Here is a 57201-nt window from a genome sequence, read left to right as displayed (position 1 = left end):
GCCGGAGGAGCTCGCGGAGGCGCTGGTGGATCCCCTGCGCCTGCGCGGACGGTCCGTGCTTCGGGTGTCGGCCAACGACTTTCTCCGGCCGGCTTCGCTGCGGTTCGAGCACGGACGCACGGATCCCGACTCGTACTTCGAGGACTGGCTCGACCTCAGCGGCCTGGCCCGTGAGGTGCTGGACCCGGCCGATCCGGCCGGCAGCGGCTCGGTGCTTCCCTCACTGTGGAACGCGGACACCGATCGGGCCAGCCGAGTGTCCTATGTGGAGATACCCGCGAACGGAATAGTACTGCTGGACGGGGCTTTGCTGCTCGGCCGATGGCTGCCGTTCGACTTCACGGTCCACCTGGACCTGTCCCCCGCCGCCCTGCGCCGCCGCACCCCGGCCGACGACCACTGGACGCTGCCGGCCTTCGACCGCTACCGCGCCGAGGTCGAGCCGGCCACCGTCGCCGACGTCGTGGTGAAGTTCGACGATCCCCGGCATCCGGCGATCATCGAGCCCTAGACTCTCGGCGCGACGTCACAAGTCGGGGCGCTGCCCGGTCTTGTTGGGCATGAGCCATTCCCTGGAGTCGAAGACCGGCGTCGACCGGCCGGTCACCGTGATCAAGACCTACACCGTGCCGGCGGCCGAAGCCGATCGCTTCGTCGAGGCGTACCAGGAGAACGCCCGGATCATGGCCACCCAGCCCGGCTTCCTGCGCTCCCGCCTGCACCGGCCGCTGGCCGACGCCCCCGAGGCCCGGTTCGTGCACATCGCCGACTGGAGCTCCGGCACCGCCCTCGACCTGGCCACCGCCAATCCCGAGTGGCACGCCGCCCTGCGGCGCCTGTTCGACGACTCCGGCCTGCACATCACCTCGGAGCCCGCCGCCTACCGCGTCGCGGTCGAGCTCAACCCGTCCTGACCCGCGGCCTCCTCGGCGACCCAGCGCAGGATGTCGCCGGGCTGGCATTCGAGCACGTCGCAGAGGGCGGCCAGGGTCGCGAAGCGCACCGCCTTGGCCCGGCCGTTCTTGAGCACGGCGAGGTTGGCCGGCGTGATGCCGATCCGGTCGGCCAGCTCGCCCACGGACATCTTCCGCTTGGCCAGCATGACGTCGATGTCGACGGCGATCGGCATCAGATCACCTCGTCGAGCTCGGCCCGCAGCTGCGTGGCCTCGCCGTCGCGATCGACCGCCTGGACGAGCAGCATCCGCAGCACCAGCACGATCAGCGCGACGCCGAGGACGCCGAGGCCGATCCCACCCATGATCAGCGTGACACCCGGGTCGTCCCGCTGCCCCGGCGCGTTGATCGCCGTCACCGCGAACCACACCAGCGCCATCGCCACGATCGAGCCGATCACGCCGTCCACGTAGCGGAAGGCGGTGTGCGAGAACACCGTTCCCCGACGCACCATCGTCACCAGCCGCCACACGCAGACCAGGGCGACCTCGACCGCCACCAGGCCGATGATCGTCAGCACCCGGAACGCGGTCAGCGGCAGCCGGCCGTCCTCCGGGTCGCTGCCGCTCACCACCGTCCAGACCATGAACACCTGCACCAGCACAGCACCGACGAACACCACCGCGAGCACAGCGCGTAGCGCGTGCACGGTCAGCTTGCCCATACCCCGTCCTCCCATCGACTTACGATGGGAATCTATCGAATCTCGATAGGTAGCGCAATGGGATGGACGGCAGTCATGGTTGCGGCCGCGTTTTCGACGCCGCCGTAACACGTTCACGAGGTGGCGGCCGGCGGCTCAGGCGGCCGTCGCGCTCAGCGGCATTCGGGTGCGCCTGCCCACGCGCCGGATGAGCCGCGCGTACGAGGCGATCATGCGGCGGCGGTCGAACTGGGCACGGCTGGCCAGCAGCGCGGGACCGAATTCGTCGCGGCGGGCCAGCGCCTCCGCCCAAGCCGCGGCGATGGCCTCGGGGTCGGGCGGGGTGAGCAGGCCGCGGCCGACGACGATCGACGCGCAGTCGCCGACGTCGGTGGCGACTGGGATCGCGCCGCACATCATGCCCTCGATCAGACACAGCGGGGCCGCCTCGCCGAACGACGACGTCAACGACACCACGTCGGCCGCGGCGAACAGCGACTGGGGGTCATCACGCACCCCGAGCCGATGCAGCCGCGACGACGCTGCCAGGCCGACCACCGCCAGATCCTCGGTGAGCAGCGGGTTCGTCGTGGTCATCCCGGCCCCGCACAGCACGACATGCGCGTCCGGCCGTGCCGCCAGAAAAACCGCCGCGGCCGCCAGGAAGAGCGGCACGTTCTTCATCAGGTCGTAGCGCGCGGCGAACACGATCACCGGTACGTCGGGAAGGATGCCCAGCGCATGGCGCAGCCGGGCCCGGGCCGGCCGGTCTGGGCAGAACCGGCGCGCGTCGACCCCGTTGGGGATCACCTTGAGCAGGTCGGCGGGAATTCCGGCGGCCCGATAGGCCGCCCTGGTCGATTCGGCGCAGCACACCAGCGCCGTGACGGCTCCGGCGCTCACCGCGGTGCTCAGCTCGGCCAGCGCCGGCCCCTGGTTCTCGGGATCGGACCGGTGCAGGCAGGTGATCACGGGTTTGCCCCGCGCGCCGGCTTGGTTGACCAGACGCAGCGGCTGTTCCTTGAGCGTGAGGACGACGTCCACACCGGACACTTCCCGCTCGAACACCGCCAGCTCCGCCTCGTCGAAGTCGGCCGGCCCGGTGCTGCCGGCACGTAGCGCGGACACCGGCAGGCCCGTGGCGACCAGCTTGCGATAGCTGGCGTCGTCCTGCATCCGTTGCAGCGTCGCCTCACGGTGTGCCTGCCCGTGAATGCTCAGGACGCGATGCCGCTGGCCATGGCCATGCAGGCCGGCCAACACGTCGCTGTGCAGAATGCGCGCTCCACCGCTGAAGAACCCCTCGTAGAGGGACAGCACACTGATGTCACCGGCCACCCGCACATGGTGTGGCACCCCGTGTTACGCGCTTCCAGCACGGCGAAAACGCCGCGTAAATTCGTCTCTCCCACGCAGTTGAAGGTTGCACGGACTTGAGTGCTCACCAGGGCGACGGGGAGTAGTCCTTGAGGAAGCAGCCGTGCAGGTCCTCGCCGGCTTCGCCGCGGACGATCGGGTCGTAGACCCGGGCGGCTCCGTCGACCAGGTCGAGCGGGGCGTGGAAGCCCTCGTCGGCCAGCCGGAGCTTGGTCGGGTGCGGACGCTCGTCGGTGATCCACCCGGTGTCGACGGCGGTCATCAGGATGCCGTCGGACAGCATCTCGGCCGAACTGGTGTGGGTGAGCATGTTGAGCGCCGCCTTGGACATGTTCGTGTGCGGATGCCCGGCCCCCTTGTAGGCCCGGCCGAACTGGCCCTCCATGGCGGAGACGTTGACGACGTACTTCCGCCGGGCCGCGGCGGCGGCCATCGCCGGGCGCAGCCGGCTGATGAGGATGAACGGCGCCGTCTGGTTGCAGAGCTGCACCTCCAGCAGCTCGATGGGGTCGACCTGGTCGACGGTCTGCGTCCAGCTGTTGATGGAGGCCAGGTCGGGGGTGAGACCGGCGGCGTCGATGGCGGTGCCGGCGGCGTAGCGCTCAAGGGAGGCGGAGCCGGCCACCAGTGCCAGCGAGGTCACGTCGACGCCGAGCGAGGTGCCGGTGAGCGCCAGCGGATGGGGGTCGTGGGCGCTGCCGAGGGTGATCATCTCGGGCAGCGGGCCGGCGGGCAGCGCGTCGGACTCGGCCTCCACCAACAGGGAGTAGGAGCCGGGCGAGCGGCGCACGGTCTGGGCGGCGTTGTTGATCAGGATGTCCAGCGGCCCGGCCGCCGCGACGGTGTCGGCCAGGGCGACGACCTGGCCCGGGTCACGCAGGTCGACGCCGACGACCCGAAGGCGGTGCAGCCAGTCGGCGCTGTCGGGCATGGCGGCGAACCGGCGCACGGCGTCACTGGGGAATCGGGTGGTGATGGTGGTGTGAGCGCCGTCCCGCAGCAGCCGCAGCGCGATGTACATGCCGATCTTGGCCCGGCCGCCGGTGAGCAGCGCGGTCCGGCCGGTCAGGTCGGTGCGGGCGTCCCGCTTGGCCCGGTTGAACGCGGCGCAGGACGGGCAGAGCTGGTGGTAGAAGGCGTCCACCTCGACGTACCGCTGCTTGCAGACGTAGCAGGAGCGGGCCCGCAGCAGGGTGCCGGCGGTGGCGCCGACGACGGAGGACACCAGCGGGATGCCCTGGGTCTCGTCGTCGATGCGGACGGCGGAGCCGGTCGCGGTCTGCGCGGTGACCTGGCGGTCGGCTTCCGTCATGGCCTTGCGGGCCTGGCTGCGCCGGTCCTGCCGGGCCAGTTTGGCGATCTTGGAGGAGGCCCGCCGCAGCTGGACCGCCGTCGGGTGCTCCGGTGGCAGCGCGGACACCGCCGCCAACACCTTCAGGCACGTCTCCAGCTCAGCAGGGTCGATCTCGGACATGACCGGCACTCTAACGTTGTCGCGGTGACGATGTTGCAGGGCAAGACCGCCTTGGTGACCGGGGCCACTGGCGGGATCGGGGCCGGCATCGCCGCCCGGCTGACCGCCCACGGCGCCCGGGTGCTGGCCCACTACCGGACCCGGCCGCCGGCTGACCCCGAAGTCCTTGCGGCGCAGGCTGATCTGCGTGAACCGGCCGAAGTAGAGCGGTTGGTCGAGACCGCCGTCAGCGAACTCGGCGGCCTGGACATCGTCGTCAACAGCACCGGCGTGCAACCGGTGCAGCCGCTTTCGGAGCTGACCCTGGCCGACTGGCGGGCGGTGTTCGCAGGCAACGTCGACAGCGCGTTTCTCGTCACGAAAGCGGCTGCGGAGCGCATGGGCCCCGGCGGTTCGATCATCCACATCGGCTCCATCGAGGGCTCCGTGCCGGCCGTCGGCCACGCCCACTACGCCTCGGCCAAGGCCGCCTTGCTCATGCACACCAAGGCCGCCGCGCTGGAATACGGCCCGCGGGGCATCCGCGTCAACGCCGTCTCCCCCGGTCTCATCTCGCGGCCCGGTATCGAGGAGGGGTGGCCCTCCGGTGTAGCCAGCTGGGTCGAGCACGCGCCGCTGGGCCGTCTCGGCACTCCCGAGGACGTCGGCGACGCCTGTGCGTTCCTCGCATCCGACCTGGCGCGGTGGATAACCGGTCAGAACCTCGTGGTCGACGGCGGCATGTCGGTGCGGCCGGCATGGTAGATCCGGACACGATCGTGAGCACGCTCGGCCTCCAGCCCCTGCCGGTCGAGGGCGGGCACTGGGCCCAGACCTGGCGCGACGCCAACGGCACCGCCATCTACTATCTGCTGCGGGCTCCCGCGTTCTCCGCCCTGCACCGGCTGGCCCACCCCGAGATCTTCAGCTTCCACGCCGGCGCCCCGGCCCGGATGCTGCTCCTGCACCCCGACGGCTCCGTGACCCGACCAGTGCTCGGCATCGACCTCGCCGCCGGGGAACGGCCGCAGGTGGTGGTGCCGGCGGGGGTCTGGCAGGCGACGGAGACCGTGGGCGAGTGGAGCCTGCTGGGAACGTTCATGGCGCCGCCGTACACGGACGACTGCGTCACCTTTGCCGACGTCGCCCTGCCGGCCGCATACCCCGCGGCGGCGGCCGACATCCGCCGTCTCACGCGGTGAGCCCCCACGTGAGTGGCTCATTTTCGCTCCAGCGCCACCTGAGCCACTCATGTGCACAACGCCCAGCCGCACGTGAGTGGCTCAGGTGCGTCTATATGCGAAATGAGCCACTCACGTAGGGGAAAATCAGGCGGTGACGCGGGCGGGGGCGGTGGAGCCGCGGACGACGAGCTCCGGTTCGAAGAGGAGCTCCTCGGTGGAGACGGCGGCGCCCTCGATCTGGTTGACGAGGAGTTCCACGGCGGCGCGGCCCATGGCCTCTATGGGCTGGCGGACGGTGGTCAGGGGCGGGTCGATGCAGTTCATGAAGGCCGAGTCGTCGTAGCCGACCACGGAGACGTCGCCGGGGACGGTCAGACCCTTGCGGCGCACGGCGCGGATGGCGCCGAGGGCCTGGGGGTCGCTGGCGCAGACGATGCCGGTGATGTCCTGGTTGAGCAGCTTGGACGTGGCGGCGTGGCCGCCTTCCAGCGAGAACATGGTGTGCTGGATGGCGTCGTCGGGGATTTCCACGCCGGCGCGCGTGGCATGCGCGCGGAAAGCGGCTTCCTTGCGGCGCGAAGGCATGTGATCGGGCGGCCCGAGCACCATGCCGACGCGGGTGTGGCCGAGGGACAGCAGGTGCCCGAGGGCCTGCTCGGCGGCGACCGAGTCGTCGCACGCGACAACCGGGAACATCAGGTCCTCAACGGCCGCGTTGACCAGCACGGCCGGCAGCTTGCGGTTGGTCAGCCGGTAGTAGTGCTCATGTGAGGCGTCGGCCTGGGCGAACAGGCCGCCGGCGAACACGACGCCGGAGACATGCTGCTGGAGCAGCAGTTCCACGTACTCGGCCTCGGAGACGCCGCCCGCCGTGCGGGTGCACAGCACGGGCGTGAAGCCCTGCTGGGCCAGCGCGTTGCCGACCACGTCGGCGAATGCCGGGAAGATGGGGTTCTGCAGCTCGGGCAGCACGAGGCCGACCAGCCGGGCCCGCTCCCCGCGCAGCTGGGTGGGCCGCTCGTAGCCGAGCACGTCCAGCGCGGTCAGCACGGCCGCCCGGGTGGCCTCGGACACCCCGGGCTTGCCGTTGAGCACGCGGCTGACGGTCGCCTCGCTGACTCCGACCTTCTGCGCGACCTCGGCAAGGCGTCTTGTCATGCCGCAACTATACGACAGGTGGCGCAAGCAACTTGCAGTCACTTGCGGCCCGTCGACGGCCGGAACCACCATCAGGGTCAATCAAGTCACGATCTTGCGTATCGGTGTCAACATCTTGCGGCGACGTGTTCAGAAGATCTATGGTGTGCGCCACACTCCACCGCGTCACGGGAGAGCCCGATGACTTCTGACAGACTCCGGTCCGCCGCCGCGTTAGCGCTGGCCACGGGCCTCACCCTCGGTATGACCGCCGCGTGCAGCGGGGGCGCCGACCAGCAGGCCGGCGGCCCGGTGACGATCACCATCGACGGCCAGCCACCGCAGACCCAGCCGTTCGACCGCAAGATCTTCGACGCCGACGTCGCCGCCTTCGAGAAGGCGCACCCGGACATCAAGGTCACCGCGCACGAGGGCTTCATGGACCCCAAGACGTTCTCCGCCAAGCTGGCCGGCGGCCAGCTGGAGGACGTCTTCTACGTCTACTTCACCGACCCGGCGAACCTGATCGCGCGCCACCAGGCCGCGGACATCACCGACTACGTGAAGGACGTCCCGCACGTCAACGACATCCAGCCCGCGCTGCTGGACGTCTTCAAGGACGCGGGCGGCAAGGTCTACGGCCTGCCCACCGCCAACTACTCGATGGGCCTGCTCTACAACCGGGCCCTGTTCACCAAGGCCGGCCTCGACCCGGACAAGCCGCCCACCACCTGGGACGAGGTGCGCGCGGACGCCAAGAAGATCACCGCGCTGGGCAACAACACCGTGGGCTTCGCCGACTACTCGGCCAGCGGCCAGGGCGGCTGGCACTTCACCACGGAGATGTACGCCAACGGCGGCGACATCGCCAAGAAGGACGGCAGCGCCTGGAAGGCCGACTTCGACAACGCCACCGGCAAGAAGGTCCTGCAGACGCTGCACGACATGCGCTGGACCGACAACTCGATGGGCAGCAAGCAGCTGCTCCAGATCGCCGACGTGCAGGGCATGATGGGCGCCGGCCAGCTGGGCATGTACCTGGCCGCCCCCGACAACATCCCCACGCTGGTCAACCAGTTCAAGGGCGACTACGCCGACTACGGCCTGGGCGCCATGCCCGGCGGCAAGGGCACGCTGATCGGCGGCGAGGGGTACATGATCAACCCCAAGGCCACGCCCGCGCAGATCAAGGCCGGCCTGACCTGGGTCCAGTGGAAGTACCTCAACCCGGAGCGGGTCCAGTCCGAGGTGCTCAACACCTACAAGCAGCAGGGCCAGCCGGTGGGCCTGCCGGTGCCGCCGGTGCCGGACCTGTGGACCGGCTCGGTGCGTGACCAGCTGGAGCAGGCCAAGGAGAAGAACGCCACCGTGCCGGTCTCCAACTACAAGCCGTACCTGGACGGCGGGCAGTCGCTCAAGGGCAGCCTGGAGCCGCCGAGCGCCCAGCAGCTCTACACGATCCTCGACACGCTGATGTCGACCGTGCTCACGCAACAGGACGCCAACATCGACCAGTTGCTCTCCGACGCGAGCCAGAAGGCGAACTCCGTGCTCGCGCAGGTGAAGTGAGCACCGCCGTCCGGTTGCCGTCGGCCGCGCTAGGGGTGCGGCCGGCGGCGCGCCTGCGGCGCCGGCTCCGGGAGAACGTCACCGCCTACGGCCTGCTCTGCGCGGCGCTGGTGGTGTTCGCGCTGTTCTCCTGGTACCCGATCGTGCGCGGTGTGCTGCTGAGCTTCCAGCAGGTCAACTTCGTCACCGCGCCGACCTGGGTCGGACTGGAGAACTTCCAGAAGCTGTTCGCGGACCCGCAGTTCTGGGAAGCCTGGGTGAACACGCTGCTGTTCACCGGGCTGGCCCTGGTCTTCGGCTTCGCGGTGCCGTTCGCGATCGCCGTGCTGCTCAACGAACTCCGGCACGGCAAGGCCTACTTCCGGCTCGTGGTCTACCTTCCCGTGATGCTGCCGCCGGTGGTGGTGGCGCTGCTGTGGAAGTGGTTCTACGACCCGGGTCCCGGCCTGTTCAACTCGGCGCTGCACGCCGTCGGCCTGCCCGGCCTGAGCTGGCTGGACTCCCCGGCCACGGCGATGCTGTCGCTGGTGCTGGTGTCCACCTGGGCCAACATGGGCTCGGCGACGCTGATCTACCTGGCGGCGTTGCAGACCATCTCCGGCGACCTGTACGAGGCGGCGGAGCTGGACGGCGCCGGCCTGTGGCGACGGCTGTGGCACGTCACGATCCCGCAGACCCGGTTCGCGCTGCTGGTCATGCTGCTGCTGCAACTGGTGGCCACCATGCAGGTGTTCACCGAGCCGTACATCATGACCGGCGGCGGCCCCGGCGACTCCACCGTGACGGTGTTGCTGCTGCTGTACAAGTACGCCTTCTTCTACAACGACTTCGGCACGGCGAGCGCGCTGAGCCTGCTGCTGTTCGTGGTGCTGGGCGTTTTCGGCCTGTTCTACGTCCGCCTGACCAGGAGGGCCGACTGATGCGGACCTTGGTCTCGGAGTCGCAGTTGCGCAGCCCGCGCGGCAAAGCCATCTACTGGACGGTTTTTGTCGTGGTCGCGGTCGCGTTCACCGTGGCGTTCGTGTTCCCCCTGATCTGGATGGTTTTGGGGGCCATGAAAACCGCGCCGGAACTGGCGCGGGTGCCACCGACCCTGCTGCCGGCGAAAGCGAACGTCGGCGCGTACGTCGAGGCGTGGAACTTCATGAGCCTCGCGCACTTCTTCCTCAACACGGTCATCGTGGTGCTGGGGGCGTGGCTGGTGCAGCTGGCGGTGGACGTGCCGGCGGCGTACGCGCTGTCGAAGCTGAAACCCAAGCTGGGCAACGTGGTGCTGGGCATGATGCTGGGCACGCTGATGCTGCCGGCCTCCGCGCTGCTGGTGCCGACCTATCTGACCATCACCGACGTGCCGCTGCTCGGCGTGAACCTGGTCAACTCGCCGCTGGCCATCTGGCTGCCGGGCGCGGCCAACGCGTTCAACATCTACCTGCTCAAACGGTTCTTCGACCAGATCCCGGGCGAGCTGATCGAGGCGTCCACACTGGACGGAGCGGGCCCGGTGCGGACCATGTGGCGGGTGGTGCTGCCGCTGTCGCGGCCGGTGCTGGGCGTGGTGTCCATCCTGTCGGTGGTCACGGCGTGGAAGGACTTCATCTGGCCGCTGCTGGTGTTCTCCGACCCGCAGGCCCAGACGATTTCCGTGGCACTGCAACGGTTCGCCCCGGACACACCGGTCAACCTGCTGCTGGCCGGCCTGGTGCTGGCCAGCGTGCCGACCATCGTGGTCTTCCTGATCTTCCAACGGAACATCCTTGCTGGCCTCACCGCGGGCAGCGTCAAGGGCTGAGGAGTCAACGTGAGCGAGCTTGGACCGGCGTGGTGGCGTGGTGCGGCCATCTACCAGGTGTACGTGCGCAGCTTCGCCGACGGCAACGGCGACGGCACCGGCGACCTGACCGGCCTGCGCCAGCACCTGCCGCACATCGCCAACCTGGGGGTCGACGCGATCTGGCTGTGTCCCTGGTATCCGTCGCCGATGGCCGACTCGGGCTACGACGTCTCGGACTACCGGGACATCGAGCCGTCGTTCGGCACGCTGGCCGAGGCCGAGAAGTTCATCGAGGAGGCGCACTCGCTCGGCCTGAAGGTGATCATCGACATCGTGCCCAACCACTGCTCGGACCAGCACCGGTGGTTCAAGGAGGCGGTGGCGGCCGGTCCGGGCTCGCCGCAGCGGGAGATGTTCTGGTTCCGCCCGGCCAGCCCGGAGCCGCCCAACGACTGGCAGTCCCGGTTCGGCGGGTCGGCCTGGAGCCGGGTGCCCGACGGCGAGTGGTACCTGCACCTGTACGCCCCGGAGCAGCCGGACCTGAACTGGGAGAACCCGGTGGTGCACCAGGAGTTCCGCGAGGTGCTGCGGTTTTGGTTCGACCGCGGGGTGGACGGCTTCCGCATCGACGTGGCCGACGGCCTGGTCAAGGACGGCGCGTTACCCGACGTGAACGGCCGCTCCGAGGGGCAGCTGCCGTTCTCCGACATGGACGGCGTGCACGAGATCTACCGGGAATGGCGCCAGATCGCCGACACCTACCCGGATCCGCGGGTGTTCGTCGGCGAGATGTGGCTGCCCGACCAGGAGCGGTTCGCCCGCTACCTGCGGCCGGACGAGCTGCATTCGGCGTTCAACTTCGACTTCCTGTCCTGCCCGCTGGAGGCCGACCGGCTCCGCGCCGTGATCGACTCGACGCTGCAGGCCCATGCCCTGGTCGGCGCGCCGGCGACGTGGGTGCTGTCCAACCACGACACCACCCGTCACGTCACGCGGTACGGGCGGGCGGACACGTCGTTCAGCTTCGCCGACCGGCAGCAGGGCGCGCCGACGGACCTGGCGCTGGGCACCCGGCGGGCCCGGGCGGCGGCGTTGCTGAGCATGTCGCTGCCCGGCGGCGTGTACGTCTACCAGGGCGAGGAGCTGGGGCTGCCCGAGGTCGAGGACCTGCCGGACGAGGTGCGGCAGGACCCGGTGTTCAGCCGCACCAACGGCGCCGACCCGGGCCGCGACGGCTGCCGGGTGCCGCTGCCGTGGGACGGGGAGGCGCAGCCGTACGGGTTCGGCGGCGACGAGACGTGGCTGCCGCAGCCGGACGGCTGGGCGGAGTACACGGTGACGGCCGAGGCGGCGGACGAGGGCTCGATGCTGCGGCTGTACCAGCAGGCCCTGCGGCTGCGGCACGAGGTGCCCGGGCTGGGTGACGGCACGCTGACCTGGCTGCCGTCGCCGGACGGGGTGCTGACCTTCGCCCGTGAAGAGCACTTCGTGTGCGTGCTCAACCTGTCCGACACGGCGGTGGACCTGCCCGAGCACAGCGAGGTCCTGCTGGCCAGCGACCCGCTGGCCGACGGACAGCTGCCGGCGAACACGGCGGTGTGGCTGGCCCGCTGACGGCTCAGCACCAGGGGGCGGCGCTTCGGCGTCGCCCCCTGTCTTTACCGAGCAAGACCCCCTTAGCGAGCCAGCTCACAAGCTACGCACTAGTAGCTTCCCCTACCATCGGTCCGCATGACGACGCCGTCCAAGACCGGACCGGCGGAGCTTCCGCTCGCCGCCGAGTTTCCGCAGGTCGACCGCGCAGTATGGCGACGGTCGGTGGAGTCGGTGCTGCGCAGGTCGGGGGTTCTCGGCGAGGGTCAGCAGCACGATTCCCCCGAGGATCTGCTCGCCACCACCACCTACGACGGCATCACCATCAGCCCCCTGTACACGGCCGAGGACGCGGCGCCGCTGAGCGGCTTCCCGGGCATCGCTCCGTACGTGCGCGGCGGCACCCCGGCGGGCTCGGCAGCCGGCGGCTGGGACGTGCGGCAGCGGCACGCCGACCCCGACTCGGCGGCGACCAACCGCGAGGTGCTGGCCGACCTGGAGAACGGCGCCGGCTCGGTGTGGCTGGTGCTCGGCGACGGCGGCGTGCCGATCGCCCAGCTGGGCGATGCCCTCAACGGCGTGTACCTGGACCTGGCCTCGGTGGTCCTCGACGCGGGGCCGGAGTTCGCGGCGGCCGCCGAGGCGTACTTCGAGGTGCTGGACGTGCCGCCGAGCGCCGCGATCGGCAACCTCGGCATCGACCCCCTCGGCGTGCACGCCCGCACCGGGGCCGCGCCGGATCTCGACGCGGCCGTGGAGTTGGCGGTTCGGACGTCGCGGACCCATCCCAAGCTGCGGGCGATCGTCGTCGACGCCCTGCCCTATCACGACGCCGGCGGCAGCGACGCCGAGGAGCTGGGCTGCTCCATCGCGGCCGGCGTGACCTACCTGCGGGCCCTGACCGCCGCCGGGCTCGACGTCGCCGCGGCGGCCCAGCTGCTGGAATTCCGTTACGCGGCAACGGCCGACCAGTTCATGACCATCGCCAAGCTGCGCGCGGCCCGCCGGCTGTGGACCCGGGTCACAGAGGTCAGCGGCGCTCCGTCGGCCCAGCTGCAGCACGCGGTGACGTCGTCGGCGATGCTGACCCAGCGGGATCCGTGGGTGAACATGCTGCGCACGACCCTGGCCTGCTTCGCCGCCGGCACCGGCGGCGCGGATGCCGTGACCGTGCAGACGTTCGACGCCGCCATCGGCCTGCCGGACCCGTTCTCCCGGCGTATCGCCCGGAACACGCAGGCGCTGCTGCTGGAGGAGTCACACCTGGGGCAGGTGATCGACCCGGCCGGCGGCTCCTGGTACGTGGAGCGGCTGACCGACGATCTGGCCAAGGCCGGCTGGGCCTGGTTCCAGGAGATCGAGCGGGCCGGCGGCCCCGTCGAGGCGTTTCCCCTTGTGCGGGAACGACTGGCGGCGACCTGGCGGCAGCGGGGCGAGAACATCGCGCACCGCAAGGACGCCCTGACCGGTGTGTCGGAGTTCCCGAACCTGGCCGAGAAGCCGGTGCGGCGCAAGTCGTTGCCGACTGCCCAGGCCGGCGGGCTACCTCGGGTTCGCTACGCGCAGGCGTTCGAGGAGCTGCGGGACCGCTCCGACACCCAGCTGGCGGAAACCGGGGCCCGGCCCCGGGTCTTCCTGGCCACGCTCGGCCCCGTGGCCGTCCACACCGGACGGTCGAGCTTCGCCGCCAACCTGTTCAACGCCGGTGGCATCGAGACTCCCGCCGGAACGGTCGAGGACTTCCCCGGCGGCGTCGCCTGCGTCTGCTCGTCCGACAAGCTGTACGCACAGGAGGCCGCCGCGACGGTCGCCGCGTTGAAGGCCGCCGGCGCGACGCATGTGTTCCTGGCCGGCAGCCCCGAGAAGTGGGCCGACACCGGGGCCGACGCGTTCGTCTTCGCCGGCTGTGACGCGCTTTCCGTGCTGCACACGACGTATCGATTTCTTTCTGGCAGCCAGTTGGAGGCTCAGCGATGATCCCGAACTTCGCGGACGTGCCGCTGGGCGATCCCGAGGTCGCCGGCGGCGCCGACGACTGGCGCAAGGCGCTGCACGCGGCCACCGGCAAGGACACCGACGCCCTGGTGTGGGAGTCGCCGGAGGGCATCGGCATCCGGCCGCTGTACACCGCGGAAGACCTTGCCGGGCTTGACTTCCTCAACACCTATCCCGGCGTCGCCCCGTACCTGCGCGGGCCGTACCCGACGATGTACGTCAACCAGCCGTGGACCATCCGGCAGTACGCGGGCTTCTCCACCGCCGAGGAGTCCAACGCCTTCTACCGCCGCAATCTCGCCGCCGGTCAGAAGGGCCTGTCGGTGGCCTTCGACCTGGCCACCCACCGCGGCTACGACAGCGACCACCCCCGGGTGGCCGGCGACGTCGGCATGGCCGGCGTGGCCATCGACTCCATCTACGACATGCGGCAGCTGTTCGACGGCATCCCGCTGGACCGGATGAGCGTGTCGATGACCATGAACGGCGCGGTGCTTCCCGTGCTGGCGCTGTACATCGTGGCCGCCGAGGAGCAGGGTGTGGCGCCCGACCAGCTGGCCGGCACCATCCAGAACGACATCCTCAAAGAGTTCATGGTCCGCAACACCTACATCTACCCGCCGCTGCCGTCGATGCGGATCATCTCCGACATCTTCGCCTTCACCTCGCAGCGGATGCCCAAGTACAACTCCATCTCCATCTCCGGCTACCACATCCAGGAGGCCGGCGCCACGGCCGACCTGGAGCTGGCCTACACCCTGGCCGACGGCGTGGAGTATCTCCGGGCCGGCGTCGGCGCGGGACTCGACATCGACGTCTTCGCGCCGCGGCTGTCGTTCTTCTGGGCCATCGGCATGAACTTCTTCATGGAGGTGGCCAAGCTCCGCGCGGCCCGCCTGCTGTGGGCCAAGCTGGTCAAGGGTTTCGACCCCAAGAACCCGAAATCCCTCTCGCTGCGGACACATTCGCAGACCTCGGGCTGGTCGCTGACCGCGCAGGACGTCTACAACAACGTGGCCCGCACGTGCGTCGAGGCAATGGCCGCCACCCAGGGGCACACGCAGTCCTTGCACACCAACGCATTGGACGAGGCGCTGGCCCTGCCGACCGACTTCTCGGCCCGCATCGCCCGCAACACCCAGCTTCTGCTGCAACAGGAATCCGGCACCACGCGGGTGATCGACCCGTGGGGCGGCAGCGCCTTCGTGGAGCGGCTGACCTACGACCTGGCGCGCCAGGCCTGGGCGCACATCGCCGAGGTGGAGCAGGCCGGCGGCATGGCCAAGGCGATCGACGCCGGCATCCCCAAGCTGCGCGTCGAGGAGGCCGCGGCCCGCACCCAGGCCCGCATCGACTCCGGCCGGCAGCCGGTGATCGGCGTGAACAAGTACCGGGTGGACACCGACGAGGAGATCGAGGTCCTCAAGGTCGACAACCACGGCGTGCGGGCCCAGCAGATCGAGAAGCTGCGGCGGCTGCGCGAGGAGCGGGACGAGCAGTCCACTCAGGACGCGCTGGCCGCTTTGACGCGGGCGGCCGGCGGCGACGGGAACCTGTTGGAGCTGGCCGTGAACGCGGCTCGGGCCAAGGCCACCGTCGGCGAGATCTCCGACGCGCTGGAGAAGGTGTACGGGCGGCACTCCGGTCAGATCCGTACCATCTCCGGTGTGTACCGCGACGAGGCCGGCAGCGCCGGGAACGTGGCCGAGGTGCTGGAGCGGGTCGCCGAGTTCGAGCGCGAGGAGGGCCGGCGGCCCCGCATCCTGGTGGCCAAGATGGGCCAGGACGGGCACGACCGCGGCCAGAAGGTGATCGCCACCGCCTTCGCCGACCTCGGCTTCGACGTGGACGTGGGCCCGCTGTTCCAGACGCCGGGCGAAGTCGCGCGGCAGGCCGTCGAGGCCGACGTGCACGTCGTCGGCGTGTCCTCGCTGGCCGCCGGGCACCTGACCCTGGTGCCGGCGCTGCGGCAGGAGCTGGACGCGCTGGACCGCGGGGACATCATGATCGTGGTCGGCGGCGTGATCCCGCCCGCCGACTTCCCGGCCCTGCACGAGGCCGGCGCGGTCGCGATCTTCCCGCCCGGCACCGTCATCGCCGACGCCGCGCTCGGCCTGATCGACCGCCTCGCCGAGCAGCTGGACCATGCCGCCGATGGCTCGTAAGCCCATCGACGTCCGCGAGTACGCGAAAGGCGTGCTCGACGGGTCCCGGACCACGCTGGCCCGGGCCATCACGCTGGTGGAGTCGACCAAGCCCGCGCACCGCGAGCTGGCGCAGCAGCTTCTCGTGGAGCTGCTGCCCCATGCCGGTGGCGCGCACCGGGTCGGCATCACCGGCGTGCCCGGTGCCGGCAAGTCCACGTTCATCGAGGCGCTGGGCACTTCGCTCACCGCCGCCGGCCACCGCGTCGCCGTGCTGGCCGTCGACCCGTCGTCCAGCCGCACCGGCGGCAGCATCCTCGGCGACAAGACCCGCATGGCCCGCCTTGCCGTGGACGACAACGCTTTCGTCCGCCCCTCCCCCACGTCGGGAACGTTGGGCGGGGTGGCCCGGGCCACCCGGGAGTCCATCGTGCTGGTCGAGGCCGCCGGCTACGACGTCGTGCTGGTGGAGACCGTAGGCGTCGGGCAGTCCGAGATCGCCGTGGCCAACATGGTCGACTGCTTCCTGCTGCTCGCCCTGGCCCGCACCGGGGATCAGTTGCAGGGCATCAAAAAGGGCGTGCTGGAGCTGGCCGACGTCGTCGCCGTCAACAAGGCCGACGGCCCCCACGAGCCCGACGCCCGCAAGGCCGCGCGCGAGCTCACCGGCGCCATGCGCCTGCTGCGCGGGCCTGCCGCCCCCAAGGTGCTGACCTGTAGCGGTCTGACCGGTGACGGCCTCGACGTCGTGTGGGACACCGTCCGCGAGCTCCGGTCCCGTTTGGACAGTGACGGCCAGCTCGCCCTGCGTCGGCGGCAGCAGCAGGTCGACTGGACCTGGTCCATGGTCCACGACCAGCTCCTGGCCTCCCTGCACGGCAGCGACGCCGTGCGGGCCATCACGCCCGATCTCGAACGTCAGGTCCGCGACGGCGAGCTCACCGCCACCCTCGCCGCCGACCAGATCCTCCGCGCCTTCAGAGAATCCCACTAGCCCACCGCGAGTCCCGCGCTCAGGCAATTATGTGTTGAGTTCATGCCTGCCCGAGAGCGGGACTCGCGGTGTGGTCGGTAGCCCGACTTGATAGCGGAACCAGTTCCGGTTACCGTGGAGGAGTAACCGGAACCTATTCCGCTTAGGGGCTGACATGGTGACGACGGCGTTCGGGGCGCAGAGCACGGCTGAGGAAGTGCTGGTGGGGGTGGATCTGACGGGGCGGCGAGCGGTCGTCACGGGAGGGGCGTCGGGCATCGGGCGGGAGACGGCCCGCGTGCTGGCCAAGGCGGGGGCGGAGGTGACGATCGGCGTCCGCGACCTGGACGCCGGCACGCGGGTGGCGCAGGAGATCGGGGCACGGGCGGCCTACCTCGACCTGGCCGATCAAGGGTCGGTCCGGGGCTTCGTGAGTGCCTGGGAGGGCCCGCTGGACATCCTGGTGCTGAACGCGGGCGTCATGGCGACGCCGCTGCAACGCACGAAGCAGGGCTGGGAGATGCAGTTCGCGACGAACCACCTCGGCCACTTCGCACTGGCCACGGGCCTGCACGACGACCTGACGCCGGGCGCGCGGGTGGTCTCGGTGAGCTCGGTGGGCCACATCAACGGCGACGTGCAGTGGGACGACGTGAACTTCGAGCGCCACCCGTACGACCCGTGGGCCGCCTACTCGCAGTCCAAGACGGCCAACATCCTGTTCGCCGTCGAAGCCGCCCGCCGCTGGGCCCCGGACCGCATCGCGGTCAACGCCCTCAACCCGGGCCGCATCACCAGCACCAACCTGAGCCGCCACATCGGGGACATCGGCAACAGCCCGACCTCCTTCGACGCCAGCAGCACGGACGTCTCCTGGAAGACCATCGAGCAGGGCGCCGCGACCTCGGTCCTGCTGGCGGCGTCGCCGCTGGTCGAGGGGGTCACGGGCCGGTACTTCGAGGACTGCGACGAGGCGGGCCCGCACCAGGCCGGGATTCGACGCGGCGTGGCCGACTACGCCGTCGACCCGGAGCACGCGGCCCGGCTGTGGCAGCTGTCGTCGGACATGATCGGCTGAGTCAGGCGCGACGCAGCACGGAGATGATCTCGGCGCTGTCGGGCGTGAACGGGTCGCGGTCCCAGGTGCCGTACTGCTCCTCCAGTGAGAGCCCGGCTTCGGCGACCAACTCGGCCAGGCGTTCGGCCGACAGGAATCGCAGTTGCCCCGCGTCGGCCCGCTGCCAGCCGTCGGCGACGATGTTCTCCACCACGTCGACGACGTCGCCGACGATCGGCCGCACCTCGTAGAACACGCGGACCTGCTCGCCCTCCCACGGGAACTCGAAGCCGCCCTTCGGCCACTGCTCCCATTCCCGGGCTACCGGGTTGCGGGTCTCGAAAACGAAGCGGCCACCGGGTTTCAGGGCGTCGCGCACGCCGCGCAGGGTGGTCAGCACGTCGGAATCCGTGAGCAGGCACTGGAAAGCGTGCCCGGTCATCACGGCGAGATCGAACTCGCCGTCCCAGCGCGGGGTCGACATGTCCCCCAGCGACAGGTCGAGACCACCGGGGGCCTGCGCGAGCATGTCGGCATCGGGATCGAAGCCGACCAGCCGCCCGGTGTGCCCGGCCTCGCGGGCCTTGGACAGCAACGTTCCCGTCCCGCAGCCGACATCGAGCACGGCGTCGGCGCCGAGCACGAGGTCGAGATAGAACCGGTCGTCGCCACGGCCGGACCACGGGTTCATCGCGTTGTAGAGCTCGGCAGCCTCGGGCACGTCCCGAAGCTATCGGCTCACGCAAGCGGTTTGTCCAGCACGGCCTTGAGGTGGCTGAAGGTGTCGATGGAGTACTTGCCGTGGTACCGGCCCATGCCGCTCTCCCCCACCCCGCCGAACGGCAGGCTCGGCACGCCGAGGTGCATCACCGGCAGCCCGAAACCGACTGCGCCGGAAGAGGTTTCGGTGAGGATGCGGTCCTTGGTCGGCTCGGACTCGGTGAAGGCATAGAGCGCCAGGGGCTTGTCCCGCGCGGTGATGAACTCGATCGCCGCGTCCAGCGAGGGCACGGAGATGATCGGCAGGATGGGGCCGAAGATCTCCTCGCCCATCACCGGCGACTCCGGCGACACGTCGGCCAGCACGGTCGGCGCGATGTACTTGTGCTCGCGGTCGGTCTGACCGCCGACCACGACCCGGCCGCTGGCCAGCAGGGCGCTGAGCCGGTCGAAGTGGCGGTGGTTGACGATCCGGCCGTACACCGGGCTGTCCGAGGGGTCGTCGCCGAACTTGGCCCGCACGGCGTCGGCCAGCGCGGCTTCCAGCTTGCCGCCGGCTTCGCCGATGGCCAGCACGTAGTCCGGGGCCACACACGTCTGCCCGGCGTTGAGGAACTTGGTCTCGACCAGCCGCTGCGCGGTGACGACCGGGTCGACCTCGGCGTCCACGACGACCGGGCTCTTGCCCCCGAGCTCCAGCGCGACCGGCGTGAGGTGCTTGGCCGCGGCGGTCATCACGATGCGGCCGACGACACCGTTGCCGGTGTAGAAGATGTAGTCGAACTGCTGCTCCAGCAGCGCGGTGGTCTCGGGAATCGCGCCCTCGACGACGGCGACGGCCTCCTGGTCGAGGTACTGCGGCACGAATCGGGCGATGGCCGCGGTGGTGGCCGGTGCGAGCTCGCTCGGCTTGAGCACGCCGGCGTTGCCGGCGGCCAGCGCGCCGACCAGCGGGGCCAGCACGAGTTGCAGCGGGTAGTTCCACGGGCCGATGACCAGCACCACACCCAGCGGCTCGCGCACGACCGTGCCGCGCCCGGGCAGCAGGCGCTCGGGCAGCTCGGCGTCCTCCGGCGCGAGCCAGGCGTCCAGGTTCTCCAGCGTGTGGTCGATCTCGCGGACCACGAAGTGGATCTCGGTGCGCTTGGCCTCGGCGGCGTTCTTGGCCAGGTCGGCGAACAGCGCCTCGGCGAACGCGTCCTCCTGCTCGGTCAGCATCGCCCGCAGCGCGGCCAGCTGCTCGCGCCGCCACGACAGCGGCTTGGTGCGCCCGGACCGGAACGCGGCCCGCAGGCGGTCGACGACGGCCGGGATCTGCTGGAGGACATCGGTCATGGGCCGAGCCTAGCTCGGATGACGGCATCGGCCGAGCCGATGCCCGCCCGACATGTCGGAACTCACCTGTTCGGTCAGAGCCACACCGGGCGGGACGCGCCGCGGGGCACCAGCGGCACCGCGTAGCGCCCGGGCGTCCGCGACATCCGCACCTGCTCGGTCACGCCCTGGTACGCGCCGAGCGGAGTGTCCACAGTGAACGTCTCTGGGTCCAGATACCGGTGCTGCTCCACGCTTCCCGCCGTCTCGGCGGCGTAGGCCTGGTCGAACACGCCCATGCTGAGGATCCACAGCGCGGCCCGGGTCAGCGACACGTGCACGCGGTAGCTGCCGCCCTCGACGGCCCGGCGGGCCAGCGCCTCGGCCGCGCCGGTGGCCATCAGCCAGGACACGATGTAGTCGTTGACCACGAGGATCGGCGGCAGCTTCGGGCCCTCGTCGCTGCCTTCCAGGTTCATCATGCCGACCAGGCTGCCGGCGGTCTGGTCGAAGCCGACCCGGCCGGCCCACGGCCCGTGCTCACCGTTGAGCGAGGCCGTGACGTGCACGATGCCCGGCCGGACCTGCGCCGCCTGCTCGGGCGCGACGCCGATTTGAGCCAGGTAGCCGGGGCGGCGGTTGGCGTAGAACACGTCCGCGCCGGCCAGCAGGCCAGTGATCAACTCCCGGTCCGCGGCGGGGTCGACCGTCGCCGAGCGCACACCGACGTTGGCCGTGATGTACGTGACATCGTGCTCCAACTCGTTGACCCGCCACAGGTTCAGCACATCGGCCCCGTGCAGCGCGAGCGCCCGGCCGGCCCCGGCGCCGGCGATCACGTGCCCCATGCCGAGTGCCTTGACACCCGACAGCGGCAGCTCCACGCCGCCCGGCAGCGGCTCGGGGTAGGAGTCCCCGATCTTGGTGATCTCGATCAGCGGCAGGTCCTCGATGCCGGTCCGCTCGGCCAGGAACTCCTCGGTGGAGCGCAGCATCGGCAGCACCACACCGGCCTCGACGGCCGCGGCCTCCAGGTCACGGGCGTCCCACTTGGACACCGCCTGGGCCACTCGCTCGGGGTCGTCCGGCACGTCCAGCAGCTTCTGGGCGGCGACCTTGATCTTCGGGTACGGGTTGAGCGGCATCACCCAGCGGTCGTCGGCGGTGCGGTAGAAGGCGAAGCCGAAGGCGTTGGTGGGATTGGCCGCCGACACCGGCACGTGGCCGTTGAGCTTCTCCCACTTGCGGTCGTAGAACGGGCACAGCCGATGCGGGGTGACCCGCAGGTCGACGGAGATGTCCTGGCCCTCGCCGCCGCGCAGCCGCCACAGCTTGGCCATCGCCGCCGACTTGGCGACCAGGGCGATGCCGGCCGCGCCGCCGAGGCGCAGCGTGCTCGGCACCACGGGGTCCGCGCCGACGAAGGTGATCTCGCCGCCGGTGTCGGAGGGGCTCATGCCGATGCCGGCCAGCACCTCCGTCAGCTCGGCGTGCGGGTCGAACTCGGCCGTGGCCAGCGGGTTCGCCACCGCGGCCGCCACCTTGTCAGTCAGCGACATCCCCAGGCTCCTCGTCGCTCAGCAGCTTGTGCACCTCCTCGATCGTAGGGGCAGAGGCCGGCCCTCGTCGGGTGACGGCGATCGCTGCGGCGGCGTTGGCCCGCCGCGCGGCCTGTCTCGGCGGGAGTCCGGCGGCCAGGCCGGCCATGAACGCGCCGGTGTGCGCGTCGCCGGCGCCGTTGGTGTCCACCACCTCGACTGGGAAGCCCGGCACCGCGATCACGTCGTCGGACGTCGCCAGCACGCAGCCGCCGGCCCCGGTGCGGACGATGGCGTTGCGCCGCCGCAGGGCCTGGACGGCCTTGACCGGGTCGTCCTCGCCGGTCAGCAGCTTGGCCTCACGCTCGTTGCAGCTGATCCAGTCGGCCCGGTCGATCACCGGTTTCAGCACGGCTTCGGGGATCTCCGCCGCCAGCGGGCCCGGATCGAGCACCACAGTAATGCCTGGGTCCACAGTGGACAGCCAGGAGTTCACCGCCGGCCCGTTCACCGGCAACGCCAGGCCGTAGCCCGAGACATACACGATGTCGTCGGGGAAGATCTGGATCCGTCGCAGGTCGTTCGTGCGCAGCTGACCTTCCGCGCCGAAGGTGGTGGCGAACGTCCGCTCCCCTTCGGCATCGACCAGCGCCACCGTGAACCCCGTGTCCAGCGCGGACATCTTCGGCTGGAGCACGTCGATGTGCTCCTGCGCCAAGCGTTTGCGGGCGAGATCGCCCCACGGCCCGGTGCCATGCATGCCGCCGTAGGCGGCGGTCAGGCCTTGCCGCACGGCGGCGGTGAGCACGTTGAAGCCACCGCCGACCTCGGTTCCGCCGCCGGTCGCCAGCACGTCGCCGCCCCGCTCGGGCAGCCTCGGCACGTACATCACGATGTCGACGATCACCTGGCCCACGTGCACCAAGCGGCTCATCCGCGCAGCGCCAGCAGTTCCGCGGTCAGTCCGGCCAACGGAAGGTCGTTGACCGCGTGGATGGTGCGCACCGCCTCGTCCGGGAAGGCGTCGTCGCCGTGACAGGCACCGGCGATCGCCCCGACGATGGCGGCGATGGTGTCGCAGTCGCCGCCGAGCGAGGCCGCGAGCAGGCAGGCCCGCCACGGATCGTCCGGATGCACGGCCAGCACGGCAAAAGCGGCCGGCACCGACTCCTGTGTGGCGACGCTGGTGCCGACCAGCCGGTAGATCGTGTCGGCGGCCTCACCCGGCGGCAGGTCCTCGACGACCTCGCTGGCCCAGGCCAGCCGCGTGCCCACGTCGCCGGCGGCGATCCAGTTTCCTCGTCCCGAAGCCAATCCCGCCGCCTCGGCCGCGATCTTCGTGGCCTCGGCGACGGTGGCGCCGGCGATGCCGGCGCTCACCGCGGCCGCCACGGCCGCCGCGCCGGACAGCGCGACACCCGTGTTGTGCGTGACCCAGCTGGCCTCGACGACACTGTCCACAAGGGACGGAAGGTCGTCGACGCCGTGCGCGATGCCGACAGGGGTGATTCGCATCGCGGCGCCGTTGGTCGTGCCGAACCGTCCGGCCCGCTCCAGGCTCTCGCCCGCCGCCACCGCGCTCACCGCGGCCTTGGTCGACGGCCCGAGCAGGTCCAGCGAGCCGCGGCGGCGCATGTCCTCTTCCCACGCCAGCAGGTCGGCCGCCAGCCGGTGCGCGTCGACGTGCCCGTCGCCGGCGATCAGCAGCCGCGCCACCAGGACCGCCTGCTCGGTGTCGTCGGTGATCGAGCCGGCGGCCATGCCCGGCGCGATCGGCTGGTCCGCCGGCCCCGGCTCGAATCCGGTGAGGACGCCGTAGCGGGCCTGGATCGCCTCCCGCGGCATCGACTGCGTCGGCATGCCCAGCGCGTCGCCGATGGCCAGTCCGGTGAACGCCGCCAGCGCGCGGCTCACTCCACGCCACCGAACTTCAGGTGCAGCCGGAAGCGGTCCGGATCCAGCAGACTCTCCGTGTGCTCCACGAAAACACCGTGGCGATCCCGGCACAGCCGGCGGGCCCGCAGGAAGCGCTCCCCCGGCGAACGGCCGAGCACAGCCGCCTCCACCTCGGTGATCTGTCCCAACTCGACCCACTCCTCCCCCTGTTCGGGCACCAGGCCCTCCGCGCGCAGCACGTCGTACAGCGATCCGTCCAGACCGGACTCGGTCAGCTCGCGCATCGGGCCGGTGGCGGCGACCCTGGTGCACTCGAAGGAGATCGGCGGTCCGTCCACAATGGACCGGACACGGTCGAGCGCCACGAACTCGTCGTCCTCGACGCCGAACCGATCGGCCATCGCCCGGTCGGTGACCAGCTCCAGCCGGATGACCTCGACCGTGGTGTGCACGCCCTGCTCGGCCAGCGCCCGCGTCCAGCCGATGCGGTCGTCCAGCGGGCGGTCGTCGAAGGTGACGAACGAGCCCTTGCCGGAGTGGGTGGCGATCAGGCCACGGCTGCCCAGCTCGGCCAGGGCCTGGCGGATCGTGTTGCGGCTGACCTCGAACCGGCTGGCCAGCACGTGCTCGCCGGGCAGCCGCGCGCCACGCGGTAAGCGGCCGCCGCGGATGTCCCGCGCCAGCTGGTCGGCGATCTGCTCGTACTTCAGACGCAGCACGTCAGCACCTCGTCCAACGTCTTGACCTCGATGTGCGGGCTGTAGCCGCGGGCGATGTCCAGGGCCCGTTCGTGCGCCGCGTCGTCCATGCCGGCGCAGGCGTCCGCGACGATCCAGGTCAGCATGCCCGCGTCGGCCGCCGCCAGCGCCGTCGACAGCACGCAGCAGTCCGTCGCCACCCCGGCCAGCACCAGCACATCGGCGTCGCCGACCCGCTCGGCCAGGTCCGGGCCCCACTTGCCGAAGGTGGTCTCGTCCACTGTGGACCCTTGCAGGCCGTCGACCAGCTGGTAGATCTCGGCATCCGGTGGCTGCACCGCGAACGGCCAGCGCTGGTAGTACAGCCGCCAGGCGCCGACCGGCCGTTCCGGGGCGACGAAACGGGTGAACGTGACGTTCCTGAACGCCGCCGCCAGCTTGTGGATCGGGGCCATCACGCCCTCGAAGCCCGGGGTGAACCAAGGACTCTGGGGATCGGCGAACACGTACTGCATGTCTATCACCGCGAGGTGGGCCTTCATGCCGTCACCAGCTCCTGTTTGCGCACCTGCGACCGCTGCGCCGCCCACGTGACCACGAAGGAGATCACCAGGGCCGCGAGCACGCCCAGGTTCGCCGCCGCCCATGCGCCGTCACGGCCGCCGAGCCCGAGCGGGCTGAGCAGATATCCCTGCCAGGACAGCCATTCCGCGTACGTGTTGGTGACGAGCCCCCAACCGACCACTGTGGACACCACCACGACGCCGACCGCCAGCCAGCGCACGCTGCCGTAGCGACCCTTCGGGTCGTACAGGTCGGTCTCCGAGTAGCCGTTGCGGCGGGAGGCGATGTCGGCCAGCATCACGCCGCACCAGGCCGCGATCGGCGTGCCCAGCGTGATGAGGAAACCCTGGAACGGCCCCAGGAAGTCGTCGGCGAAGAAGGCGACGTAGATCGTGCCGAGGATGATGATCGTGCCGTCGATCAGCGCGGCCACGAACCGCGGCGCCTTCAGGCCGGCGGCCAGCAGGGCCAGGCCCGAGGAGTAGATGTTCAGCACCGCGCCGCCGACCAGGCCGAGCACCGCCACGATCACGAACGGCACCAGGTACCAGGTGGGCAGGACGCTGGCCAGCGCGCCGATCGGGTCGGCCGCGATCGCCTTGTTCAGGTCCGGGGACGAGGCCGCCAGCAGCAGGCCCATGACCAGCAGCACCACCGGGGCCAGCGCCGAGCCGAACGTCGTCCAGCCGATCACCGCCCGGCCCGAGGTGGTCCTCGGCAGGTAGCGGGAGTAGTCCGCCGCCGCGTTCACCCAGCCCAGGCCGAAGCCGGTCATGAGGAACACCAGCGCGCCGACCACGCTGCCCGGCGACCCCGCCGGGACGGCGGCCACCTTGGCCCAGTCGATGTGCGGGATCACGAAGGCGATGAACACCAGCGTCAGCACGGCGGTGACGATCGTGATCACGGTCTGCATGCGCATGATCAGGTCGAAGCCCATCACGCCGCCGCCGATGGTCAGCATCGCGACCACCACCAGCGCCAGGATCTTCACCACCGGGCCGCCGCCCCAGCCCAGCTGCGTGAACACCGTCGCCGTGGCCAGCGTGGCCAGCACCGTCAGCACGGTTTCCCAGCCCACCGTGAGGACCCAGGAGATCGCCGTCGCCAGCCAGTTGCCGCGCACGCCGAACGCCGCCCGGCTCAGGATCATCGTCGGCGCCGATCCCCGCTTGCCCGCCACCGCGACGAAGCCGCACAGCAGGAACGAGAAGACGATGCCCACCACGCCGGCGATCGCCGCCTGCCAGAAGGAGATGCCGAAGCCCAGCGTGAACGAGCCGTAGCTCAGGCCCAGCACCGAGACGTTGGCCCCGAACCAGGGCCAGAACAGCTGTCTGGCCGTGCCCTTGCGCTCGTCGTCGCCGATCACATTGATGCCGTTGGCCTCCACCTGGAGTGGGGCCGAGTCCGCACCGGGCGCCATCGAGGGCTCCTCTGATCCTGTCCAGACCTGTTCAGTTGCGCGGACCATACGCCCGCCGCCACTGCCCGGCAACACGCCCGCGGTCCACCTGTCCCGAGGATCTTTCCCTTTCGGCCCATGGAACCGGTTGCAGGGAAATCCGGACGGGCTCAGGCCTTGAGACCGCGGCGGAGGGCGTCCATCGTCTCGGCCGCCATGCGCCGGCTGACGGTGGCCGACTCGACGAGGCCGGAGCCGTGGAAGGTGCCCGGGTAGTGGTGCACCTCGGTGGGCACGCCGGCCTGGATGAGGCGGTGCGCGTAGCTGAGGCCCTCGTCGCGGAGAGGATCGAACTCGCACACGGAGACGTAGGCGGGCGGCAGGCCGGAGAGGTCCTCGGCGCGGGCGGGCGAGGCGTACTGGTCGGCGGGGCGGCCGCCGAGGTACGCGTCCCAACTGATCACGGCGCTGGGGCGGTTCCACATGGGGGTGTCGACGAACTGGGTCATGGACGGCGTGTCGAGCCGGTCGTCGAGCTCGGGAATGCCGAGGTGCTGGAAGCAGATGGCCGGCCCGCCGCGGTCACGGGCCAGCAGCGCCAGGCCGGCGGACAGGCCGCCGCCGGCGCTGCCGCCGCCGATGGCGAGGCGGTCGGGGTCGATGCCGAGGTCGGCGGCATTGGCGGCGGTCCAGGCCAACGCGGCGTAGCAGTCCTCGATGCCGGCCGGGTACGGATGTTCGGGCGCGAGCCGGTAGTCCACGGACACCACGACGGCGCCGATCTCGTCGGCGATGGCGAGCGAACCGGCCTCATCCATGTCCAGGTCGCCGATGACGAAGCCGCCGCCGTGGATGGAGAGGTAGCCGGGCCGCGGCGCCGGGCGGCCGGCCGGCGTGTAGACGCGGATCCGCACGTCGGGCGCGCCGTCGGGGCCGGGGATCAGCTTCTCCTCGGTGGAGACCGGCGTCGACGTCTCGTACGGGGGCCGGCCGGCGATGACGCGCCGGAACTGCTCCCGGGCCTCGACGGGGTCGGTGAAGTCGCCGGACGGCAGCATCTCCAGCCACGGCAGGAGTTCGGGGTCGATCGCGTAGGCCATGGTCGTCACGCCTTCAGTCCGCGGCGGATGGCGTCGATCATCTCGCCGGACATGCGGCGGCTGACGGCGGCCGCCTCGACCAGGCCGGAGCCGTGGAACGTGCCGGGGAAGTGGTGCAGCTCGGTGCGCACGCCGGCCTGGATCAGGCGGTGCGCGTAGATCATGCCCTCGTCACGGAGGGGATCGAACTCGCACACGTCGACGTAGGCCGGCGGCAGGCCGGACAGGTCCTCGGCGCGGGACGGCGCGGCGTACTGGTCGGCCGGCTGGCCGCCGAGGTAGTACTGCCAGCTGTAGACGGCGTTGGGCCGGTTCCACATGGGCGTGTCGACGAACTTCGTCATCGACGGCGTCTCCAGGCGGTCGTCCAGCTCCGGAATGCCCAGGTACTGGAAGCAGATGGCCGGCCCGCCACGGTCACGCGCCAGCAGCGCCAGGGCGGCGCTCAGGCCGCCGCCGGCGCTGATGCCGCCGATCCCGATCCGGGACGGGTCTATGCGCAACTCGGATGCCTTGGCCGTGGTCCATTCCAAAGCCGCATAGCAGTCCTCCAGGCCCGCCGGGTACGGATGCTCCGGCGCCAGCCGGTAGTCGACGGACACCACGACCGCCCCGATCTGGTCGGCGATCCGGGTGGCCAGCGACTCGTCCTGGTCGAGGTCGCCGATGACGAACCCGCCGCCGTGAATGTTGACGTAGCCGGGCAGCGGCCCGTTATGCCCACTCGGCGTGTAGACGCGAACGCGCACGTCCGGCGCGCCGGCGGGGCCCGGGATCAGCTTCTCCTCCACGGAGACCGGCGACGCCGGCTCGTACACCGGCAGCTGGAAGCCCTGGGCCCGCGCCGCCGGATCGGCCATCGCGGCCCGGATGACCGACATGTCCTCAAGGCTGATCGCCGGCAGCATCGCCAGCCACGGCTGGAGTTCGGGATCGATCGCGTAGCTCATGCCACAACACTGCCCGGCGGCGCGACCGGCGGCATCCGACAGGTGTCGCGAATCGGGTCGCCGAGCCCCGCCACGTGGCTGGCGCCGGGTAGCCTCGACCATGTGAAGGGCCTGCTGCTTCGACTGTCCGCACTGGATTCCGACGCGGCCAGCGCGGTGCGGGTGATCAGCTTCTTCGACGTCCTGGTCGCGCAGCACGCCGGGCTGGAGCGGCTGGTGGCCAGCACCGCGCAGCTGGCGGAGTGCCCGGCCGGCCTGCACGTGCCCGAGACGGGCGTGTGGCTGCGGATGGACGCCGACGGCATGTCGCTGGTGACGGCGCCACCGCCGGCCGCCGGACGCGAGCTGGACGGCGGCGGCCGGGTCTGGCTGGAGCGGGACGGCGAGCCGCTGCCGCTGGACGAGATCGTGCTGGAGCGGTTCGCCATCGCCGCCGGCGTGCTGCTCGGCGAGACCAGGGCCCGACTGTCCGGTTTGGACGATCCGGCGCTGGTCGAACTGGTCGTCTCGGCGTCGGCCGGCGACGCCGAGCGGTCACGGGCCCTGCACCTGCTGGGTTTCTCGCCGCTGACCCCGATCCGGGTGATGGCCGTGCGCAACGGCCCTTTGCCCGAGCCGCCCGGCCCACAGGCGGCGATCGGCAGCGAGCACGCCGTGCTCGGGCCGGCGGAAACGATCGTCCCCATCGGACAGACGATCGGCGTAGGCCCTGTGGTGCCGGCGATGCGGGCCCCGGAGTCGTGGCGGGCGGCCACGGTCGCCGCGCGGTTCACCGCCCCGGGCGTGGTCGACGCCGTGCACTGGGACGATCTCGGCGCCCTCGGCCCGATCGCCCAGCAGATCCGCGTCGGCGAGGTCGGCGCCATCCCGGACGTGGCGGCCCTGGACCGGCTGGCGGCCGAGCCCGGCGGCCAGGACACCCTGGACGTGCTGACCGCTGTGGTCGCCACCGACTCCGTGCGCAAGGCGGCGACCTTGGTGCACCGCCACCACAGCTCCGTCGCCGCCCGCCTGTCCCGGGCCGAGACGAGCCTCGGCTATGCCGTCGACGAACCGGCCGGCCGGTTCCGGCTGACGCTTGCACTGGCCCTGCGGCGTTTTCGGGACTCCGCCGGCTGATTCACCGGTTCGGAGGTACACAGCGGACGTTCCGACTTCTCAACGTGATCAACTTTGGGCCCTTCGGGTTAAGAGGCTTGGGCCTGGCGACGGGTCGGTCCTCACGCTGCGTGTAGTAGCTTTCCCAGCACTGTGGGCGACGGGGAGAGGGCGCGCTGGTGGCTGACACGACAGATCACGACTACTCGACCGGCGCGGCCGGGATCGTGCCGGCCGACGAGCGTCGGTCCCGCTACCACTTCGTCGCCCTGTGGGTGACGCTCGCCGCCGGATTCACCTATCTGTTCCTGGGTTTCCAATACCACGACGCCGGCTACTCGCTGCTCCAGGCGATCGCCGCCGGCGCGATCGGCGCCGTCGCCTACTTCCTGTACGCGCTGCCGGCCGCATACCTGGGCTCCACCACAGGCCAGACGCATGCCCTGCTCACCCGCTCCATCCTCGGCAAGCTCGGTTCCGCCCTGGTCAGCCTGCTGCTGGTCGGCGTGGCCGCCGGCTGGACCGCGTTCGCCTTCAACCTGCTGGCCACGCTGTTCGACGGCCTGTACGGCTGGGGCCACGTGGTCGTGATCAGCGTGGTGCTGGCCGTGCTCGGCATCGCCAACAACCTGTTCGGCTTCAAGGGAATCGCCGGCTTCGCCCGCTGGGTCGCCGCGCCGCTGATGATCGTCTGGGTGCTGTACCTGGTGGTCAAGGGCATCGGCACCATGCCGGACGACGCCCTGTCGGCGCGGCCCCAGCCCAGCTCCGAGCTGCCGTTCCTGACCGGGGTCGGCGTGGCCATCGGCTCCGTGATGTGGGGCAACGAGCCCGACACCTGGCGCTACGGCAAGCCCAAGTTCCTCTGGCCGGCGCCGGCGTTCGGCATCGCCTTCGCGGTGGGGCTGGTGCTGTTCGTGGCCGGCGGCTGGATGATGGCCGAGCTGTCCGGGGCCAGCCAGTACGACTTCGGTCCGGCCTTCCACTACACGGTCGAGTACTCGCTGTTCGGGGCGCTGTGGCTGGGCGGCGTCGTGGCCGCGGTGCTGATCGTCGCGATCAACGACGGCAACTACTACGAGATGGTCAACGGCGGCCAGAACGTGCTGGGCACGATCCCCGGCTGGAGGCGCTGGCACACCTGCCTGCTGATGGCCGTGATCGCCGCCGTGTTCACCTGGCAGTTCCCGGACGTGCAGGACGGCTTCTACACGGTCGCGAGCTGGTCGTCGATCGCCCTGCCCAGCACCACCGTGGTGATGTGCGTGGACCAGTTCTGGCTGCGGCGGCGTCGAGTTGACGAAGTGCCCACCTGGGGGGAGGCCGCGTTCGCCAACTGGCCGGCGCTGATCGCCGTGATCGTCGCCGTGGCGTTCGGGGCGTGGGGCCTCGGCCTGCTGCCGGGGCAGGATTCCGTGCCCGGTGTCGGCATCGTGCCGGTCGAGACCTGGCTGCTGGCCGGACTGATCTACGCTGCACTGGCCGCCGCCGTCGCCGGGACACCGAACGCCGCGGCCGTGCTGGGCTTCAGTCGGCGGCTACGACCGTCGATCACTGAGGGGAACACGCAGCGATGACCGCTTCGGCCCGCGAACTGCTGGAGACCGCCCGCAAGGACCTGGCCCCGGGCGAGCACGAGAACCGCCTGGTGCCGCTGATCGCCGAGGGCAAGGCCTCCCGGAAAGCGCTCGCCGCGCTGGCCGCGGAGCAGCACCGGATCATCGTCAGCGACTGGCGCAGCTTCCTCGTGCTGGCGTCACGCTGCGAGAACCCGGCCGCCGGCGCCTTCTTCTCCGGCCTCGCCGCCGGCGAGGGCCTGGCCCTCGACAACCTGCGCAAGTTCGCCACCGCCGCCGGCCTGTCCGACGAGGACCTTCGCTCGTACAAGCCCCTCGCCGGCTGCCAGGCCTATCCGTCCTATCTGGCCTGGCTCGCGCTGAACGGCGAGCCCACCGACGTCACCCTGGCCGTGGTGGCCAACTTCTCCGCCTGGGGCAACTACTGCCGCACCGCCGCCGCCGGGCTGCGCCAGCACTACGGCTTCGACGACGACGGCTGCTCCTTCTTCGACTTCTTCGCCGCCCCCGCCCCGGACGGCGACGAGCCGGCCATCGCCATCGTGCAGGCCGGCCTGGACGCCGGGCGCGGCACCGAGGCCGCCTTCGAGTACGGCCGCCTGATCCAGAGCTACGAGCTCATGTTCTGGAACACCCTGGCCGAGCTGGCCTGATCAGCCCTGCTGCTCGGGGGTCAGTTCGGTGGGCCGCTTCAGGTCCCCGATCTGGCCCTTGCGCAGCAGGTCGAGGAACAGGTCGACGACGTCGGGGTCGAACTGGGTGCCGCGGCCCTGGCGGAGCTGCTCGGCGGCGGCGTCGACGGACAGGGCGGGCTGGTAGGGGCGGTCGACCAGCATGGCGGCCCAGGAGTCGCAGATGGACAGCACGCGGGCCTCGACGCGGATGCCGTTGCCGACGAGGCGCGAGGGGTAGCCGTTGCCGTCGTAGCGCTCGTGGTGCTGGCGGATGATGTCGGCCACGACGCCGAAGCCGGGGACCATGCGGGCCAGGCGGTAGCCGTACTCGGGGTGCTGGCGGACCAGGCGCCACTCGTCCTCGGTCAGGGCGGTGGGCTTGGTCAGCACGGCCTCGGGGATGACGATCTTGCCGATGTCGTGCAGCCGCCCGGCCAGCTCGGCGTTGCGGGCGGTGGCCTCGTCCTGGCCCAGCGCGGTGACCAGGGTGTGCGCCCAGCGGCTGATGGCCAGGCTGTGGTCCTGGGCGTGCAGCTGGGCATCGACCTCGTCGGCGACGTGACTGAGGTAGTCGATCATCGCGGTGTGGTCGGCGACGACGACGGAGCTGGTCGCGACGGCCTCGCCGACGACAACGCGGTCCCGGCCGCGGGCCTTGGCGACGTAGAGGGCGCGGTCGGCGGTGGCGACGAGCTCGTTGGGACTGTCGCCGTGCAACGGGAAGCAGGCGGCGCCGACCGACACCGTGACGGCGATCCAGGTGTCCTCCGACAGCGCCACGGGACTGCTGGCGACGCGCAGCCGCAGCCGCTCGGCGATGGTGTGCAGCTCGCTCAGCGAGGCCTCGGGCACCAGCAGCGCGAACTCCTCGCCGCCGTAGCGCGAGAGCACGTCGCCGCCGCGGGCGGCGCCGCGCAGCCGGGCGGCGATCTCGATCAGGGCCTGGTCGCCGGCCGGGTGCCCGTAGTGGTCGTTGATCGACTTGAAGTGGTCGACGTCCACGATGAACACGGCCAGCGAGCCGCCGGCCCGCCGCGCCCGCGCCACCTCGATGGGCAGCTGGGCCTCGAAGAAGCGCCGGGTGTGCAGCCCGGTCAGCGCGTCGGTGATGGCCAGCCGCCGCTGGTCGGACACCAGCCCGGCCAGCCGGGCGATGGTCAGCCCGAACAACAGGGCGCAGGCCAGCGCGATCACGGGAATGTCCCGCAGGTCGCCCCGCGCGCTCTGGATGTACAGCGTGACCGGGGCGATCAGCGCCGCCCCGCACAGCGCGGCGATACGGGCCGGGCCGATGCTGGCGTCCCGCACCGGGGACGGATCGGTGAGCCGAGCCATCGTCGGATGCAGCGCCGCCGCGCCCAGGGCCAGGTTGCCGGCCAGCCAGATGGCGTCGAGGAAGTTGCCGGTCACGTAGGTGCCGTCAAGTTGCTGTGACACATACATCGTGTCGGCCGCGACGAACGCCAGCATGTTGAACGTCAACAGGTAGAACGCCGCGGGCCGGCGGCCGCCGCCGAGGATCAGTCGCAGCGCGACGGTCAGCATCAGCAGGTCGAGCACCGGATAGGCCAGCGAGAAGGCCTTCACCACCACCGGCGCGTCGAGCCGGGCGTTGGGGGCGATGAGGAACAGCCAGGACAGCATCGCCGCCCCGACGCCGATCACGGCGGCGTCCAGCACGCCGGGCAGGTCGCGCCCGGGCGTGCGGCGGCGGATCAGCAGCATCAGGCCGGCCACCACGAGCGGGTAGTGGGCGACGTAGAGCGGGTCGGCGACGCCGGGGTAGTCGAGGATGCCGAAGGCGTAGTGCGCGACGTAGAAGCTGGTGTCGGCGGCGGCGTAGACGACCTGGCTCAGGCCCAGCAGCAGCCACGGCAGCCGGGGCCGCGGGCGGTGGCGGACGATGCCGAGGATCACCATCACGGCGGCGGAGGCGCTGTCCAGGCAGTACAGCGTGATTCTCACGCCGACGCCCGCCCCGACCGGCGGCACCAGGTAGTAGGCGAGCAGGACGAGAGCGCCCGCCGACAGGTAGCCGATCCACAACCGGTCGTTGTCGGTACGCGGACCCCTCGCGCCCATGCAAGCACCCTCTCATCCGGAATTGGCCGACGGACCAGTCACCGTCCCCATCCCGATCACGTGAAGCTCAGGATAGGGGATAACGCGGGGACGGCCGGGCCAAAGACCGGAGTCGAAAGAACACAATAGCTTTTCGGGGCACTTTTCCAACGTTGGCAAGGGAGGGCCGGTGTGGGTTGACGAAGCCGCCGCGCATGTCAACCCACACCGGGGTCTGTGCTGCTCCCTCGGGCGTACCCTGGTTGCTGAAACACACAGTAAACGTTTTCAATGACGGTGTCCAGAGCGAACGAGGGGGTAGCAGATGTTGCGCAGTCAACGGTGGTACGAGGGCGAGGGCCTGCGTGCGTTCAGCCACCGGACCAGGACCCGTCAGCTCGGCATCGGCGGCCCCGAGCACCTCGGCAAGCCGGTGATCGCCGTCGTCAACACGTGGACCGACCTCAACCCCTGCCACAGCCACCTGCGGGAACGGGCCGAGGCGGTCAAGCGCGGGGTCTGGCAGGCCGGCGGCTACCCGGTCGAGCTGCCGGCCGGCTCGATGGGCGGCGAGACGTTCCAGAAGCCGACGGCCATGCTGTACCGCAACCTGCTGGCGATGGAGACCGAGGAGCTGTTGCGCTCCTACCCGGTCGACGGCGCGGTGCTGATGGGCGGCTGCGACAAGACCACGCCGGCGCTGCTGATGGGCGCGGCCAGCATGGACCTGCCGGCGATCTTCGTGCCGGCCGGCCCGATGCTGCGCGGCAACTGGCGCGGCGAGGTGCTGGGCAGCGGCAGCGACATGTGGAAGTACTGGGACGACCGCCGCGCGGGCCTGGTCGACGACCGGCAGTGGAGCGAGCTGGAGGAGGGCCTGGCCCGCTCCCCCGGCCACTGCATGACCATGGGCACGGCCTCCACGATGACGTCGGTGGCCGAGGTGCTGGGCATGACTTTGCCTGGTGCGGCGTCGATCCCGGCCGTCGACTCCGGGCACGAGCGGATGGCCGCGGCCTCGGGCCTGCGGATCGTCGAGATGGTCCGGGAGGACCTGCGGCCGTCCCTGCTGCTGGACGAGCGGGCCTACCGCGACGCCGTCACGACCGTGCTGGCCCTGGGCGGCTCCACCAACGCCGTCATCCACCTGGTCGCGATGGCCAACCGCAGCGGCGTGAAGATCACCGCCGACGACTTCGACGAGGCCTCGCGAACCGTGCCGGTGCTGGCCGATCTCCGCCCCAGCGGCCGGTTCCTGATGGAGGACTTCTACTACGCCGGCGGCCTGCGCGGCCTGCTGACCCGGCTGCGGGACCGCCTGCACCTGGACCGCCCCACCGCGTCCGGCCGGACCTTCGGCGAGACCCTGGCCGGGGCGGAGGTCTACAACGACGAGGTCATCCGCCCGCTCGACAATCCGCTGGCCGCCGACGGCGGACTGGCCGTGCTGCGCGGCAATCTCGCGCCCGACGGCGCCGTGATCAAGCCGATCGCCGCCCGGCCCGAGCTGCTCAGCCACACCGGCCCGGCCATCGTCTTCGACGACTACGGCGATCTCCAGCGGCGCATCGACGACGAGGACCTCGACGTCACCGCCGACTCGGTGCTGGTGCTGCGGGGCGCCGGTCCGCTGGGCGGGCCGGGCATGCCGGAACACGGAATGCTGCCGATCCCGAAAAAGCTGCTGCGCGAGGGCGTGCGCGATGTGGTACGGATTTCCGACGCGCGAATGAGCGGCACCAGTTACGGAACTTGCGTATTGCATGTTGCACCGGAGTCGCATGTCGGCGGTCCGCTGGCATTGCTCCGAACCGGTGACCTGGTCACTGTGGACGTGTCGAAACGGCTTTTGCACATGCATGTCGAGGAGTCCGAACTGGAACGCCGCCGGGCCGCCTGGACACCACCCGAACCGCGCTACACCCGCGGCTATGGGGCGCTGTTCAGCCAACACATCATGCAGGCCGACGAGGGCTGCGACTTCGACTTCCTGGCCCGGCCCGGCAGCACGCCGGAACCTGACGCGACCTGACGCGAAGATCCCGTACAGTTCCGGTTGCTCCAGGAAGGCAGGTGGATGTCGGTGGCGGTGACGATTCGCGATGTCGCGCGGCAGGCTCAGGTGTCGGTCGCCACGGTGTCGCGCGCGCTGACGTCTCCCGACCTGGTGCGGGCCACGACCAGGGAACGCGTGCTCGCGGTCGCGGCCGACCTGGGCTACCAGCCCAATCTGGCGGCGCGCGGCCTGATCACCGGCAAGACCGGCAACATCGGCATCGTGGTGCCCGACCTGAACAACCCGTTCTTCACGGGCGTGCTCAAGGGCGTGCAGAACCAGGCCCGGCTGGCCAGCCACGCGGTGTTCGTGGCCGACAGCGACGAGGACCCGGCGGCCGAGGAGCAGCTGGTGCGCGCCATGGCCAAGCAGGTCGACGGCGTGATCCTGTGTTCGCCGGGCATCGACGAGCAGCAGGTGCGCGAGCTGGCCGACGCCACCACGCTGGTGCTGCTCAACCGGCGCATGCGGGGCGTGCCGGCGGCGCTGATGAACTCCGGCTCCGGCATGCGGCAGGTCATCGACCACCTGGTGGCCCTGGGCCACCACCGGATCGCCTTCCTCAACGGCCCGCGCACCTCGTGGTCCAACAAGGAACGCCGCCGGGGACTGCGGATCGCCGTGCAGCGCCACGATGTCGACCTGGTCGACATGGGGCCGTTCCCGCCGCGCTACGAAGGTGGCCTGCAGGCGGCGGACCTCGCGATGGCCGAGAAGGTGACGGCAATCGTGGCGTACAACGACATCATGGCGCTGGGTGTGCTGGCGCGGCTGCGGGACCGCGGCGTGCGGGTGCCCGAGGACGTGTCGCTGACCGGCTTCGACGACCTGATGTTCGGGGCGCTGTGCCAGCCGCCGCTGACCACGGTGGCGATGCCGGTCGTGCCGGCCGGTCGCCTGGCCGTGGACCTGTTGCTGGACCGGTTGGCCAACCGGGACGCCGAGGTGCGGCAGGACGAGCTGGACACCCAGCTCATCGTGCGCGCGACCACGGCGCCGCCGGCCTAGCTCAACGTCCTTACGGGGCCGGTGCTTACGGCTTGGGCAGGGCGCAGCCGGCCTTGGTCAGGTCGACGGTGCTGCCGGTCATGCAGCCGGCGAGCAGGTAGGTCTCCTCGCCGTAGTTCGTGCCCTCGTGGACCGTGGTGTTGCCGTTCTGGTCGACCTCACACGGGTTGTTCTCGGTGCAGCGCTCGCCGTCCTCGTTGCCCGTGTTGTTGATGCCGATCAGCTTGCCGCTGGGGTCCTCGATCGGGGAGCCCGAGGTGCCGCCGATGGTGTTGCAGCTGGGCGTGTAGCGGATCGAGTCCTTCCACGTCCAGTCGCCTTCCTTGAGGCGGTAGACGAAGCCGTCGATGTTGCAGGTGTAGATCCGCTTCCAGTAGCCCGAGACCACCTTGATCGCGGTGCCCTGCGTCGGGTGCGCGGTGGAGATCTCCAGCGGGCTGATGCCGTAGCTCGACCTGATCGCGTCGTACGTGGTGTTGAGCTGGTACAGCGTGATGTCCGTGTCGGTCATCGTCGCATAGGCGACCTTGGTGGCGCGCAGGGTCGCCTTGTTGCCGCCGGTCGAGGACAGCAGGGTGAAGGAGCGGCTGGACGACTTGTTCACCAGCACCTGGCCCGGGTTGAGGAAGCCGCCCTCGTAACAGTGGCCGTTGGTCAGGACCAGGGCCGGCCCCGAGGTGGCGGCGCCGGGCAGCTTGACCAGGGAGCCCGAGCAGTTGCTCAGGGCGACCGTGCCGGAGAAGTCGATGGCCGCGGGGGCCGCGGTGACCGTGGGGGCGGTGGCTGCCGCGGTGGCGAGCAGCGCACCGAGCAGGGTGCCGAAGAGGCGCTTACGCATGGCAGGGATTTCCTTCCGTGACTCCAGGGCAAGTGACACGGTGTAGCAGTGTCGGACCAGTTGACCGGCTAGGCGCACCGCCCGGTACCCGCCGGAAGTCGGACGTTTCACCCAGGCGAGCGACTGGGGGGCGCTACGTGAGTGGCTCATTTTCGCTCCAGGGCCATCCGAGCCACTCAGGTAAGCAATTCCGAAGCCAACTACCGTCCGTAGTGACATCTTGTAGGATTGTTGAACAAGACCTACCCTCCAGGGACCCCATCCGCGAAGGAGGTCACATGGTCGTCCTCATCGGCGTGGCCCTGGTGGTGATCGGCTTCGCGCTGCGGCTGAATCCGATGCTGGTCGTCACCGTCTCCGGCATCGTCACGGCCCTGCTCGGCGGCCTCAACCCGCTCGCCATCCTCGACACCTTCGGCACCGGCTTCGCCACCAACCGCTCGGTCACCATCTACGTGATCACCCTCCCGGTGATCGGACTGCTCGAACGGTACGGCCTGCTCCAGCAGGCCTCCCGGCTGATCGGCAAGCTCCGCGCGCTGACCACCGGCCGCCTGCTCGCCGCGTACCTGCTGATCCGCCAGGGCACGGCGGCACTGGGCCTCAAGGACATGTGCGGGCCGGCGCAGACCGTCCGGCCGCTGATCGCCCCGATGGCCCTGGCCGCGGCCATCCGCCGGCACGGCGAGCTGTCGGACCGCCAGATCGAGCGGGTCAAGGCCTTCTCGGCCAGCTCCGACACGGTCGGCCTGTTCTTCGGCGAGGACATCTTCCTCGCCATCGGCTCCATCCTGCTGATCACCAGCTTCGTGGACAGCACGTACCACCTGAAGCTGGACGCGCTCCAGATCGCGATCTGGGCCATCCCCACCGCCGTCTGCGCGTACGTGATCCACGGCGCGCGCCTGCTGTGGCTGGACCGGACCCTGGCCCGCACCTCGGACAAGCAGGAGGTGCCGGCATGATCGACGCCGAGTGGCTGTACTGGGTGTGCGGCCTGTTCTTCGTGGTCGGCGCGAGCTTCAGCTACCGCCAGGCCCAGTACGGCGGCGCCGCGTTCTGGGCGCTGCTGGGACTGTCCTTCTGCTACTCCACCTTCGTCGTCAACAAGACCGCCCCGGCGTGGCCGTTGGGGCTAGCGGTGCTGATCATCGCCGGGCTGGCCGGGTTCGGGGCCCTGGGCAGGACGACCATTGCCACCACCTGCCAGGCCGAGCGCATCACCGCGGCGAACACGTTGCGCGGCAGGCTGTTCGTGCCCGCGCTGATGATTCCGCTGGTGGCGCTGGTCTTCGCCACGATGATCGCCTCGATCACCGTGAACGGGAAGCCCTTGCTGGCCACGGGAACCGCGACCCTGACCGGTCTCGGCGTGGGCGCGCTGCTGGCCACCGCGGTGGGTCTGGTGCTCCTGCGCCCGGCCGGTGGCCTGCGGCGGCACGCGTCGCTGGGCGTGCCGCTGGCCGAGGGCAGCCGCCTGCTGCAGGCGATCGGCTGGGCGGCGGTGCTGCCGCAGATGCTGGCCGTGTTGGGCCTGCTGTTCGCCAACGCCGGCGTCGGCACGGCCGTGGGCGCCATCGTGTCCGCGATCCTGCCCAAGGGCTCGCTGCTGATCGCCGTGATCCTGTACTGCGTGGGCATGGCGCTGTTCACGATCATCATGGGCAACGCCTTCGCCGCGTTCCCGGTGATGACCGCGGCGGTGGGGTGGCCGGTGCTGGTGCAGGTCTTCCACGGCAACCCGGCGATCGTGTTCGCGGTGGGCATGCTGGCCGGCTTCTGTGGCACGCTGTGCACGCCGATGGCGGCGAACTTCAACATCGTGCCGGCGGTGCTGCTGGAGATGAAGGACCGCTACGGCCCCATCAAGGCGCAGCTGCCGACCGCGGCGCCGCTGCTGGTCTGCAACATCGCGATCATGTACTTGATGGGATTCTGAGCTATGAGCACCGTGCTGCTGACCGGTTTCGAGCCGTTCGCCGGGGACACCGTGAACCCGTCCTGGGAGGCCGTGCGCCTGGTCGACGTGCCCGGGGTCGAGCTGGTCAAGCAGCAGCTGCCCTGCGTGTTCGGCGAGTCGATCACCGTGCTGGGGCAGGCGATCCGCGCCCACGAACCGGATGTGGTGATCGCCGTCGGCCTGGCCGGCGGCCGGGACGTGATCACGCCGGAACGGGTGGCGATCAATCTGAACGACGCCAGGATTCCGGACAACAGCGGCCGGTCGCCCCTCGACGAGCCGATCGTCGAGGGCGGCCCGGCCGCGTACTTCACCGGCCTGCCGATCAAGGCCGGGGCCAAGGCCATGCGGGACGCCGGGGTGCCGGCCGCGGTGTCGTACAGCGCCGGCACCTTCGTCTGCAATCACGTGTTCTACGGGCTGATGCACCTGATCGCCACGGAGCTGCCGCACGTGCGCGGCGGCTTCGTGCACGTGCCCTACAGCGCCGAGATGACCGCCGGCGCTGCCGCCGACCGTGCGTCGCTGCCGGTGCGCACGATCGCCGACGGGCTGGCCGCGTTCACCCTCGCCTGCGTTCAGACCTCCGATGACCTGCGCGTCGGCGAGGGCACGCTGCACTGATCATTCACAAGTAACTATTGTCTGCCGCCCAGCGATGCCCGTGCGACAAGTGCCGCGGAACTATCGAGGAGGCAGCCATTTCCACGCCGAGTCCCGAACAGTCCGCCTTCCAACCGAGCATGGACGGCAAACTGGGGTACGGAGCCTCCTGGTCCACCGACAACGTCAAGGCGTCGCTCACTCGCATCTCATCGAGCAGCAGCGTCGAACAAGCCCAGGCCCAGGCCTCGGTCGAGGCGGTCGTCCTCCTGCACTCGATTCGGCGCATCCTCATGTGGACGGCCGTGATCATCCCTCTTCTTCTTGTGGCGGCCGGGATCATCCTCACGGTCACCACAAGCAACAGCGGATCGTCGAGTTGCTCGTACTCGACGTATTCAAGCCGCTGCTGAGGCAGCACGTGAATCCACGGGTGTCGCGCGCGCCGGCGTGACCCGACCCCTGTCAAGTGGTCTTTCGACGTCTTGTGGTGGACGGACACGCCTTGTGTGATGGGCCTCACCGCCCATCTCGACGAGGAGGTCCGATGTCTGTCCGGTTACGGCTGGCGGCGATCGGGGTCGCGGCGGCCACCGCGGCGGCCGGCTTGACGCTGGTCTGCGCCCCGGCCGCCGTCGCGCTCGACAACGGCCTGGCGCGCACGCCCCAGATGGGGTTCAACAACTGGAACGCCACCCACTGCAGCGGCGACTTCAGCGAGGCGATGGTCAAGGGCATCGCCGACCTGTTCGTCTCGTCGGGACTGCGCAACGCCGGCTACCAGTACGTCAACCTGGACGACTGCTGGGCCCTGCCGGCCCGTGACGCCGACGGCAACCTGGTGCCCGACCCGGTGCGCTTTCCCGACGGCATCAAGGCTGCCGCCGACTACGTGCACTCCAAGGGCCTCAAGTTCGGCCTGTATTCCAGCGCCGGCACCAAAACCTGCAACACCGCAGGCTTCCCCGGCGGCCTCGGGCACGAGAAGCAGGACGCCGCGTTGTGGGCGTCGTGGGGCGTGGACTACCTGAAGTACGACAACTGCAACAACGCCGGCAGCACCACCACGCAGCAGTACATCGACCGGTACAGCGCGATGCGCGACGCACTCGCCGCGACCGGGCGGCCGATCCTGTACAGCCTCTGCGAATGGGGCGTCAACGACCCCTGGACATGGGGCTCCGCGGTCGGCAACTCGTGGCGCACCACCGGCGACATCAGCGACAAGTACAGCTCGATGCTGTCCATCTTCAAGAAGAACGTCGTGCTCGCGCCGTACGCCGGGCCGGGGCACTGGAACGACCCGGACATGCTGGAAGTCGGCAACGGCGGCATGACCGACACCGAGTACCGCAGCCACTTCAGCCTCTGGTCGATCATGGCCGCGCCGCTGCTGATCGGCTCCGACATCCGCAAGGCCACGCCGGCCACGATGAGCATCCTGACCAACTCCGATGTCATCGACGTTGACCAGGATCCCCTGGGAGTGCAGGGAACCGAACTGTCCAATGCGAACGGTCTGCACGTGATCAGCAAGCCGCTGGCCAACGGCGACCGGGCCGTCGCCCTGTTCAACGAGAACAGCACCGCGGCGACGATCAGCACCACGGCCGCCGCGGTCGGCCTGCCGAAGGCGTTCGGGTACCAGCTGGACGATCTGTGGTCGCACAAGACCACCGAGACCGCCGGCAAGATCAGCGCCACCGTGCCCGCCCACGGCACCGCGATGTTCCGCGTGCACGGCGGTGGTCAGTGGTGGTCGAACCCGCCGGCCGTGCACACCAGCGCCGACCTGCCGGTCCCCTACCCCGGCGCGCCCGCCCTCGTGCAGCCCGGCGTCACCACGACGGTCACCACCGTGACGAGCAATGACGGTGTCCTGCCTGGACTTTTCGGCAGCGTCAAGCTCACCGGCCCCGCCGGCTGGACCGTCAAGGCCTCTTCGCCGACGTTCTATCCCGTGCTGCCATCCGGCCATGACCTGACGGCTCGGTGGTCCGTCACCAGTCCACCCGATGCCCCCGCCGGCAACTATCCCTTGCACGTCAGCACAACCTACGAGCCCGGCAAGTCCACTATGGACTATGATCTGGTGGTTTCCATCGCCACGCCCATTCCTTCGGGCACGACCCAGCTCGGCGACGACCCCTGGCTGTCCGCCGACAACGGCTACGGTCCGGTGGAGCGCAACACCAGCAACGGCGAGTCCAAGGCCGGCGACGGGCATCCCATCACGCTCGGCGGCGTCACCTACGCCAAGGGCCTCGGCACCAACGCGCCCAGCACCGTCACCTACTATCTCGGCGGCCGCTGCTCGACGGTCAGCAGCACCGTCGGCCTCGACGACGAGAAGACCGGCGCCGGCTCGGTGAGCTTCGAGATCTGGGCCGACGGCAAGAAGATCGCCGACTCCGGCCTGATCAAGCGCGGCGCCCCCGCCCAGACCCTGACCGCCGTCACCACCGGCGCCAGCCTGCTCCGCCTCATAGTCACCGACGGCGGCGACGGCAACACCAACGACCACGCCGACTGGGCCACCCCCCAAACCACCTGCGCCTGACCCCCGCGAGTCACGCTCTCAGACACACCGAAATACGGTTTCGGGCAGAACTGAGCTTCAGAGCTCGGTTCTGCCCGAAACCTACATTCGGTGTGCCGCTAAGCGTGACTCGCCGGGGTTCCCGTGCGAACAGTGCGGACGGAGCGGCTGCACAGGGCGGCCACGGTGGCCACGACGACCACCACCGCGCCGACCAACAGCACTGACCGGGCCCCGAAGGCCACGGCGGCCGGGCCGGCGACGATCTGCCCCAGCGGCATCGCCACGAAGGACCCGACGGCGTCGTACGAGTACACCCGGGCCAAGCGGTCCGCGGGAATGTTCTCCTGCAACGAGATGTCCCACGCGACGCCGGCCTGTTCCATGGTGAACCCGGTGAGCGCCAACGCGACCATCATGGCGACGGTCCCCGGCGCGACGGCCAGGGTCACCAGCGGCACCGCTTCCAGCAAGACCAAACTGACGCCGAAGAACAGCGCCCGCCGCGGCTGGAACCGGGCGGCGACGAAGCCGCCGGCCAACGCGCCGACGGTCTCCGCGGCCAGCGCCAACCCCCAGCCGGCACGGCCGAAGGTGGCGTCGGCGATGGCGGGACCCAACACCTGGATGCCGCCGGCGTTGACGGCGTTGACGAACAGGAACTGCGCCACGATGACCCACAGCCAGGTCCGGCCGGTGAACTCCGCCCAGCCCTCCCGGAGATCGGCCACCACGTGCGACGGCTCCCGCGCGGGCATCGGCACGCGGACCCGCGTGTAGCAGAAGGCCGCCAGCGCGAAGGTGACGGCGTCCACGCCGATGCACCAACCGGGACCGATCACGACCACCAGCCCGCCGGCCACGGAACCGCCGACGATCATGGCCAGATTCACGGTGATCCGGGTGGCGGCATTGGCCGCGCGCAACGAATCCGCCGGCACCGTCTGCGGTGTCAGCGCGCTCGACGCGGGACTGAAGACAGCACTCAACGCGCCGTTGACCGCGCTCAGCACGACCAACAGCGGCACGGAGGCCGACCCCGTCAACACCAGGGACGCAACCAGCGCCTGGGTTATTCCCGCGGCAATACTTGATCCCTGCAGTACCGCGGCTCGCGGCAGCCGGTCGGCGATCACGCCACCGGCCAGCAGCACCACCACAGTGGCCAGTGACCGGCCGGCCACCACCACGCCGAGGTCGGCGGCCGAGCCGGTCAGGTCGAGCACGGCGAAGGCCAGCGCGATGGGCGCCATGCCGTTGCCGATGAGACTGACGGTGCGTCCGACCGTCAGCCAGCGGAAGTCGCGATGGCGCAACAGGTCGGCGAACACCCGGTGAGCATGTCAGCCCATGACCACGCGCTGCGACCGGTTTTCTACAGACAGGAGTAGACGGCGTCGATGAGCTCCATCTTGCGCGGGTCGTCGGCGATCACGGTGCCCATCAGGTTCATCACGTGCCCGATGGCCAGCCCCGCCTCAGGATCGGCCAGACCGAACGATCCGCCGAAGCCGTCGTGCCCGACCGCGCGGGGATTGGGCCCGTAGTGGCCGTCCTCGCCGGACAACCACAGGCCCAGCCCTAATTCCGACTCGCGACCACCGAGGCCGGCGTCGCCGATGACCAGGTCGACGCACGCGCCCTGGCCCTCTCGGGCCCGTTCCACCTGCGACGCGCCGAGCAGCCGTTGTCCCCCGGCGACACCACCGAAAGCGAAGGCCCCGTACAGCGCGGCCACGCCGCGAGCGGTGGTGTGGCCGTTGGCGGCCGGGATCTCCGCCGCCCGCCAGAACGCCGAGTTGCCCTGGTCCGGGCCCACTACCGGATTTGTCAGCACGGCCAGTGCCACGGGATTGAGCTGCGCGAACAACGCCTGGAACGCCGCCGGGTCCTCGGGCGGCGGCTGCACGAGCGTGGCCGCGCGGTGGTTGTCCGTCGGGGACAGTCCGATCGAGAAGTCGGCCCCTGCCCGATCGGCCACCTCGTGCTGTACGAATTCTCGCACCGTGTTTCCGGTGGTCCGCCGGATCAGTTCACCGACAAGGAAACCGTAGGTGAGCGCGTGGTAGCCGGACGCGGTCCCCGGCTCCCACCACGGCTGGGTGTCCGCCAGCCGAGTGATCATCAATTTCCAGTCGGCCAGCTCCTCGGCCGTGGTCGGCGTGCGGAACGCGGCCAGTCCGGCCCGGTGGGACACCAGATGCCGCACCAGCACCGTGTCGTTCGTGAACTCGGGCCAGTACTTGCGGACAGGCTGGTCCGGGTCGAGCAGACCCCGGTCGACCAGCATGTGGAACGCCAGCGCGACCACGCCCTTGGTGGTCGACCAGACGTTGACGACGGTGTCGGCCGACCAGGGTCTGGACCGCCCGGGGTCGGCGTGCCCACCCCATATGTCCACCACGTGCCGATCGCCGACGCGCACCGCCAGCGCGGCCCCGAGCTGGCGGCCATCGGCCAGCTGAGCTGCCAGAACGTCTCGTACTGTTGCGAAAGCCGGGTCGCACGCGCCGACGACATCGTGGGCTGCCATGTCAACCACATCCTCACCGATCGGATACGGCTGTTGATGCGGCAAGAACATACCGACTGGTTGGTCTGACCTCAAGGGCGTCGCCCCGAGACCATGACCGGACGGGGCCGACCGCGTGATCGATGGCCCGAAAAGGTCTCATGGTGTTGATTCAGGTTGCGAAGATCTCCTGTGTGGATCACCGTATGGGGACACCGGCCGTCGGCGGGCCCACCGGGGCACCGGGATCGGCGCACCGCGACCGGCGCTCGACACTGCTACTCCGCAAGCACCACCGGAGGACCCCGTGGTCGACACGCCTGCGCGGCCGAGTTGGACTACACCCCTGCCACAGTTGCCCACCCCTGTCGGCCCCGACGTGACGGCGTTGCACAAGAAGGCGGACGGCGAGAACTTCACCGTCGCCAGCCTGCTGCTGCCGCCGAGGATCCGCCGCAGGCTGCTGTCCATCTACGCCTTCGCCCGCCTCGTCGACGACATCGGGGATGAGGCCCCCGGCGACCGCAACGCCCTGCTGGACAAGGTCGACCGGGATATCGACCGCATCTACGCCGGCTACGTCGCCACCGACGAGCTGTGGGCCCATCTGACCGTCACCGTGCACGAGTGCGGCATCCCGCGTACCCCGCTCGACCGTTTGGTGCAGGCCAACCGCCGCGACCAACAGGTGAAGCGCTACCGCACCTTCGAGGACCTGCTCGGCTACTGCGAGCTGTCGGCCAATCCCGTCGGCCACCTGGTGCTGCACGTGTTCGACGCGATGACGCCGCAACGCGCCGCCCTGTCCGACCAGGTCTGCTCGGCGCTGCAGGTGCTGGAGCACCTCCAGGACGTCGCCGAGGACTACCGCAACGAGCGGATCTACCTGCCGGCCGAGGATCTCGACCGTTTCGGTGTGAAAGAAGAGGATCTGGCCGCGACCAAGGCCACCCGGGAGGTGCGGGCGCTGATCGCGTTCGAGACGCAGCGCACGTTGCGGCTGCTGGACGAAGGGGCGGCGATCGTGGGCACGCTGAGCGGACTGGGCCGGCTGGCCGTGGCCGGCTACGTCGCGGGCGGGCGGGCCACCGCGGCCGCCATCGTCAACGCGCGTTTCGACGTTTTGACAACCACGCCACGACCACGTAAATCCCGCACGATCGCCGAACTGGTGCGGTCGCTCGGCGGTGGCCGGTGACCCAGGTGCAGCTGACCGTCGACGCCGCGTACGACTACTGCGAGCGGCTCACGGGCGAGCAGGCCAAGAACTTCTCCTACGGGATCCGCCTTCTGCCACCGGTCAAACGCCGCGCGCTCAGCGCCGTGTACGCGTTCGCCCGGCTGGTGGACGACATCGGCGACGGGGACGCGCCGGCCACGGAACGCCTGGCCGGGCTGAACGAGGTTCGTGAAAGGTTGCACAATCTCGCCGACCGCAAGGAGGATCCGGTCGCCGTCGCCCTCAACGACGCGACGCTGCGGTTCGGGTTGCCGCTGGGCGCGTTCGACGAGCTGATCGACGGCTGCCAGGCCGACGTGCTCGGCACGGTGTACGAGAACTTCGAGGATCTTCGGCACTACTGTCGTTGTGTCGCAGGCTCGATCGGCCGGTTGTCGCTGGCCGTGTTCGGCAGCCCCGACCAGGCGCGGGACTCGCAGCTGGCCGACGCGCTCGGGGTTGCCTTGCAGCTCACCAACATTCTTCGCGACGTGCTGGAGGACCGCCGCAACGGGCGGATCTACCTGCCGGCCGAGGATCTGCGCCGGTTCGGCTGCACGCTGGAACTCGATGCGGACGGCAACCTGACCGACGACGAGGACGCCCTGTCGGCCCTGCTGGCCTACGAGGGCGCGCGGGCCGAGGAGTGGTACGCCGTCGGCCTGCGCCTGCTGCCTCGGCTGGACGGCCGCAGCCGGGCCTGCTGCGCGGCCATGGCCGGCATCTACCACCGGCTGCTGGCCCGCATGATGACCCGGCCGTGGCTGATCCGCAGCTCCCGAACATCCCTACCGGACTGGGAAAAAGTCCTGGTGGCGGCGCGATCGCTGGCCGGGTCGCGGCCGTGACCGCGCGGGTGGTTGTCGTGGGCGGCGGCTTGGCCGGCCTCACCGCCGCCTGCGAACTGGCCGACCGCGGCCTGGATGTGACCCTGCTGGAGGCCCGCGCCCGGCTGGGCGGCGTGACCTTCTCCTTCAACCGCGGCGATCTCGTGGTGGACAACGGGCAGCACGTGCTGCTGCGCTGCTACACCGCTTACCTCGATTTCCTGCGCCGAATCGGCGTTGCTCACCACATCGACATGCAGCCGCGGATGCACATCCCGGTGCAGGGCGTCGACGGTACGCCAGGTTCCTTGTCCCGCACGGCTTTGCCGGCGCCGCTGCACCTGCTGGGCTCGCTCGCCACGTACAAACTGCTGTCCGTGACCGATCGGCTGCGGGCCGCGCGCGCGGTGCCCGCCCTGCGACGGCTCAATCCGGACGATCCCCGCCTTGACGAGCAGAGTCTCGGCGACTGGCTGCGCAAGCACGGGCAGAACGACGCCACCATTGCCGCGCTGTGGAACCTGATCACCGTGGCCGCATTGAACTGTGACGCCGACGAGGCCTCGCTGGCGTTGGCGGCCAAGGTGTTCCGCACCGGCCTGCTGGACCGCAGCGAGAACTGCGACATCGGCGTCCCGGCGGTGCCGCTGTCGCAACTGCACGGCGAACCGGCCATGGCCTACCTGCTCGCCCACGGCGCACAGGTGCGGCTGCGCGCCGCCGTGAAGGAGATTCGCCGTGACGGCAACGGTTTCGAGGTCGTGACCGGCGAGGACACCATCGCCGCCGACGCGGTGGTCGTGGCCACCGCATCCGATGCGGCCGCCAAGCTGCTGCCCGACATCGTCACCGACGACCTGGGCCATTCGCCGATCTTCAACGTGCACGTGGTCTTCCCGCGGCGCGTGACCGACCTGCCGTTCGTCGCGGTGGTCGGCTCGCCGGTGCAGTGGGCGTTCGACCGGACCGCCGTGTCGGGGCTGACCCAGGGCCAGTACCTGGCCGTGTCGGTCTCCGCCGCCGGCGACTGGATCGACCTGCCCGTGACCCAGCTGCGGGAGCTGTTCCTGCCGGAGGTCAGCCGGGTGTTGCCCGGCGCCGCCGGGCAGGTCCCCACCGATTTTTTCGTCACCAAGGAGCGGACGGCCACCTTCCGGCAGCAGCCGGGCAGTGGTCGCAGGCGCGCCGCCCAGCGGACCGGAGTTCCCGGTCTGGTGCTGGCGGGGGCGTGGACCGCGACGGGGTGGCCAGACACTATGGAGGGTGCCGTGCGCAGCGGACAGAACGCGGCCAGGTTGTTGTCGGAGCAGCTTCCCGCCTCGGTGAGCGAGGTGGCCCGATGACCTCGACGCTGCCCCGCCCGGTCACCACCGCCGCCGATCTGGTGCAGCCGGCGATGCGGCGCGCGGTCGACACCCTCAACCCGTCCGTGCGCAACGTGGTGAGCTACCACCTCGGTTGGCTCGATCCGGACGGCAAGCCCACGAAGAGCAGCGGTGGCAAGGCATTGCGGCCCGCGCTGGCCCTGCTGTCGGCCCAGGCCGCGGGCGGCACCGCCGCGCAGGGCGTGCCCGGCGCCGTGGCCGTTCAGTTCGTGCACGACTTCTCGCTGCTGCACGACGACGTGATGGACGGCGACGTCGAGCGCCGGCACCGCCCGACGGCGTGGAAGCTTTTCGGTGTGCCGGCGGCGATCCTGGCCGGTGACGCGCTGCTCACGCTGGCCGTGGAGGTGCTCCAGCCGCCCGCCTCGCCGGCCGCCACCGACGCCGTGACTCTGGCCGTGCAGGACCTGATCGCCGGGCAGAGCGCGGACCTGGAGTTCGAGCGCCGCCGCGACGTGACCTTGCACGAGTGCATCGAGATGGCCAACGGCAAGACCAGTGCCCTGATGCGCTGCGCCGCGTCCATCGGGGCCATCCTGGCCGGGGCCCCGCCCGAGGTCGTCGACCGCCTGGCGCGCTTCGGCATGCACCTCGGGCTGGCCTTCCAGCTCGTCGACGATCTGCTCGGCATCTGGGGCGCGCCCGAGGTCACCGGCAAGGCCGTGCTCGCGGATCTCAAGGTGCGCAAGAAGTCCCTGCCGGTCGTCGCCGCGCTGACGTCCGGCACCGCGGCCGGCGACGAGCTCGCGGAGCGCTATCTCGTCGAGGGCGTGCCCGACGACGAGGAGCTGCCCGAGTTCGCCCGGCTCATCGAGCAGGCCGGCGGCCTGGCCTGGGCCGAGGCCGAGGCCGACCGGCAGGTCGTCGCGGCCGGCGAGGATCTCGACGCCGTCGGCGCCCCTGCGGAAATTCGGGAGGCTCTGTGGCAGATCACGCACTTCGTGACGGAGCGCGATCGGTGAGCGATGTCGACCTGGCCCGGCGCAGGGCCATCGACCACCTGGTGTCGCTGCAGGACGGCGACGGCTGGTGGAAGGGCGAGTTGCAGACCAACGTCACGATGGACGCCGAGGACCTGCTCATGCGGCAGTTCCTCGGCATCCGGGAGCCCGTCGGCACCGCCGAGACCGCGGCCTGGATCCGTTCGCAGCAAAGGGCGGACGGCACCTGGGCCACCTTCTACGGTGGCCCCGGCGAGCTGTCCACCACCGTCGAGGCCTACACCGCGCTGAAGCTGGCCGGCGACCCGGCCGACGCCGACCACATGGTGCGGGCCCGGCAGTTCGTGCTGGACAACGGCGGCATCGAGAAGAGCCGGGTGTTCACCCGGATCTGGCTGGCGCTGTTCGGGGAATGGTCGTGGGACCGGCTGCCGGTGCTGCCGCCGGAGATGATCCTGCTGCCCAAGTGGTTCCCGCTCAACATCTACGACTGGGGCTGCTGGGCCCGGCAGACCGTGGTGCCGCTGACCATCGTCGGCTCGATGCGGCCCGTGCGTCCGCTCGGGATCTCGGTGGCCGAGCTGAAGACCGGCCAGCCCGACGAGCCCTTCGAGCCCGCGCTGAGCTGGGGCGGATTCTTCCAGCGCCTGGACAGGGTGCTGCACCTGCACGCTCGGTTGCCGGTGAAACCGTTGCGGGAGTTCGCCATCCGCAAGGGTCTCAAGTGGATCCTGGACCGCCAGGAGGCCGACGGCGGGTGGGGCGGCATCCAGCCGCCGTGGGTGTACTCCATTTTGGCCCTGCACCTGCGGGGCTACCCGCTGGACCACCCGGTGCTGAAGAAGGCGTTCCACGGGCTCGACGAGTTCACCATCAAGGAGGACGGGATCCGCCGGCTGGAGGCGTGCCAGTCTCCGGTGTGGGACACCGCCCTGGCCGTCACGGCGCTGTTGGACGCCGGCATGCCGGCTGACGATCCCGTGTTGAAGAGCGCCGGAAACTGGCTTCTGGACGAGGAAGTCACCGTTCGCGGCGACTGGGCCGTGCGCCGGCCCTCGCTGCCGCCGGGCGGCTGGGCGTTCGAGTTCGAGAACGACAACTACCCCGACGTTGACGACACCGCCGAGATCGTGTTGGCGCTGCGGCGAATGCTGCCGGCCGACGAGCCCGCGGTGCGCCGGGCCGTCGAATGGACCATCGGCATGCAGTCCCGGGACGGTGGCTGGGGCGCCTTCGACGCCGACAACACCCGCCGGCTGGCCGAGAAGCTGCCGTTCTGCGACTTCGGCGCGGTGATCGACCCGCCGTCCGCCGACGTCACCGCGCACGTGCTGGAGATGCTGGCCCACGAGGGGCTTTCCGGCCTCCAGCCGGCCCGTCGCGGGCTGAAGTGGTTGCTGGACAACCAGGAGGCCGACGGCTCGTGGTTCGGCCGGTGGGGCGCGAACCACGTCTACGGCACCGGCGCCGTCGTGCCGGCGTTGATCGCCGCCGGTGTGCCGACCGTGCACCCGTCGGTCCGGCGAGCCGTGAAGTGGTTGGAGCAGCACCAGAACGCCGACGGCGGCTGGGGTGAGGACCTTCGGTCCTATCGGGACAAGTCGTGGGTCGGGCGGGGCGACTCGACCGCGTCGCAGACCGCGTGGGCGCTGCTCGCGCTGCTGTCGGCCGGCGAGCGCGGCACCGCGACCGAGCGGGGCATCCGCTGGCTCGTCGCCACGCAGCGTTCCGACGGGACCTGGGACGAGCCGCAGTTCACCGGCACCGGCTTCCCCGGCGACTTCTACATCAACTACCACCTGTACCGGCTGGTCTTCCCGTTGACCGCGCTCGGACGGTATCTCGATGGCTGATCTCGTCGTCGTCACCGCGCTGCGGATCGAGCAGTTCGCGTTGCGACGCGGGCTCCGCGGCGTGCCGGTGATCGCCGTCGGGATGGGTGTTCGGCACCCCTCCCGGCTCTCGCCCGCGCCCGGCGTGCCCTTGGTCGTCGCCGGGCTCGCCGGGGCCCTCGTCGACGGCATCACCCCCGGCGACCTCGTCGTCGACGACCTCTCGTTGGCGTTGTCGTTGCGTGGCAACGGCTTCGTCGTGCACCACGGGCCGATCGCCTTCAGCGACCACGTGGTGCACTCGTCCGAACGCTCCGAACTCGCTGGCAGCACCGGCGCGCTGGCCGTGGACATGGAATCCACCCGCGTGCTCACACTCGCCGGCGATCGCCCGCACGCCGTGGTGCGGGCCATCGTCGACACGCCGTCCCGGCCGCTACTGGGACCGGCAACCCTCGGCGGCGGCGTCGTGGCGCTGCGCCGCCTCGCCGCTATCGGCCCGGTGCTGCGGCACTGGGCGGAGTCGCAAGTGAAAGAGGTCCACCAGTGAACATGCCGTTGCACCAGAGCCTGCGGATCGCCGGCTATCTGCTCGGGCAGAAGCTGCGCCGGCGCGAGAAGTTCCCGCTCATCGTCGAGCTGGAGCCCCTGTTCGCCTGCAACCTCAAATGCGCGGGCTGCGGCAAGATCCAGCAGCCCCACGACCTGCTGCGCCAGCGCATGCCGGTCGAGCGCGCGATCAACGCCATCGAGGAGTGCGGCGCCCCGATGGTCTCCATCGCCGGCGGCGAGCCGTTGATGCACCCGCAGATCGACGAGATCGTCAACGAGCTGGTGCGGCGCAAGAAGTACGTGTTCCTGTGCACCAACGCCGTGCTGCTGCGCAAGCGCATCGACAAGTTCGACTTCAAGCCCTCCAAGTACTTCGCCTTCGCCGTGCACATCGACGGCCTGAAGGAGCGGCACGACCTGTCCGTGGACAAGGACGGCGTGTTCGACGAGGCCGTCGCCGCGGTGAAGGAGTTGCAGCAGCGCGGGTTCCGGGTCACCACCAACACCACGTTCTTCAACACCGACACCCCGCAGACCGTCATCGAGGTGCTCGACTACCTCAACGACGACCTCAAGGTCAGCGAGATGATGATCTCGCCCGCCTACGCCTACGAGAAGGCGCCCGACCAGGAGCACTTCCTCGGCGTGCAGGAGACGCGGGAGCTGTTCCGCAAGGCCTTCGCCGACGGCCGGCGCAAGCGGTGGCGTCTCAACCACTCCCCGCTGTTCCTGGACTTCCTCGAGGGCAAGGTCGACTTCTCCTGCACCGCGTGGGGCATTCCGTCGTATTCCCTGCTGGGGTGGCAGAAGCCGTGCTACCTGATGTCCGACGGCTACGCCAAGACCTACCGGGAGCTCATCGACGACACCGACTGGGACGCCTACGGCCGAGGCAAGGATCCCCGTTGCGCCAACTGCATGGCCCACTGCGGGTACGAGCCCACCGCCGTGTTGGCCACGCTCGGCTCGCTCAAGCAGTCCTTGCGCGCCGCAGTCGGTCGGTGACGAAGTAGACGACGGTCGCCAGGATGCCGGCCGTCAACACGGAGACCGGCATCCAGGCGGCCGCCAGCGCGGCCGCGATGAAGGCCACTGTGGACAGTACCGTCGGCGTGTGGCGGCGGTCGTTGCGTATCAACCGGCCCAGGTGGCTCCGCACCGGTTTGGCCAGGCGCCCCACCAGCTTGGCCACCATCACCAGCCACATGACCGCCAGCAGCGCCGCCACCACCGTCGGGAAGGTCGGGCCGCCGTCGTACGTGATGGTGACGAATCCCGTGCCGATGAACACCGTCTGCGCCGCCAGGCGGGCACCTCTGAGGACCCTGCGACACACCAGGTCGATGTTGTCCCTCGCCACCTGGAGCCTCGGGTTCTCCGCCAGCGCCGCCGCGAAACCCGCCGTCGCCGCTTCGAGGTTGTTGCTCCTCAGCTCGATCGTCGCCAGGTTGTTCCGGGCCGCCGCGTTCTCCGGGTCCAGCCTCAGCGCTTCGCGGTAGTTCCGCTCCGCCTCCGGCAGGTTCCCTTTGGCCCCGTTGAGCACGCCCCTCGTCAGGTGCGTCTCCGCTTGCAGCGGCGCCAGCTGCACCGCCTGGTCCGCCGCCTCCGTCGCTTCGACATAGTGCTTGTCCAGCAACGGGATCAGCGCCGTCACCAGCACCACGTACTGTTGCCACTGATGCGGCGCCAGCCTCGTCGCTTCCCTCGCCGCCGCAATCGCCTCTTCGTGCCTGCGCAGCTTGTGCAGGGCCAGCGACTGCAGCCGGTGCGCCCATTCACTGTCCGGGTTGGACGCCAGCGCCTGCCTCGCCGCGTGCAGCATCGCTTGCGGGTCGCCCGCCTTCTGTTCGCACTGGGCCATCAGGCACCAGGCTTCCGTCGAGGCCGGGTCGTCCGCCAGGGCCTTCGCCAGCTCCGCCCGGGCCTGCTCGTGGCGCCCCAGGTCGATCAGCGTTCTCGCCCGGCCGATGCTGTCCATTTCGCTCAGGCCAGCCGGTGCTTCTTCATATAGGCCAGCAGCTCGTCGTACTGTCCGCCTTCGTTCGCGAACATCGCCACGTTCCTCGCCGCCGCGAACCACGGCCCCGTCGACGGCCGCACTTCCTTCAGCGCCTCTTCCAGGTCCTTCGCGCCGATCATCCTCGTCCGGCCGCTGCGCACCGAGTCCAGCAGCGCCTTCTCCGCCGCCACGTCACACGCGTGCGCCAGATCCGCCCCCGAGTACCCCTCCGTGCGCTTCGCCAGCTTCGCGATGTCGATCCCTTCCGCGTGCCGCCCTTTCAGGTGGTACCTCAGGATCGCCTGCCTCGCCTCGCCGTCCGGCGGCAGCACCAGGAGCGTCCGGTCGAACCGCCCCGGCCTCCTCAGCGCCGTGTCCACGTCCCAGGGATGGTTCGTCGCCGCCAGCACGAAGACACCTTCGTTGCTGTCCCTCACGTCGTCCAGCTCCACCAGCAGCTGGTTCACCGTGCCCCGCATCGCCGAGGACCTCAGTTGGCTCCTCTTCTGCCCCAGCGCGTCCACCTCGTCCAGGAACAGCACGCAGGGCGCGTTCCTCCTGGCCGTCTCGAACATCTCGTGCAGGTTCCGCTCCGACTGGCCGATGTACATGTCCAGCACGTCCGACAGCGTCACCGAGATGAACTTCGCCCCCAGCTCCCCCGCCACCGCCCGGGCCATGAACGTCTTCCCACACCCCGGCGGGCCGTACAGCATCAGGCCGCCCCTCGTGTTCTTCCCGTACAGCCTGCGCAGCTCCGGGTTCCTCATCGGCGCCAGAAAGGCCGCTTCCAGCCTCTCCTTCACCGCCTTGAGGCCGCCCACGTCCTTGAGCGTGATCCGTCCTTCTTCGACGTCCAGGAACCCCAGTTCTTCTTCGGCGGCCGCCCAGTCGAACACCACTTCGCCCACGGGCACCGGCTCTTGGGCGTCTTGGGCTTCCGCCTCCGCCCGCTCTCGCTCCGCCGGCTTCGCCTCTTGCTCCGCTCCCGCGTGCTTCGGCTCTTCTTGCTCCGGCTCCGCCTTCGCCAGTTCAGGCTCGGTCGGCTCCGCCTTTTGCTCCGCTTTCGCTGGTTCCGGCTCCGCCTTCACCTGCTCTTGCTCCGCAAGCTCCGGCTCCGCCCGCTCCCGCTCCGCCGGCTTCGCCTCCTGCTCCGTTCCCGGGTGCTCCGGCTTCACCGTCCATTCAGGCTCCGGCCGTCGCTGCGCTTGCGCGCGCTCCGGCTCCGCCAGCTGCTCCTTCGGCTCCGCCGTCGTCGGCAGCTGCTCCTCCGTCGGCAGCCGCTCCGCCTTGGCTTCAGACTCCCCTAAGTCCGCCTCCGGCCCCGCTACGGCCCGCACCACTTCCGCCGGCCTGACCCCACGCTCCCCCGGGATCCCCAGCGCCCTCCCGAGCACATCCCTCGCCGCCCCCGACATCGGGTCGTGCTGTAGCGCTGTCGCCGCCTGCTCCGCCGCCCCTTCGCCGTCCCCCACCGCCAGCAGCTGCTCCGCCAGGTGCAGCCTCAGCGTCACGTCCCCCGGCACCGCCTCCACCGCCGCGCGCAAACTCCGGATCAACGGCGTGTCCGACACTCGGGCCCTCCCCTACAGCAGGTCCGGCCAGTCTATCCCGCCGAACACCGCAAGGGTCTGGCCCGACCACAACCGCCCGAACCCCCCATTTCACACAGCATTGCCGACCACACGAACTTGCCACTCCTTCCTGGCACTACTGCCACCACTCATCGGCCCAGGTCCAAAGAACCGCCAGTAACCGGTTACCATTCCGTCTCCACACAAAAACCGATCTCCGATCAACATCCACGCGAAATTTACTCATAATACATTCAACAGTAACGGGCAATAAAGGATCAGCAGGCCCTTCGCCGCCCGCAACTCACACCGAGTCGGGGATTACGACCGCCCACCTTGTCGAATATCGATCAACCTAGCCACTTCTTCACGCAGCACCCTTGAGAGCGCCGCCAACTCCGATTCAATTCCACTTATTTTTCGGCCACGCTTCTCGCTTTGAACAGCGAGCGCGCCCCAAGCCTCATAAACACGCCTAGCCACATGTGAAACTTCCGCTCGCAACGCCGAAGCTTCGCCATCTCTAAAGCCTGTTGTACGATTAACCGTCTCGAACCAGGTATTAAACCTAGCATCCTCGGCAAGGAAAAGGCAAATCAGCTCCACATCATCATTGCCAAACAGCTCGCTCTCCAACATTGCAATTACCAGATTTATCATCCGATCACGAGTAGGCTTTTTCAACTCTTCGGGCGTCACCCAAACCGTAGGCCAGCCATACTCAAGCCCTCCAGAGAATCCGCGATCAGACTCGTCGGCCACTCAAATCTCCTTTCCTGCATACCATCGAACCAACGCTCAGTTACCACGCGCGTTAAGCCAATTCATAATACCATCATAGTCTTCCGGGATATCCTCGATGCCGCCAGCCTCTAGTACATTCCTACAGTAGGTGACACAGTTTAACTCAGGCGTGTGGCGACCGAAAACGTAACCCTCAGTAGCCCTCTGAAAGGCCTGAGCCCTAGCAGTATTAGGCAACAAAATTCGAATAGGAGACAGCCTAAGACCGCCTTCCTTGAAGCCACTAAAGAACTGACCAACCGCTTGTGTACCCGACTCGCCTGCCAGCTCGCTGTGAATCGTCTCACCGCCATGCTCAACTTCAACGGAAACGTGCATTCCTATGCGAGTACTTCCATCCGAACTCTGCACTCCGACATCACGATAAACAGTAGCCGTGCCACTCGGATCATAGGTAGATCAGCACCGGCGTGGCAACGCCCGGATGTGACGAAGCCCCTGGTAGTAGAGCTATCGACCAAGATCGTTCTGCAGATGCCAGGGGCTTCACGTGCTGTTTTACCGTGCCGCGCTGCCGTTGTCACATCAGACCCTGGCCTTCGTGTCCGGCCTGGTCCGCGCCCACCGCGAGCGGCTCGGGTCGGTGTGGCGCAAGCTCAACCCGGGACAGCAGCGGCACTGCTGGTGCTGGTGTACCTGCGCAAGGGCGAGCCGTTCGCTGAGGTGGGCGCCCGGGTTCGCGGTCTCCACCACTATGTCAACGAAGTCGTCGAACTGCTGGCCGGACGGGCCCCGAAGCTGCGGGACGCGCTGCGCAAGGCCAAACGCCAGGGCATGGCCTACGTGTTGATCGACGGCACGCTGATCCCGATCGGCCGGATTGCCGCCGACCGGCCCCTCTACTCCGGAAAACACGCGATGCACGGGGTGAACCTGCAGATGATCGCCTCCCCGGACGGGACGACCCTGTGGGTGTCCGGCGACCTGCCCGGCAGCACTCACGACACCGCCGCCGCCCGGATCTGGAACCTCCTCGCCGCGCTGCGCGACGCCGGGCTGATCGCGTCGGGCTGATCGCGTCGGGCTGATCGCGTCGGGCTGATCGCGTCGGGCTGATCGCGTCGGGCTGATCGCGTCGGGCTGATCGCGTCGGGCTGATCGCGTC

The 57201-nt window shown here is 69.9% G+C and carries 51 protein-coding genes and 1 pseudogene (1 of these 52 only partly in view); 30 read left to right on the top strand and 22 right to left on the bottom strand.

Annotation, left to right across the window (positions count from 1 at the left end; genetic code table 11):
* Both AB0M73_RS27760 and AB0M73_RS27755 read left to right on the top strand, forming a co-directional pair.
* Positions 1 to 511, top strand: the 3' portion of a protein-coding gene (locus tag AB0M73_RS27760) for a uridine kinase (protein ID WP_363896114.1). The gene continues 113 nt to the left of window position 1, outside the view; only the last 511 of its 624 coding nucleotides appear in the window; its start codon lies off the left edge, out of view; the stop codon is at positions 509 to 511.
* 49 nt (positions 512 to 560) lie between these two features.
* A complete protein-coding gene (locus AB0M73_RS27755) occupies positions 561 to 914 on the top strand; it encodes an antibiotic biosynthesis monooxygenase family protein (protein ID WP_363896111.1) in 354 nt (117 codons plus the stop codon).
* Here AB0M73_RS27755 and AB0M73_RS27750 read toward each other — a convergent pair.
* The 4 genes from AB0M73_RS27750 to AB0M73_RS27735 all read right to left on the bottom strand — a co-directional run bounded on the left by AB0M73_RS27750 (position 881) and on the right by AB0M73_RS27735 (position 4450).
* Positions 881 to 1129: a helix-turn-helix transcriptional regulator gene (locus AB0M73_RS27750; protein WP_363896108.1), complete on the bottom strand. Its 249-nt coding sequence runs from the start codon at positions 1127 to 1129 to the stop codon at positions 881 to 883. The genes AB0M73_RS27755 and AB0M73_RS27750 overlap by 34 nt on opposite strands.
* Positions 1129 to 1620, bottom strand: a complete 492-nt coding sequence (locus tag AB0M73_RS27745) for a DUF2975 domain-containing protein (protein WP_363896105.1) — start codon at positions 1618 to 1620, stop codon at positions 1129 to 1131. Before AB0M73_RS27745 ends, AB0M73_RS27750 begins: the two co-directional genes overlap by 1 nt.
* A 135-nt stretch (positions 1621 to 1755) precedes the next feature.
* Positions 1756 to 2937 (bottom strand): glycosyltransferase, encoded by a 1182-nt coding sequence (locus AB0M73_RS27740; RefSeq protein ID WP_363896102.1) that lies wholly within the window; start codon positions 2935 to 2937, stop codon positions 1756 to 1758.
* A gap of 103 nt (positions 2938 to 3040) precedes the next feature.
* A complete protein-coding gene (locus tag AB0M73_RS27735) occupies positions 3041 to 4450 on the bottom strand; it encodes an SDR family NAD(P)-dependent oxidoreductase (RefSeq protein WP_363896099.1) in 1410 nt (469 codons plus the stop codon).
* Positions 4451 to 4480: 30 nt separating this feature from the next.
* Between AB0M73_RS27735 and AB0M73_RS27730 the strand changes: the two genes are divergently transcribed.
* Together AB0M73_RS27730 and AB0M73_RS27725 are read left to right on the top strand one after the other, a co-directional pair.
* Positions 4481 to 5194: an SDR family oxidoreductase gene (locus tag AB0M73_RS27730; protein WP_363896154.1), complete on the top strand. Its 714-nt coding sequence runs from the start codon at positions 4481 to 4483 to the stop codon at positions 5192 to 5194.
* Positions 5188 to 5631 carry a cupin domain-containing protein gene (locus AB0M73_RS27725; RefSeq protein ID WP_363896096.1) on the top strand — a complete coding sequence of 148 codons (444 nt, stop codon included), beginning with the start codon at positions 5188 to 5190 and terminating at the stop codon, positions 5629 to 5631. Before AB0M73_RS27730 ends, AB0M73_RS27725 begins: the two co-directional genes overlap by 7 nt.
* 126 nt (positions 5632 to 5757) lie before the next feature.
* Here the strand turns inward: AB0M73_RS27725 and AB0M73_RS27720 are convergent, their stop codons facing one another.
* A complete protein-coding gene (locus AB0M73_RS27720; protein WP_363896093.1) occupies positions 5758 to 6771 on the bottom strand; it encodes a LacI family DNA-binding transcriptional regulator in 1014 nt (337 codons plus the stop codon).
* A gap of 243 nt (positions 6772 to 7014) precedes the next feature.
* On the opposite strand from AB0M73_RS27720, the gene AB0M73_RS27715 reads away from it, so the two are divergent.
* The 8 genes from AB0M73_RS27715 to AB0M73_RS27680 all read left to right on the top strand — a co-directional run bounded on the left by AB0M73_RS27715 (position 7015) and on the right by AB0M73_RS27680 (position 17873).
* Positions 7015 to 8319, top strand: a complete 1305-nt coding sequence (locus AB0M73_RS27715) for a sugar ABC transporter substrate-binding protein (protein ID WP_363896151.1) — start codon at positions 7015 to 7017, stop codon at positions 8317 to 8319.
* A complete protein-coding gene (locus AB0M73_RS27710; protein ID WP_363896090.1) occupies positions 8316 to 9239 on the top strand; it encodes a sugar ABC transporter permease in 924 nt (307 codons plus the stop codon). Before AB0M73_RS27715 ends, AB0M73_RS27710 begins: the two co-directional genes overlap by 4 nt.
* Positions 9239 to 10108 carry a carbohydrate ABC transporter permease gene (locus AB0M73_RS27705; protein ID WP_043724840.1) on the top strand — a complete coding sequence of 290 codons (870 nt, stop codon included), beginning with the start codon at positions 9239 to 9241 and terminating at the stop codon, positions 10106 to 10108. The genes AB0M73_RS27710 and AB0M73_RS27705 overlap by 1 nt, the downstream gene beginning before the upstream one ends.
* Positions 10109 to 10117: 9 nt before the next feature.
* Entirely contained in the window at positions 10118 to 11704 is a 1587-nt protein-coding gene (locus tag AB0M73_RS27700) for a glycoside hydrolase family 13 protein (protein WP_363896087.1), read from the top strand.
* Positions 11705 to 11821: 117 nt separating this feature from the next.
* A complete protein-coding gene (locus AB0M73_RS27695; protein ID WP_363896085.1) occupies positions 11822 to 13660 on the top strand; it encodes a methylmalonyl-CoA mutase subunit beta in 1839 nt (612 codons plus the stop codon).
* The gene (scpA, locus tag AB0M73_RS27690; RefSeq protein WP_363896082.1) at positions 13657 to 15843 is read left to right on the top strand and encodes a methylmalonyl-CoA mutase; all 2187 of its coding nucleotides are present in this window, start codon (positions 13657 to 13659) and stop codon (positions 15841 to 15843) included. The genes AB0M73_RS27695 and scpA overlap by 4 nt, the downstream gene beginning before the upstream one ends.
* Entirely contained in the window at positions 15833 to 16816 is a 984-nt protein-coding gene (gene meaB, locus AB0M73_RS27685) for a methylmalonyl Co-A mutase-associated GTPase MeaB (RefSeq protein WP_363896079.1), read from the top strand. The genes scpA and meaB overlap by 11 nt, the downstream gene beginning before the upstream one ends.
* A gap of 154 nt (positions 16817 to 16970) precedes the next feature.
* Complete coding sequence (locus tag AB0M73_RS27680) at positions 16971 to 17873, top strand: SDR family NAD(P)-dependent oxidoreductase (RefSeq protein ID WP_363896076.1); 903 nt, start codon at positions 16971 to 16973, stop codon at positions 17871 to 17873.
* Between the two features lies 1 nt (position 17874).
* Here the strand turns inward: AB0M73_RS27680 and AB0M73_RS27675 are convergent, their stop codons facing one another.
* The 10 genes from AB0M73_RS27675 to AB0M73_RS27630 form a co-directional block, all read right to left on the bottom strand.
* Positions 17875 to 18573, bottom strand: coding sequence for a class I SAM-dependent methyltransferase (locus AB0M73_RS27675; RefSeq protein ID WP_363896073.1), 699 nt, complete (start codon positions 18571 to 18573; stop codon positions 17875 to 17877).
* 17 nt (positions 18574 to 18590) lie between these two features.
* On the bottom strand, positions 18591 to 19907 hold the full coding sequence (locus AB0M73_RS27670; RefSeq protein ID WP_363896070.1) for an aldehyde dehydrogenase family protein: 1317 nt from the start codon (positions 19905 to 19907) through the stop codon (positions 18591 to 18593).
* Between the two features lie 74 nt (positions 19908 to 19981).
* The gene (locus AB0M73_RS27665; RefSeq protein ID WP_363896066.1) at positions 19982 to 21445 is read right to left on the bottom strand and encodes a CoA transferase; all 1464 of its coding nucleotides are present in this window, start codon (positions 21443 to 21445) and stop codon (positions 19982 to 19984) included.
* Positions 21432 to 22358: a PfkB family carbohydrate kinase gene (locus AB0M73_RS27660; RefSeq protein WP_363896063.1), complete on the bottom strand. Its 927-nt coding sequence runs from the start codon at positions 22356 to 22358 to the stop codon at positions 21432 to 21434. Before AB0M73_RS27660 ends, AB0M73_RS27665 begins: the two co-directional genes overlap by 14 nt.
* A complete protein-coding gene (locus AB0M73_RS27655; protein ID WP_363896060.1) occupies positions 22355 to 23338 on the bottom strand; it encodes an ADP-ribosylglycohydrolase family protein in 984 nt (327 codons plus the stop codon). The genes AB0M73_RS27660 and AB0M73_RS27655 overlap by 4 nt, the downstream gene beginning before the upstream one ends.
* Positions 23335 to 24039 carry a GntR family transcriptional regulator gene (locus tag AB0M73_RS27650; protein WP_363896057.1) on the bottom strand — a complete coding sequence of 235 codons (705 nt, stop codon included), beginning with the start codon at positions 24037 to 24039 and terminating at the stop codon, positions 23335 to 23337. The genes AB0M73_RS27655 and AB0M73_RS27650 overlap by 4 nt, the downstream gene beginning before the upstream one ends.
* Positions 24027 to 24560 carry a cysteine hydrolase gene (locus AB0M73_RS27645; protein WP_363896054.1) on the bottom strand — a complete coding sequence of 178 codons (534 nt, stop codon included), beginning with the start codon at positions 24558 to 24560 and terminating at the stop codon, positions 24027 to 24029. Before AB0M73_RS27645 ends, AB0M73_RS27650 begins: the two co-directional genes overlap by 13 nt.
* Positions 24557 to 26008 carry a cytosine permease gene (locus AB0M73_RS27640; protein ID WP_363896051.1) on the bottom strand — a complete coding sequence of 484 codons (1452 nt, stop codon included), beginning with the start codon at positions 26006 to 26008 and terminating at the stop codon, positions 24557 to 24559. Before AB0M73_RS27640 ends, AB0M73_RS27645 begins: the two co-directional genes overlap by 4 nt.
* 149 nt (positions 26009 to 26157) lie before the next feature.
* Complete coding sequence (locus tag AB0M73_RS27635; RefSeq protein ID WP_363896149.1) at positions 26158 to 27087, bottom strand: alpha/beta hydrolase; 930 nt, start codon at positions 27085 to 27087, stop codon at positions 26158 to 26160.
* Between the two features lie 5 nt (positions 27088 to 27092).
* Positions 27093 to 28037 (bottom strand): alpha/beta hydrolase, encoded by a 945-nt coding sequence (locus AB0M73_RS27630; protein ID WP_363896048.1) that lies wholly within the window; start codon positions 28035 to 28037, stop codon positions 27093 to 27095.
* Positions 28038 to 28139: 102 nt separating this feature from the next.
* On the opposite strand from AB0M73_RS27630, the gene AB0M73_RS27625 reads away from it, so the two are divergent.
* From AB0M73_RS27625 to AB0M73_RS27615, 3 genes are all read left to right on the top strand, one after another.
* Positions 28140 to 29156, top strand: a complete 1017-nt coding sequence (locus tag AB0M73_RS27625) for a helix-turn-helix domain-containing protein (RefSeq protein ID WP_363896045.1) — start codon at positions 28140 to 28142, stop codon at positions 29154 to 29156.
* A gap of 158 nt (positions 29157 to 29314) precedes the next feature.
* Positions 29315 to 30712, top strand: coding sequence for a cytosine permease (locus AB0M73_RS27620; protein ID WP_363896042.1), 1398 nt, complete (start codon positions 29315 to 29317; stop codon positions 30710 to 30712).
* A complete protein-coding gene (locus tag AB0M73_RS27615; protein ID WP_043724808.1) occupies positions 30709 to 31365 on the top strand; it encodes a transcriptional regulator in 657 nt (218 codons plus the stop codon). The genes AB0M73_RS27620 and AB0M73_RS27615 overlap by 4 nt, the downstream gene beginning before the upstream one ends.
* Here AB0M73_RS27615 and AB0M73_RS27610 read toward each other — a convergent pair whose 3' ends face one another.
* The gene (locus tag AB0M73_RS27610; RefSeq protein WP_363896038.1) at positions 31366 to 33468 is read right to left on the bottom strand and encodes a diguanylate cyclase; all 2103 of its coding nucleotides are present in this window, start codon (positions 33466 to 33468) and stop codon (positions 31366 to 31368) included. It abuts the gene before it with no gap.
* A gap of 304 nt (positions 33469 to 33772) precedes the next feature.
* Here AB0M73_RS27610 and araD point away from each other — a divergent pair, with 304 nt between their 5' ends.
* Both araD and AB0M73_RS27600 read left to right on the top strand, forming a co-directional pair.
* Positions 33773 to 35479 carry an L-arabinonate dehydratase gene (gene araD / locus AB0M73_RS27605; RefSeq protein WP_363896035.1) on the top strand — a complete coding sequence of 569 codons (1707 nt, stop codon included), beginning with the start codon at positions 33773 to 33775 and terminating at the stop codon, positions 35477 to 35479.
* A gap of 45 nt (positions 35480 to 35524) precedes the next feature.
* Complete coding sequence (locus tag AB0M73_RS27600; protein ID WP_363896032.1) at positions 35525 to 36511, top strand: LacI family DNA-binding transcriptional regulator; 987 nt, start codon at positions 35525 to 35527, stop codon at positions 36509 to 36511.
* A 25-nt stretch (positions 36512 to 36536) separates the two neighbouring features.
* Here the strand turns inward: AB0M73_RS27600 and AB0M73_RS27595 are convergent, their stop codons facing one another.
* Positions 36537 to 37349, bottom strand: coding sequence for a serine protease (locus tag AB0M73_RS27595; RefSeq protein WP_363896029.1), 813 nt, complete (start codon positions 37347 to 37349; stop codon positions 36537 to 36539).
* Between the two features lie 278 nt (positions 37350 to 37627).
* Between AB0M73_RS27595 and AB0M73_RS27590 the strand changes: the two genes are divergently transcribed.
* From AB0M73_RS27590 to AB0M73_RS27570, 5 genes are all read left to right on the top strand, one after another.
* A complete protein-coding gene (locus AB0M73_RS27590; protein WP_363896026.1) occupies positions 37628 to 38314 on the top strand; it encodes a DUF969 domain-containing protein in 687 nt (228 codons plus the stop codon).
* Entirely contained in the window at positions 38311 to 39288 is a 978-nt protein-coding gene (locus AB0M73_RS27585; protein WP_363896023.1) for a DUF979 domain-containing protein, read from the top strand. Before AB0M73_RS27590 ends, AB0M73_RS27585 begins: the two co-directional genes overlap by 4 nt.
* A 3-nt stretch (positions 39289 to 39291) precedes the next feature.
* On the top strand, positions 39292 to 39933 hold the full coding sequence (pcp, locus tag AB0M73_RS27580) for a pyroglutamyl-peptidase I (RefSeq protein ID WP_363896020.1): 642 nt from the start codon (positions 39292 to 39294) through the stop codon (positions 39931 to 39933).
* A gap of 119 nt (positions 39934 to 40052) precedes the next feature.
* A complete protein-coding gene (locus AB0M73_RS27575; RefSeq protein WP_363896017.1) occupies positions 40053 to 40325 on the top strand; it encodes a hypothetical protein in 273 nt (90 codons plus the stop codon).
* A 134-nt stretch (positions 40326 to 40459) separates the two neighbouring features.
* A complete protein-coding gene (locus tag AB0M73_RS27570) occupies positions 40460 to 42472 on the top strand; it encodes an NPCBM/NEW2 domain-containing protein (RefSeq protein WP_363896014.1) in 2013 nt (670 codons plus the stop codon).
* Between the two features lie 98 nt (positions 42473 to 42570).
* On the opposite strand, the gene AB0M73_RS27565 is transcribed toward AB0M73_RS27570, so the two are convergent.
* Entirely contained in the window at positions 42571 to 43782 is a 1212-nt protein-coding gene (locus AB0M73_RS27565; RefSeq protein WP_363896011.1) for an MFS transporter, read from the bottom strand.
* A gap of 44 nt (positions 43783 to 43826) precedes the next feature.
* Positions 43827 to 44984, bottom strand: coding sequence for a serine hydrolase domain-containing protein (locus tag AB0M73_RS27560; protein WP_363896008.1), 1158 nt, complete (start codon positions 44982 to 44984; stop codon positions 43827 to 43829).
* Positions 44985 to 45318: 334 nt separating this feature from the next.
* Between AB0M73_RS27560 and hpnC the strand changes: the two genes are divergently transcribed.
* Genes hpnC through hpnH form a run of 7 tightly spaced genes read left to right on the top strand, consistent with a single transcriptional unit; the run spans position 45319 to position 52724 of the window.
* On the top strand, positions 45319 to 46161 hold the full coding sequence (gene hpnC / locus AB0M73_RS27555) for a squalene synthase HpnC (RefSeq protein ID WP_363896005.1): 843 nt from the start codon (positions 45319 to 45321) through the stop codon (positions 46159 to 46161).
* 11 nt (positions 46162 to 46172) lie between these two features.
* Positions 46173 to 47030 (top strand): presqualene diphosphate synthase HpnD, encoded by an 858-nt coding sequence (gene hpnD / locus AB0M73_RS27550; protein ID WP_363896146.1) that lies wholly within the window; start codon positions 46173 to 46175, stop codon positions 47028 to 47030.
* Positions 47027 to 48352, top strand: a complete 1326-nt coding sequence (gene hpnE / locus AB0M73_RS27545) for a hydroxysqualene dehydroxylase HpnE (protein WP_363896002.1) — start codon at positions 47027 to 47029, stop codon at positions 48350 to 48352. Before hpnD ends, hpnE begins: the two co-directional genes overlap by 4 nt.
* A complete protein-coding gene (locus AB0M73_RS27540) occupies positions 48349 to 49356 on the top strand; it encodes a polyprenyl synthetase family protein (RefSeq protein ID WP_363895999.1) in 1008 nt (335 codons plus the stop codon). Before hpnE ends, AB0M73_RS27540 begins: the two co-directional genes overlap by 4 nt.
* Positions 49353 to 51188, top strand: coding sequence for a squalene--hopene cyclase (shc, locus tag AB0M73_RS27535; RefSeq protein ID WP_363895996.1), 1836 nt, complete (start codon positions 49353 to 49355; stop codon positions 51186 to 51188). The genes AB0M73_RS27540 and shc overlap by 4 nt, the downstream gene beginning before the upstream one ends.
* Positions 51181 to 51717 carry a hypothetical protein gene (locus AB0M73_RS27530; protein ID WP_363895993.1) on the top strand — a complete coding sequence of 179 codons (537 nt, stop codon included), beginning with the start codon at positions 51181 to 51183 and terminating at the stop codon, positions 51715 to 51717. The genes shc and AB0M73_RS27530 overlap by 8 nt, the downstream gene beginning before the upstream one ends.
* Positions 51714 to 52724 (top strand): adenosyl-hopene transferase HpnH, encoded by a 1011-nt coding sequence (gene hpnH / locus AB0M73_RS27525; RefSeq protein WP_043724790.1) that lies wholly within the window; start codon positions 51714 to 51716, stop codon positions 52722 to 52724. The genes AB0M73_RS27530 and hpnH overlap by 4 nt, the downstream gene beginning before the upstream one ends.
* Here the strand turns inward: hpnH and AB0M73_RS27520 are convergent.
* From AB0M73_RS27520 to AB0M73_RS27510, 3 genes are all read right to left on the bottom strand, one after another.
* Positions 52690 to 53697 carry a tetratricopeptide repeat protein gene (locus tag AB0M73_RS27520; protein ID WP_363895988.1) on the bottom strand — a complete coding sequence of 336 codons (1008 nt, stop codon included), beginning with the start codon at positions 53695 to 53697 and terminating at the stop codon, positions 52690 to 52692. The genes hpnH and AB0M73_RS27520 overlap by 35 nt on opposite strands.
* A 5-nt stretch (positions 53698 to 53702) precedes the next feature.
* Positions 53703 to 55292: a tetratricopeptide repeat protein gene (locus tag AB0M73_RS27515; RefSeq protein ID WP_363895985.1), complete on the bottom strand. Its 1590-nt coding sequence runs from the start codon at positions 55290 to 55292 to the stop codon at positions 53703 to 53705.
* 321 nt (positions 55293 to 55613) lie between these two features.
* Positions 55614 to 56054: a hypothetical protein gene (locus tag AB0M73_RS27510; protein ID WP_363895982.1), complete on the bottom strand. Its 441-nt coding sequence runs from the start codon at positions 56052 to 56054 to the stop codon at positions 55614 to 55616.
* 532 nt (positions 56055 to 56586) lie between these two features.
* On the opposite strand from AB0M73_RS27510, the pseudogene AB0M73_RS27505 reads away from it, so the two are divergent.
* Positions 56587 to 57101, top strand: a pseudogene (locus AB0M73_RS27505) (transposase family protein); the annotation flags it as partial.
* Positions 57102 to 57201 lie beyond the last annotated feature (100 nt).

It is taken from the genome of Kutzneria sp. NPDC051319, assembly GCF_040682195.1.
Taxonomy (GTDB): domain Bacteria; phylum Actinomycetota; class Actinomycetes; order Mycobacteriales; family Pseudonocardiaceae; genus Kutzneria.
This window is presented reverse-complemented; position numbering and strand designations above follow the sequence as displayed.

Coding starts and splice junctions, on each gene's coding strand:
- AB0M73_RS27755 (WP_363896111.1), top strand. CDS start 561: ATGAGCCATTCCCTGGAGTCGAAGACCGGCGTCGACCGGCCGGTCACC.
- AB0M73_RS27750 (WP_363896108.1), bottom strand. CDS start 1,129: ATGCCGATCGCCGTCGACATCGACGTCATGCTGGCCAAGCGGAAGATG.
- AB0M73_RS27745 (WP_363896105.1), bottom strand. CDS start 1,620: ATGGGCAAGCTGACCGTGCACGCGCTACGCGCTGTGCTCGCGGTGGTG.
- AB0M73_RS27735 (WP_363896099.1), bottom strand. CDS start 4,450: ATGTCCGAGATCGACCCTGCTGAGCTGGAGACGTGCCTGAAGGTGTTG.
- AB0M73_RS27730 (WP_363896154.1), top strand. CDS start 4,481: ATGTTGCAGGGCAAGACCGCCTTGGTGACCGGGGCCACTGGCGGGATC.
- AB0M73_RS27725 (WP_363896096.1), top strand. CDS start 5,188: ATGGTAGATCCGGACACGATCGTGAGCACGCTCGGCCTCCAGCCCCTG.
- AB0M73_RS27720 (WP_363896093.1), bottom strand. CDS start 6,771: ATGACAAGACGCCTTGCCGAGGTCGCGCAGAAGGTCGGAGTCAGCGAG.
- AB0M73_RS27715 (WP_363896151.1), top strand. CDS start 7,015: ATGACCGCCGCGTGCAGCGGGGGCGCCGACCAGCAGGCCGGCGGCCCG.
- AB0M73_RS27705 (WP_043724840.1), top strand. CDS start 9,239: ATGCGGACCTTGGTCTCGGAGTCGCAGTTGCGCAGCCCGCGCGGCAAA.
- AB0M73_RS27695 (WP_363896085.1), top strand. CDS start 11,822: ATGACGACGCCGTCCAAGACCGGACCGGCGGAGCTTCCGCTCGCCGCC.
- scpA (WP_363896082.1), top strand. CDS start 13,657: ATGATCCCGAACTTCGCGGACGTGCCGCTGGGCGATCCCGAGGTCGCC.
- meaB (WP_363896079.1), top strand. CDS start 15,833: ATGGCTCGTAAGCCCATCGACGTCCGCGAGTACGCGAAAGGCGTGCTC.
- AB0M73_RS27680 (WP_363896076.1), top strand. CDS start 16,971: ATGGTGACGACGGCGTTCGGGGCGCAGAGCACGGCTGAGGAAGTGCTG.
- AB0M73_RS27670 (WP_363896070.1), bottom strand. CDS start 19,907: ATGACCGATGTCCTCCAGCAGATCCCGGCCGTCGTCGACCGCCTGCGG.
- AB0M73_RS27665 (WP_363896066.1), bottom strand. CDS start 21,445: ATGTCGCTGACTGACAAGGTGGCGGCCGCGGTGGCGAACCCGCTGGCC.
- AB0M73_RS27660 (WP_363896063.1), bottom strand. CDS start 22,358: ATGAGCCGCTTGGTGCACGTGGGCCAGGTGATCGTCGACATCGTGATG.
- AB0M73_RS27645 (WP_363896054.1), bottom strand. CDS start 24,560: ATGAAGGCCCACCTCGCGGTGATAGACATGCAGTACGTGTTCGCCGAT.
- AB0M73_RS27640 (WP_363896051.1), bottom strand. CDS start 26,008: ATGGCGCCCGGTGCGGACTCGGCCCCACTCCAGGTGGAGGCCAACGGC.
- AB0M73_RS27635 (WP_363896149.1), bottom strand. CDS start 27,087: ATGGCCTACGCGATCGACCCCGAACTCCTGCCGTGGCTGGAGATGCTG.
- AB0M73_RS27630 (WP_363896048.1), bottom strand. CDS start 28,037: ATGAGCTACGCGATCGATCCCGAACTCCAGCCGTGGCTGGCGATGCTG.
- AB0M73_RS27615 (WP_043724808.1), top strand. CDS start 30,709: ATGACCGCTTCGGCCCGCGAACTGCTGGAGACCGCCCGCAAGGACCTG.
- AB0M73_RS27610 (WP_363896038.1), bottom strand. CDS start 33,468: ATGGGCGCGAGGGGTCCGCGTACCGACAACGACCGGTTGTGGATCGGC.
- araD (WP_363896035.1), top strand. CDS start 33,773: ATGTTGCGCAGTCAACGGTGGTACGAGGGCGAGGGCCTGCGTGCGTTC.
- AB0M73_RS27600 (WP_363896032.1), top strand. CDS start 35,525: ATGTCGGTGGCGGTGACGATTCGCGATGTCGCGCGGCAGGCTCAGGTG.
- AB0M73_RS27595 (WP_363896029.1), bottom strand. CDS start 37,349: ATGCGTAAGCGCCTCTTCGGCACCCTGCTCGGTGCGCTGCTCGCCACC.
- AB0M73_RS27590 (WP_363896026.1), top strand. CDS start 37,628: ATGGTCGTCCTCATCGGCGTGGCCCTGGTGGTGATCGGCTTCGCGCTG.
- AB0M73_RS27585 (WP_363896023.1), top strand. CDS start 38,311: ATGATCGACGCCGAGTGGCTGTACTGGGTGTGCGGCCTGTTCTTCGTG.
- pcp (WP_363896020.1), top strand. CDS start 39,292: ATGAGCACCGTGCTGCTGACCGGTTTCGAGCCGTTCGCCGGGGACACC.
- AB0M73_RS27575 (WP_363896017.1), top strand. CDS start 40,053: ATGGACGGCAAACTGGGGTACGGAGCCTCCTGGTCCACCGACAACGTC.
- AB0M73_RS27570 (WP_363896014.1), top strand. CDS start 40,460: ATGTCTGTCCGGTTACGGCTGGCGGCGATCGGGGTCGCGGCGGCCACC.
- AB0M73_RS27560 (WP_363896008.1), bottom strand. CDS start 44,984: ATGGCAGCCCACGATGTCGTCGGCGCGTGCGACCCGGCTTTCGCAACA.
- AB0M73_RS27540 (WP_363895999.1), top strand. CDS start 48,349: ATGACCTCGACGCTGCCCCGCCCGGTCACCACCGCCGCCGATCTGGTG.
- AB0M73_RS27530 (WP_363895993.1), top strand. CDS start 51,181: ATGGCTGATCTCGTCGTCGTCACCGCGCTGCGGATCGAGCAGTTCGCG.
- AB0M73_RS27520 (WP_363895988.1), bottom strand. CDS start 53,697: ATGGACAGCATCGGCCGGGCGAGAACGCTGATCGACCTGGGGCGCCAC.